This window comes from Methylobacterium sp. 88A (assembly GCF_000376345.1).
Lineage (GTDB): Bacteria > Pseudomonadota > Alphaproteobacteria > Rhizobiales > Beijerinckiaceae > Methylobacterium > Methylobacterium bullatum.
Genome location: NZ_AQVT01000001.1, coordinates 1,220,930 through 1,278,474, shown reverse-complemented (window position 1 = coordinate 1,278,474; position 57,545 = coordinate 1,220,930). Strand labels below are relative to the sequence as shown.

Genomic DNA, 57,545 nt, shown 5'->3' with positions numbered 1-57,545 from the left:
GTACAGCTAATCCTGATGGTACGCTCCGAACGTGTCTCGACTACGATAGCGAGGTCAGCGACGAGGAGCGCTTAATTGGCGACTGGGCTAGGATTGTCTATCACAAATTCTCGAAGCACTACTTGCGGGCTATCTACAAGGGCAGCAGTCAGTGACGCTCGTGGAGCCTCCGAGAGCGACTCCGTCTGCGATGTAGAATGCCCTAGAGCGGACACCGTGAGGTTCCGCATGGGGTCGAAATGCGACCGTCCGCACTCTGACTGGTTCGGGTGGGAAGCAGTCATTATCCAGTTACGGAAACATTGCGTGTAGCACGTTGAGAGCCAGGAAAGTTAGGGCCATTAGGATCATCACACCAGAAAATAATGTTCTTCTGAAATTCTCTATAATCAGCTTGTCGTGTTCATTGATTTTAAAAAATTGAGCTTCTTCTGAAGATACGGCGATTGATGGACTGAGCACGCCAAAGCCAAAAGGATATTTACCCTGCAGCTTCCCACGAATGCGTTTTAAAAGCACTACTAGTAGGAAGATGCCGGCCATGAAGCATAAGATGATAAGTGTAAGAGGCGCAAATTCTTTCATTCATACCAAGCCATGATTATTGCTGGATCGTGCCACGAGGTGCGGTTTCAGCCAACGTCCCAGATGGGTGGGTTTCCGTCGGTCTGCTTTTGGCAAGCAAATCTGAGAAATCGGACGTTCGCGCGCAATGCGACGCACGTCGGCTTTTCGCCCATTCCGATCGGTCGAGAACGCCAGAGGGCATCCGACCGCCGATGCCTTAGGGTCGCGGCGGCCTGCGCGGCCCGAAGGGCGTAGGGCCGGCACCACGCCGACCCAGCGACCTCACCTTGCCGCGGTTCTCGATGGGTTGCCGGACAGCCCCTAGGCAGCCTCTCGCGCAAGGTTGGGCAGGTCCGCCCCGGCCTCGATTTCGGCCGCCGAGGGCAGACGCCCGAGGCTGAGCAGGTGCAGGAAGGCCGTGAAGGCATTGTTGCGACCGATGCTGCAGGCGGCGGTCACCCGGTCGCCCGTGACGTAATAGGCGATGAAGTCGAGGGCGGCGAGGTCCCCTTGCATAACGATCCGGTTGAACCCTTTGGCGTATCCGCCGTAATCGAGGCGCTTGTCGCCCTGGTTGCTCCAGAAAAATGGAGCCCCCGCAAACACGCCGCTTCGGCCGAGGATGGCATGGGCTACATGCGTGCCGTGCTGCTGCGCGAGACGCCAATGCTCGATCCGCGCTGTCTCGCCGCTCGCCTTCTCGGGGAAGGCGGCGATATCACCTGCGATCCAGACGCCCTCCGCGAGCTTGAGGTCGCCGGCGACCGTGAGGCCGCCGGTCTCATCGGGCTCGACGTCCGCAATCAGGCTGGTTTCCGGACGTGCGCCTGCGCCGATGAGAACGATGTCGGCCGCAAGGCGCCGTCCTTCCTCCGTCTCGACGGCTTCGACACGGTCGGTGCCGGCGATCCTGGCGACGGAGCCGGTTTCGAAGGTGATGCCGTTGCCGGCGTGATACCGCTTCAGCGCTGCGCCCACCGCCTCACCGAAGCGCTTGGCGAAGGGCGTTTCCTCGCGCGCCAGCACGGTGACGGACAGCCCGCGCTTCGCAAGGAACGCAGCCGCCTCCATGCCGATGAAGCCGGCGCCCACCACGACGACCGACCTGCCCTCGCCCGCCGCCTCACTCACCTGGAGTGCATCGTCGAGACTGCGCAGGGTAAAGACCCCGCCGAGGTCCTTGCCGGGGAAGTTGGGCACCACCGCCCGACTTCCGGTAGCGACGAGGATCGCGTCCGCGCTTAGGGTCCGGCCGTCCTTCAGGGTGATGTCGCGTTGGGCGGGATTGACCCGGGCGACCTCCGCGATGATGCGCTCGACCTTGTTGATCCGGTCGAAATCGGGCTCGATCAGCACCTTCTCCGGCGGGGTCGGCTTGGCAAGGAACTGCTTGGAGAGCTTGGTCCGGTCGTAGGGGGGGTGCGCTTCGCGACCGACCATGGTGACGCGGCCGTCATAGCCTTCGCGGCGCAGCGTCTTCACGCAGGCGACGGCTGCGGCACCCGAGCCGACGATAAGCACGCTCCCCACGGTCGCGCCCGCCGTCTTCGTCGGCGCCGGCTCCGGCGTGAGGGTCGCGACGGCGTCGGTCCCCTCGAAGCGGACCGGGTAGCGCGTCAGGGAGTCGAGGGCCGGCGGCTCCTCCAGGCTTCCGTCGGCTATCGCGAAGGCGGCCTTGTGCCAGGGGCAGTAGAGGCGTCCGCCGCAGATCTCGCCCTTAGCGAGCGGCGCCCCAAGATGCGGGCACTTGGCCTGAAACGCCCGCACGCCGGAGGCGTCGCGCACGAACAGAACCTTCTCGTCCCCGGCCGCCCCCTCCTTCATACCCCCCATCGGGATCGCGTCGAGGGCAAGGCGGATCTCAGTTCCGGGCATGGCTGGCGTCCCTTCTGGCGAGCGCCATCGCGCCCGGCCTATCAAGTCGCCGAACACGTTCCGGTTGCCTCTTGCCCGGCCGGGAACACGGTGGAAGGCGGACCCGTGAGATCGCTTCGAGCAGCGGCCGAAGTCGTCCGGTTGCGCCGCGACCGCACCGTCGTCGGGGCGCTCCTAGGGAGCGCACAGCGACGGTGCATTCTTCGCAGGGTAATTCTCGAACCGCAGGATCAAACACCTGAGCCGATCGGACGTCCGCTTGTGGGGCTATTGGGAATCCCCTGCGACGGCGCAATCGGGTCGGAAGCAGAAGGGCCGCTTCGTGGCGGTAGGCCGGGGTCTGCACTCCATCGGTGGACGTCCCCTGGAACGCAAGTGGCTTTTAGTGTGTAGGCACGGTGTCGGTTGCTGCCATTTGTCCAGCCTCTAGAGCCGTGCCCTGTCGGGTTGAATCGCTCGGGGTAGGCGATCTGGCTGGCGTGTGATTCACTGGACGGGCTTATGAGGGAGGATCACCATGCCTTCAGCTCTATCTGTCGATCTGCGCGAGCGTGTGGTCGCCGCGATTGAAGCGGGCACATCGCGGCGTCAGGCAGCCAAACGCTTCGGGGTCGGGGCAGCTGACCTGACCGGCTGGCTTTGGACCGGGCTGATTGAGAGGATCAGCCAGGACTGAAGGAGCTGGACATGAAGCGAGGTCAGAAGACGGGTGCGGAGCAGGTGGTGCTGAAGCTGCGCCAGATTGAGGTCCAGACGGCCCAGGGTAAAAGTTTGGCGATAGCGTGCCGGGAGGCGGAGATCTCCGAGCAAAGTTACTATCGCTGGCGCAAGGAGTACGGCGGCCTGCAGATCGACCAGGCCCGTCGGATGAAGGATCTGGAGCGTGAGAACGCTCGATTGCGCCGGCTTGTGGCTGACTTGTCCCTGGAGAAGCAGGTGTTGGCGGACGTCGCCGCGGGAAACTTATAACCCCGAAGCGACGCCGGCAGGCAGTCGACGCGATCCAGGAGAAGTACGGCCTCTCGAAGCGCCACGCCTGCCGGATCGTCGGCCAGCACCGGGGTACGCAACGCTACGTGCCCACGGTTCCGGCTGACGAGGATGCGCTGACCCGCGCCATCGTCGCCCTCGCGTCCGAGTACGGGCGCTACGGCTACCGCCGCGTCACCGCGCTGCTGCAGGCAGCCGGGTGGCAGGTGGGCAAGAATCGGGTTCAGCGGATCTGGCGTCGTGAGGGGCTCAAGGTTCCGCGGAAGCATCGGCCGCGCAGCCGTCTTTGGCTGATCGATGGCTCCTGCGTGCGGTTGCGGCCGCTCCATCGCAATCACGTCTGGAGCTTCGACTTCGTGCAAGGCTACACCCATGACGGTCGAAGCCTGCGCATCCTGACGCTGATCGACGAGCACAGCCGGGCTTGTCTCGCGCTGAAGGTGGCACGGCGGATCAACAGCCTGGGCGTGATCGAGGCCCTGGCCGACGCGATGTGTCTCCATGGCATCCCGGAGAACATCCGCTGCGACAACGGGCCGGAGATGATCTCGAAGGCGCTTCGCAAATGGGTCTCCAAGACCGGATCACAGATCCAGTACATCGCTCCAGGATCCCCATGGGAGAATGGCTACTGTGAGAGCTTCAATGGCAAGCTGAAGGACGAGTGCCTGCGCCAGGAGATCTTCTACTCACTGAAAGAAGCTCAGATCGTGATCGGTCTATGGCAGAACACATACAACCGCGTCCGGCCGCACTCCTCGTTGGGCTACCGGCCCCCCGCGCCTGTCACCTTCCCAGATCTGGCCTTCCGGCTACCCATGGCTGCCGCCATGCAGTAGCCTCTCAATTGGCTCGGTTCAAAATACCGGTCAGGTCAGTCGAGCATGTCGCGCGCGACCGTCTCGATGTTCTGCGCGGCTTCGCCGAGGCGTGCCGCTTCGAACTTTCCCTGGCCTAGTGCTACTGTGTCATAAATTTTGTTGGCAGCAGGGACATCGTTTCAGGGTTTGCGTGAGTGCCCGTGCCAGCCGTAGGCGCAGGGTCGCGATGGAGTCAGGCACGTGTCGCTCGGTCCGGATCGGGAGCACCACGGGGTTTGTAACCGGCGGGTATGGCAAGCGCTTGCCGCTCGATGATCTCCGGTCCTGAGGGGGGAAAACGGCCTCGCTCGGAGACCAGGAACCCGTAGGCCGCGATGCACAAGCTGGCGTGATGATGGAAGCCGCGCCAGCTTCGCCCCTCGTAGTGGCCGAGCCCGATTTCCTGTTTGAGTTCCTGGTAGTCCCGCTCGATGCGCCAGCGCAGTTTCGTCCGGCTGACCAACTCGGCCAGGGGCGTCTCTGGCGGCAGGGTCGAGAGCCAGTACTTGGTCGGCGCATCCTCGACCTCCGGCCACTCGATCAGGAACCACTCCTCGGGACGCGGCTCGTGTCGCAGTTCATCCCGATGCGCCGGGCGCGCCCGCACGGCCGCAAAGCGCGAGGTCAGTAGACCGTTCGTGCCAACGCGCCACGTGACCCGCTGCCAGGCAGTCTCCGGCAGAGACCGGGCCAGCGTCTCCGCCGAGAGTGGCTTGTGCTCGGGGCTCCGTCGTACCCGGGTGGGTGGGCGCCCGCGTCCGCTCCAGGGTTTGGGCGGCAGCGGTGCGGATCCTGGGGCCCACAGGCTCGTCGAGGACTGAACGCCCAGACTGTAGCGCAAGCCCAAAGCCGTCAGCGCCGTACGGAAGGCCGTGTCGATCCCGTATCCGGCATCAGCCAGAACCAGGCCGGCCGGCACCCCATCGTCCAAGGCCGCCCGGATCTGATCCAGCGCAATCTCTGGCTTGGTCCGGAAGCCGATCTCCTCGGGCACGCCGGCCTTGCCGCGGCGCTCGGCATCCAGGGCCCAGGCTTCCGGCAGGTAGAGGCGATAGGCCACCGGCAGGCTGGCCTGGGCGTTGGCCACAGAGAGCGTCACGGCGATCTGACAGTTGTCCTGTTTGCCGATCTGGCCGCAGTATTGCCGTCCCACTCCGACTGAATGGCGGCCCTTCTTGGGAAAGCCCGTATCATCGACGATCCAGGCCTGGATCGGACCCTGGCTTTCGATCGTAGGAAGAACCTCGCTGCGGACCCGGGCCAGCAAAGCGCTGTCCGACCATTCGCCCTTGGACACGAAGTGATGCAGCGCCTGATGGGTGGCTTGAACACGCGCCGGCGCGATCCGGGCCGCCATCGGCTCGATGCTCTTGCGAGCACCCGGCAGGAGGAGGCCCGTGCAGTAGGCCTTCAGCGGCGCAATCCGATCGACATGGCCCAGGACGCCTGACAAAGCCTCCAGATATCTTGCAAAACGAAGCTGGTCGGCAGCCAGCGGGGAGTTCAAGCGATCCATGCCTCGCTCCATCACGAGATCGAGTCACCAACTCTATACCCAAAATTTATGACATAGTAGCACTAGTCATCTTCGGCATTGTTGTACCTCCCTCATCGGCGGCTGGTCCAGCGCATCGATAGGGTCATAGGTGTGCTAGAGACGGTTTTGCGCGAGCGACACCGAGGAGGCCGACTTTCTTCGATCCCGCGAGTTCGCTCCACCCGCGCGCGTGGCGCGTTCGGGACAGGCATAGTGCCGCTTCCGGTGCTCAGAGCAGGCGCAGGGCTATCTGTCCGGTGCGCGGGTCGAGAACGACGAGGCGACCGCGCTCGTCGAACACCGCCGCGGCCGTGCCGTCTAGGGCAAAGCGGGTGCGCAGGCTTCGGCTACCGTGCCACCTTACGGTCGGGCCGCTCTTCCCTTTTCCCCCAACAACATCCGCCCAGACCGCGCCGGCCGCGATGTCGGTTGCGGCCCAGAGGTGGCCTCCCTCCATGGTCGCGAGGCGTGGCACGGGTCGTGGTTCTGCACGGGCCATCGCCTCCATCAGCCTTTGCTCGGCATCCCTTGTCGCCGGCGTCCATGTGTGTGGGTAAGCGCGCAGGACCCGTTGCGTATCCGCGTTCTGCAAGGCCCAGGCGACGCCTTCCGTCAGCCCGAGCACGTCCCCGTCCGCGCAAGGTGGTGGCGTCCAGAAGCGGCAGGAGACCGCGAGCGTTTTTCGGGCGAGGCTCCACCACTCGATGAGACCGTCGTGACGGGCATGGACGAGGAACCACCCGTCCGGGAAGGATGCAAGCGCCAGGGGACGTCCGGGCTCGGTCATGGGCAGACGCCAATGGTGGGCGGGGCCGGAGGTTGGCACCCATGCGTCCCCGCCAGCCCCGCCGCATGCGAGGAGCGAAGCCGTGTCGAGGCACACCAGCCCCTCCCCGTCGAAGACGAGCCAGCCGGTTTCGTCTGCATGGGCCTGCCAGTGCGTGACCGGCAGAGGGCAGAGCAGGGTAAGCCGCCCGGCGTCCGAATCGAGGAGGAGCAGGGCCGGACCGTCGAGGGTCTGCCGCAGTATGAATGCCCGGGCACCTGCGCCGATGGTCGCGAAACCCATGAGGCCGTCGACCTGACCGCGCCAGCGCTCGCGCCCGCTCCGGCCGAGCAGGCGGACCAATCCCGACCGATAGCCCACCAGCAGCCGCCCACCAGCCAGCAGAGCCGTGTCCGTGATCTCGGCGAGCGCCGGGCCATCGGGGATCGTGATCGGGCCACTTGCAGATTGGCCGAGGTGCGGCGGCCGGGTTTGAAGCCGCCGGAGATGCTGGCGGAGCGCGACTTGCCCCCCGGCTTCGGCGAGGCGCCCGGCAAGCCGTGCGCGTTCCGGATCGTGACCCAGCGCGCCGTCATCCACGGCGAGCCGGCGGGTGAGGCCGCGACAGAGGAGCGAGAAGGCGGGATTCGGTGGTTGAGGCGGGCCGCCCTCGAATGCTGGATCGAGCCAATGCGCCGCCAGCGCGAGCCGCCGTGCCGCGCCTTCGAGGCCCGGCGCAACCAGTAGCTCCGCGAAGGCCGCGTAGAGCGGATCGACGCTTTGTGCGTCCCAGGGCAGAGCACGGAGCGCCCGCGCCAGGGATTCTGGCGCGGGTCGCCCCCCGTCAGCAAGGGCCTGCCTGATCCAAGCTTCACGGCGCCCGGTGAGCGCCGGAACGCCGAAGGCGAGAGCAGCAGCATGATCGAAGGCGCCAATTCCGGCGAGACGCTCCGCCCAGGCCTCGGCCAGCACCGGACGAAACGGATCGCCAGGCGGGAGTTCCTTCCAAAGCTCCTCATGGGCATCGTGACGGGCGGCCAGCGCCAGTGCCCGCTTGGCCTGCCCCGCCCTGAACCAGAGCGGGATGGCGATGCCCGGCCCCAGGCGTCGGGCCTCCGCGAGCCGGGCCGCGGTCTCGATCTGCCCGGTCTCCGCGAGGAGTTGCACCGCCGCGTGCGGATTGCCGGCGAGTTGGTCCAGCACGAAGGCGGCGCGCTCGATGTCGCCGGTTTCCCGTAGCGCGGTAGCCTGTTCGCCGTAAAGCAGCCGCAGGCGCTCCTCGACGGCGGGATCGAGGCCAAGACGGGAGGCGCGCTGCGGCTTGAGATCGAGCGAAATGCTTTCGCGCAGGCCGGGGCCGGTGAGGGGGAGATCGGCGAAGGTGGTCGCCGGGTTTGCCGGGGGCGCGAGCCCCACCGCCCGGTGCAGGGCCTCCTCGATCCGGCCCGCGGCGAACAGGCGCTCCACCTCGGTGAGGCGGCGGGCGTAGAGCCGGCGCAGATGCCCCGCATAGGGGGAGCGCCATGCCAGCCACGCGGCCGCCTTTCGCCAGAACGGATCGCGCAGGGTGCCGGCGGCCGGTGCGCCGCTCCGAACCGTCTGCACCCATGCCGTGGGCGACCCCTTGCCGGCGCGGTGGGAGACCAACCACGCGACGACGAACGTGACAACGAACGTGACGACCAGCGGCTGCAGGATCTTGCCCCAGTTCGCCTCCGCCGTCGTCCGAATGCTCTCGATGAAGCCCATCACCAAGCCGCCAGCCACGGTCAGAACGAGCAGGATGATGTAGGCCTCCCAGAGGAACCCGAACGTTCCGCCGACCCAGCGCCGGGCGCCCGCGACAAGATCGCCGATGGTGTGCTGGAGCCGTCGCCGGGGACGGCGGGCGAGCGCCTCGCGCATCGGTGCGAAGGGCTCCGCACCGGTCGTGAGGGTCGGGGCGCTTGCGAGGCGGGGAGTTGAGGCCACCTGGCGTAGGGTTGGGACACGCTCGGCCGGGACGACCCGAATGCCGTCAAGCATCCACCAGCCAGCGACGTCGAGGCCGGTGGAATCGCTGAGCGGCACGGCGCTGAGGCGGCCCGCCGCCACGTGGACGAGATGGTCGCGCAGGACCTCCGCGAGCGCAGGTTCAGGCTCGGCGAAGGGGGCGGTGGCCAGCAGGCCGAAGCGCCGCACCACCGGCAGGCAGGGGCCGAGCACAGCGCAATCCCGCCACAGGGGCCGCGCGAACAGGACGAGGACGAGATCCCCGAGCGCCCGCGCCTCGGCCGCGTGGTCGAGCCAGGGGCTGACGCGATCCCTCCAATTGGGCCCGACTCGGCTGCGATCCATCAGTACGCCGTCGAGAGGTATCGTGCCGGTATGGATCCAGCCGCGCAGAGCCAGATCCGCTAGCGGCTCACGGGCGCCCGGCAGTGGCGACGGTTTTAGGCGTCGAGGCACGGGATCGTCTCCGTGAACTCGTTCACGTTCGGCAGATAACGCCAGATGTCGTCAGACATGCCCGCGACGGATCGGAGCGCGAGGGTCGCGACGAAGCCGTCTGGATCGAGGCGGGCGGCGGCAACGAAGAACCTAGCGCCCGGGCCGGCGGCGATCCGCACCACGTCGAAGTGGTCGGCTGGCAGCGGGATCGGGTCAACGAGCACTGCGCCGTCGAGGTCGCGGAACGTCAGGCCGTCCTCGTTGCGATGCAGAGCGGCGAGATGCTCGCCTGCCCCGCGGTTTGTTTCAATCGTGGCGAAGCCGATGATGCGTCCGTGTGGGTAGACGGAGCGGACCTCCCCGCCACAGGCCTTCGTCAGCCGCCACGACCCGTCCTCTTCATCGGCGGCCAACATAGGCGGGGCGATGCCGCTGAGGACGTCGAGCGCGCAGGCCCGTGTCGCCGGGGCGGCCTCGGCGGGGAAGCGGGCCAGCACTTGCCCGTCGGCGCGGCTGCGGACCATCACTTCGCCCGTGCGATCGCGCGTCAGCAGGGCGCCGGGCGTGAGCGCGAAGGGCGTGGCGCCCCGGAGCGCCTTGTAGTCGGTCACCCTGCCTTCAGCGAGCAGGATGGCTGCCCCGTCGGGAGCCAGGAGCCAGCAGCGGTCGCGGCGCTTTAGGATTCCGAGGAACGGAAGCGCGGCCCCCGGGAAGCGCGTGGCCGCCAGAGGGTGATCGCGGGGAACGCGCAGGTCGAGCGGGACTCCCAACGGGCAACCGTTGAAGTCCCAGCTCCGCTGGCGGATGCGGGCCTCCTCCAGGTAAACGGTGACGAAGACCGCCCTGATCCGCTCCGGCCCGACTGTCCGTCGTCAGATAATTTGGGACATTCTGCGAAGTTCAGGAGCGGAGGCTCTGGTCCATCTGGGGTAAGAGGTTAGGCGGCCTGCGCGTGGTGGCGCAAGCGGCGATCCATGAGGGTCTGGCGCTTGATGCGTTCCCGCTCGGCCAGGATCCCTTCGCCGCGTCCGAAGTAGACGTCAGCGGGCGTGAGGTTGCTCAGGCTCTCATGGGCTCGGGCATGGTTGTAGTGTTCGACGAAGTCGGCAACCTGCGTCTCCAGTTCGCCGGGCAAGTAGGCGTGTTCGAGCAGGATGCGGTTCTTGAGCGTCTGATGCCAACGCTCGATCTTGCCCTGCGTTTGAGGATGGCATGGCGCACCGCGGATGTGAGTCATGCCCCGGCTGCCGAGCCAGTCAGTCAGGTCGCTGGCGACGTAGCTCGGCCCATTGTCGGAGAGCAGGCGTGGCCGATGCATCACCCGCGCCTGATCGAGCCCAGCCGCACCCAGCGCCAGGTCGAGCGTGGCGGTGACGTCGCTGGCCTGCATCGTCGTGCACAGCTTCCAGGCCACGATGTAGCGTGAGAAGTCGTCCAGCACCGTCGACAGGTAGTACCAGCCCCAGCCAACGACCTTCAGGTAGGTGAAGTCCGTCTGCCAAAGCTGATTGGGCGCGGTGGTCTTATCGCGGAACTCGTCGGCGGCCTTGATGACGATATAGGCCGGGCTGGTGATCAGGTCCTGAGACTTGAGCAACCGGTAGACGGTCGCTTCCGAGACGAAGTAGCGACGCTCGTCTGTGAAGCGCACCGCCAGCTCACGCGGACTGAGTTCAGGCTGCTCCAGAGCCAGGGCAACGATCTGCTCGCGGATCTCCGCAGGCAGGCGGTTCCAGACCCGGCTCGGCCGCGAGGGATGGTCATTCAACGCCTCGGGGCCGCCGCGCTGGTAGGCGTCGTACCACCGGTAGAACGTCGAGCGCGTGATGCCGAGCTTGTCCAGGGTGGTACGTACCGGCAGGTGGGATTGCTCGACGAGCCGGATGATCTCCAGCTTCTCGGGGGCCGGGTACCTCATGCTTCGTCGCCCCCAGCCCCGCTCATGCTTTTTTTAAGCAGACGGTTCTCCAGGACGAGATCAGCTACGACCTCCTTCAGCGCCCCCGTCTCGCGGCGCAGATCCCGCACCTCGTCCGTCGTTGCCGCACGCGCCGTGTCGCCGGACAGGCGCTTCTTGCCAGCCTCCAGGAACTCCTTGGACCAGCCGTAGTACATCGAGGCGGCGATCCCCTCACGTCGGCACAACTCGGCGATGCTGTCCTCGCCACGCAAGCCTTCCAGCACCACGCGGATCTTCTCCTCGGAGGAGAACTGCCGACGTGTGGCCCGACGAATGTCCTTGATCACCGCTTCTGCCGGCTTCTTGGCCGGTCCGGATGTCTGCTTCATCTTCGCTCCTTAGGGGCTACGATGAACCAGCCATCCTCCGTTCGTGAAGACCCTCAATCTGTCCCACAGGTGCTGACGTCGGACACTCATGATGCCACCATGCCCGTTCCCCATGACGGGAAGCGACGCTTGAGTTAGGATTGCGTTCCGCCCCTCCATGATGCGTGGGGGTCGTCGGAGATAGAGGGGCAACGGGCCATCTGGTTCAGGCTCAGGCGGGGACAACCGTCCGCGGTGCCCGCACCGTCCCCACGCCGCGACCGTCACAGACCGAGTTGCGCTTTCCGTGTGAGATGCCCGTTGCGGAAGGTCAGGGTGACGTTCGCGCCATACCGACCCGCCCCACGCCAGGAATAGGTCGCCCTGCGCGTGGCGCCGATTGTCATATGGGTGATCTGCCGCCCCTCGCATCCGAAGATCGTCCGGACCTGCGCCATGCTCATGCTTGTCTCGATGCGGTCGTAGGCCGACCGCGTCGCACGGCATTCTTTCGCCTGTGCGCCAGTGGCGACGCAGCCGATCGTGAGGAGGGCTGCCATCAGGATGATGGGACGGTCGTTCGGCATGCTGTCCGGTGTCACTGGGGGAGATCGACGAGGTTCGGCGATTGCGGGGCTCATCGATCCTATCCGGGTCCGTTCACCGCATGTCCGGTTTTGCCTTCCTGACCGGCGTCGGCGTCCGGTCGGACGACGACCTTCAGGTTCTGACGCATGTCCTGAAGGTGGTCGACCACCACCCGGTCACCGTCCGAGAGCCCATCCAGGATCGCGGTATCGTCTCCATAGGCATCGCCGGTGGTCACGGGCCTCTGCTGCACCGTGCCGTTCCCATCGACGACGTAGACGATCTGCTGCGCAAGTTGCGCATCCAGGGACACGGTGGGGACCAGCAGCCTGTCCTTCGTGCCGGTCTGGATTTTGGCACGTACGAACTGCCCCGGCAGGAAACGCTCGTCGGCGTTGGGCATCAACGCCCGGACGAGACGACGGGCGGTCCGGGGGTCGAAGCGGTTGTCGAGCTGGTAGATCCCGGCCTCTCGAACGGTCTTGCCCTCGGCGTTGAGGACGGCGACCGTGACGCTTCCCTCCTTCATCGCCGCCCGGATGGTCTCGGAGTCCTCCGAGGAGAGGGCCATCTGGATGTCGATCGGATCGAGTTGCACGACCGAGACGAGCTGGGTCTGGTTCTCGATCACGAGGTCGCCGGGATTGATCGTCGACAGGCTGGCGCGCCCGTCGAAGGGCGCGTTCACGATGGCGTAATCGAGGTTCAGGTTCTGCCTGGCAATCGCGGCCTCGGCGCCCTGGACCTGGGCGACGGCGGAGGTCCGGTTCGACTGCAGCTGTTGGAACCGTTGCTCGGTGGCATAGCCCTTGTCGGCCAGGGACTCGGTGCGGTCGACCTCCGCCTGGGCGAAGGTCAGCTGCGCCTGTGCCTGCGACGCCTGGGACTTCGCTGTCTGCAGCGCGACCTCGAAGGGCCGTGGATCGATGCGGAACAGGACCTGCCCCTTCTTCACGTGTCCGCCCGGCTCGAAGGGCCGCTCCGTAACGTTGCCGGTCACCCGGGCCTGCAAGGTCGCGTCCTGCTGCGCGATGATCGTGCCGGTGTAGGTGAAGGCGATGGGCACCTGACGCTTACGGGCGACGATGACCCGGACCTCCAGGGGGGGCTCCTCGGCCTTCACGCCTTGCTTCTTGCCGACGAATGGCAGGGCGGCCACGATCCGGTCCGGCGAGGGGCGCCCGGCCATGTACCAGCCTCCTGCGCCCAGCAGGACGATCAGTCCCGCCCCGACACCGTATCCGACTGCTGCCCGCACCAACGTTGCTCCCGAGTTCGATGAGGCCGGCCACCGCGCCCGCCCAGCGCGAGAGGAACACGCCTGGGGACGAGACGTTGCATCGCGGGGTCCACGCATCCGGCCCTGGACCGGAAGCCACGTTCCCGCATGTTTGCCCGCTTCGTCGACCGGCCGGTGCTCGCCGGCGTCATCTCCGTGCTCATCACGCTGATCGGCGCGGTCGCGGGTCTCACCCTGCCGATTGCCCAGTTCCCGGAGATCGCCCCGCCGATCATCAACATCCAGGCGACGTATCCCGGCGCCAGCGCACAGCAGGCCTATGACGCCATCGCGATCCCGCTGGAGCAGGAGATCAACGGCGCGCAGAACCTTCTCTACATCAGCTCGACCAGCAACACCGACGGCAGCGTCAGCATGGACGCGACCTTCGACGTCGGCTCGGACCTCGACGCAGCCGCCGCGGAAGTCCTGACCCGCGCCAACCGGGCGGAGGCCAAGCTGCCGCCCTCGGTGAACGCGCAAGGCCTCGAAATCACGAAGAGCTCGCGACAGCGCCTCGGCAACATCGTGCTCTACGCCGACGAAGGCTCCCCCTACGACGAGCTGTTCCTGGCCAATTGGGCCGAGACCCAGGTGATCAAGCCGCTGCGTCGGGTGCAGGGCATGGGCCGCATCGTCAACTTCTCGAACAAGCGTTACGCCATGCGCGTGTGGCTCGATCCGATGAAGATGGAGGCCCTCGGGATCAGCCCCGGCGCGGTCACTGACGCCATCAGCCAGCAGAACGCGCAGATCACCACCGGCACCCTCGGCAAGCCGCCGGTCGACCAGGCCACCGCCTTCGAGTTGCAGCTCGTCACCCAGGGACGCTTGCGTAAGCCAGAGGAGTTCGGGAACATCCTCCTGCGTGCCAATCCGGACGGGTCCGTGGTGCGTATCCGGGACGTCGCCAGGGTCGAGCTGGGATCCGAGCAATACGGAGTCCGGTCGAGCTTCGACGGTTCGGCCTCCGCTACCCTCGGCCTCTACCAGAACCCTGATGCCAACGCGGTGCAGGTGATGGACGGCGCCCGCGAAACGATGAAGGACCTCGCCAAGCGCTTTCCGCCGGGGCTGAAGTATCGCATCGCCCTCGACCGGACCGAGTTTGTGAAGGAGGCCATCTTCGAGGTGGTGCGGACGCTGTTCGAGGCGCTCGCGCTCGTGGTGATCGTCACCTACCTCTTCCTCCAGAACTGGCGCGCCACCCTCATCCCGGCCATCGCAGTCCCGGTGGCGCTGGTCGGCACCTTCGGGCCGATGGCCCTGCTCGGCTTCTCGTTCAACACCCTCAGCCTGCTTGGCATGGTGCTGGCGGTGGGCCTCGTCGTCGACGACGCCATCATCGTCGTCGAGAACACCGAGCGCCTGATGGACGACGGCATGGCGCCGCGCGAGGCCTCGCGGGAAGCCGTCACGGAGGTCGCCGGGCCGGTCATCGCCACCACCCTGGTCCTCGCCGCCTTGTTCGTGCCGGTGGCCTTCATCCCCGGTCTCACGGGCAAACTCTACAATCAGTTCGCCCTGACCATCGCCATCTCGGTGATGATCTCCGCGGTGGTCTCGCTCAGCCTCACGCCGGCGCTATGCGGCTTGATCCTCAAGCACCGCGACCATGACGCGAAGGACGAGAGCCTGTGGCGGGCTCCCCTGCGCTGGTTCAATCGCGTGCTGGATGGGGCGAGCCGTCGTCTCGTCAGCTCGATTGGTTGGCTGACCGGTCATGTCGCCCTCGTCGCAATCGCCTTTGTTGCCTTCGCGGCCCTGACCGTGTGGATGACCATGGCGCGACCCTCCGGGTTCGTGCCGGACGAGGACCAGGGCTACTTCTTCGCCGACGTGGTCCTGCCCAAGGGGGCCTCGGTGGCCCGTACCAACGTGATGGTCGACCGTCTTGGGCAAACGCTGCGCGAGATCCCGAGCGTGGAGCACACCATCGGCGTGACCGGGCGCAGCATCCTGGCCGACGCCATTGCGCCGTTCTACGGCTTCCAGATCCCGACGCTGAAGCCGTGGGGTGAGCGTACCGAGAGCGTGAACGACGTCATCGCCACGGTTCAGGAGCGCTTCAAACACGATCCCGATGGCAAGGTCCGGGTGGTGAACCCTTCCCCGCTTCCCGGCCTCGGCTCGCGCAGCGGCCTGACCCTGGAACTCCAAGATCGCAGCGGCACCGGCGGTCTCAAGCTGGCCCAGGCCGCCAACCGCTTCATCGCCGAGATGGAGAAGCTGCCGTCGGTCGGGCGTGCGATTCCGACCACGACTTACGGCGTTCCGCAAATGCGCCTGGAGATCGACCGGGCCAAGGCGGAGCAACTCGGCGTGCCCCTGCAGAACCTTTTCGACGCGCTGGGCACCTACGTCGGTTCGAGCTTCGTGAACCTCTTCAACCGCTTCGGATACGTCTATCAGGTCTACGTCCAGAGCGAGGCCTCCGGCCGCCGTACCATCCAGGACGTGGAGGCGCTGACGGTCCTCAACAGCCGAGGCGAGCCCGTGCGGGTCGGCTCGCTGATCCAGACCAGTTTCGTCACCGGTCCGACGGCGGTCCTGTCCTACAACACCTACCCCACCATCGAGATCGCGGTGGACACCGCCGCCGCCGCCAGTTCCGGAACGGCCATTGCTGCCATCGAGGCGCTGGCCGACGCCAAGCTACCCTCGACCTACGCGGTCGAATGGACCGACGTCGCCTATCAGGAAAAGATCGCCGGCGGCTACGCTCCGCTGATCTTCGGCCTTGGCACCCTGATGATCTTTCTCCTTCTGGCCGGGCAATATGAATCCTTGCGCCTGCCGTTCGTGATCCTGCTCGGGACGCCGATTGCGATCTTCGGCGCCGTCGCCTTCCTGGCGATGCGGGGCCTCGCCCTCGACATCTTCGGGCAGGTCGGGCTTCTGCTTCTGGTCGGGCTGGCCGCCAAGAACTCGATCCTGCTCGTCGCCTTTGCCGAGGACCTGCGCAAGCAGGGCGAGGACGTGCTCAAGGCTGCTCAGGATGCCGCGCGGCTGCGCATGCGCCCGATCCTGATGACCTCGTTCGCCTTCATCATGGGGTCGGTACCGCTCGCCATCGCCAGCGGCGCAGGCGCCAACGCCCGGGTGTCGATGGGCACCGTGGTCATCGGCGGTCTGCTGGTGGCCACTTTCGTCACCTTGTTCGTGACGCCGACCTTTTACGTTGCCTTCGAGCGTCTTTTCGGCAAGGACGGCAAGGAAGCGGCACATACCCCAGACGACCGGGTATCCTCTCAGGCCTCTGAGGCAGCCGGAGGCTAGCGGTCGTTGATTTTCGTGGTTCGACACGAGGTTCATCAGGCCTGACAAGCGCCGGACAAAGCACGGCTACGCCTGGAGGCCGAAGGCTTGGCAGACGGGGCCCCTTGCATCCTCGCGAGGATCTCGCCCAACGTGACCGGGCTCCACTCCGAGCAATTAACGCCGACGCCGAGGCTTGTCCGGGTAGCCGGAATGCTGCCGTGGGAATGGCCGTAGACATGAATGTCGTCATGCCAGGCAAGCGGCCACGTCACGTGCGCGTAATGGCTGACCCACAGGGCGATCCGCTTGAGCATGCCCGGGTCCTGGACGAAGACCCGGTGGACGTCGACGACGGGTCCGGCCCATTCAGGGCGGTCGCCCTGGGCAAAATCATGGTTGCCCCGGACCAGATGGATGCGGCCATGCAATCGCACCCGAACGGATGCGGCCTAGTCCAGGCTGCACATGTAGGCGAAGTCCCCGAGGTGCCAGACGATGTCGTCGGGTCGAGCCGCCTTGTTCCAGGCGGCGACCAGAGCCTCGTCATGGGCCTCGATGGTCTCGAATGGGCGGGGGCGAGCCATGCGCGGACTGAGCAGGCTTGCATGACCAAAAATGGGTGTCGGCCGTCAGTAGGGCTCTCGGCATTCTCAGCCTCCGGAATGGCGGAGACCTTGTACGGGACGCAGCGCTCCGAAATCATCGAGAAGAGTGGACGTCCCTGGATTTCATCGGCTGAGCGCTCCCGTTTCGAGATGGCGATCTCATCGCATGCCTACCCCATTCGATAAGAGGTCGTATGGGATCCACCAAGGAAGTCCGCCTCCAACCCTTTCCCGGATAGATCGTAGACCCTGCAGGCAGCGCTCACGAGACGACGGGACATGGGTAAGGAATCCTCGACTCAGGAAGAGGGAACCAGGAAGCGCGTCCTACGACCCGCTTCCCTCGGAGTCGACTAATCCTTGATCGGGGACGGCACCGATGACCTTCCCCGTGCCGGAATAGGAACTGCCAAAGTAGGCGGTCTCTCGATCCGGCATGCAGGCTTTCTAATGCCGGCCATACGAAGTCCCGGAAATCGGGGTCCGTCTAATCCCGCATCCAGCTCTCGACGACGGAGCGAATGTCCGCCGCTTCCATGTACGAGTGTTCACCGCCGTAGGTGGATGGCGACTGGTTCCAATGACTGCCCTTGGTCACGAACAGCACCTTTCCCCCGAGGAAGCGCACGAGAAGGTTCGCGTTGCTTGGCAGGTCCTCCCCATCGGGGGTGACGCCTTCGTCCCAGGCCGATCGCTCGTACAGTTTACCGGGTCCGACCTCCACCAGTTCCTCCTGTCCGAAGGTCTTGCTTGAAGGCCCGTAGGACTCATAGGTCCCGGTAGTCTTGAGCGTCGCGAGTTCGAGGAGAAGGAACGATTGGGCCGGATCAGCCTCGAAACTCTTCAAGATGAGGCGCCGTGGCTTCATCCGATAGATCGTGCGGGGAGCTAACCCCCGTGTCCGTGAAATCGGGGGAGGATCATGCCTCGCCTCCCTTATTCGAGGAGGGGGTTGGCTCAACGCGCTTGGCAGCCAGGTAAGCGTCAAGATCGGCAACGCGCCAAACGAACTTGCGCCAGCCGACCACGACGTGCGCCGGGGCTCGGCCCTGGCGACGCAGCTTGTTCAGCGTGGAGTGGGCAATCCCCAGGTAACCGGCGGCTGGGCCAGTCTTGAGTGCGGGCTCGTCTTGTAAACTGAGCCGAGGATGCTGCTTAGGCATCGCTGATCTCCGATTTGCGTAGCCGGGATAGCTACGGTAGCCGGAAGATCACCTAAATCAGCTCGGGACGAACGAGGGGGGATTGAAATTTCTAATTCGTCAATGGGGCTACCTATCCTTTATCAGCGCATACTGCTTGCCCGCTTCTTGGGCGTAGACCCTTTTCCAATCCTCTATCTGCGCCGTCCTCTCAGTGGGCGTGCCCCCAGGCGTACGATGCTCGGGAAGCGCGATGAGACGGGCGACTCCGGTCGCCGTGCCGTTCTTGTATTCGCCGAGGTCGAACTCCTTCCACCTGAGCTCGACCCATGCAGCGATGTGATCGACACGCAGATCCCAGCGGGTCGGATTGCCGTCCACGTAGCCCAGTTCGTGAGACACCCTTTCCAGCAGGGCGGCCCCAGGCGTGTGGAGACGTGGTGGGGGCGCCGCTCCGAACAGGCGGTGGCGGGCTCTGAGCCAGACCAGCTCCAGTTGCTGGGGGGCGATGCAAGCCAGCCCTCGGGCCTCTCTGCCCTCGGGCGTCACCATCGACACCATCTCGTCGGCCTCAAGGGTCTCCTGGGCCGCGTCGGTCCGCCAGAAACTGCCGGGAATGAGGATCGCCTCCCCCGTTCGCTCCTCGACCAGGACCATGCTCCCGGCGCCCTCGATCAGTGCGTCCCGAACCGCGCCGCCCAGGACGTCGGCGATATTCGGGAGCGAGACCTCGACGCCCTTCGGCAATGGTCGCGCCAGACCCGCGAAGCCGGTGGCGCAGGCTGTGGCCGAGAGGCGGCCCGTCTGGAGGCAGTCCCGATAGGGCGGCACGAGCGTGACGGCGATCGACGTGGGAGAGCGCAGCGGTTTTGGCGGTACGCGCGGCGGCTCCGGCGCAACGTCGCCCTCGTTCTCGTAATTGGGGTCGCTGCCTACCGCCGGCTGAGCACGCGGCTCGACGACCTGTCCGGGAATTCGCGGGATCAGGAATGGTCGGCGCATCCTGGCCGCTCGCTTCGGGTCGTCATCCTCGCGCAGGCGCGGAACGTGCGCGGGGCGTTCGCGGGCTTCGGCCTGTAGCTCGACGCCGATGGGTGAGGCCTCGACCGCGCGGATCCGCAGGTCGTACGCGTGCCGCTCCTTTGCGAGGGGCGCGTAGAGGGAGGAGGAGCCGTAGACCCGCAAAGCCGCAAGAGGGAATTCGGCCTCCCCTTGGATGGGAAGGGCCCCGTGTAGGGTGCGCCCGATGGCGTACAGCGGGACGACACAGGCCGGGACGAATCCCCGTGGCAGTCGCGGCATCGAACGACCTGATCCTGGCTTCGGCGCAACCCGGGGAGGGGCGCGCGCTTGGGCCATCGTCCGCGAGACGGGTTAAACCGTCGTTCTCGCTGCACAGCGAAGTTCGAAGTTTGGGTGGCCCTGCGGCTACGCCCGACCCCACACGGGGGCCTCGTCATCGATTCCGTCATCCTCCAGGCCGCCGAAATCGCCTTCGTCCTCGTCTTCGCTTCGAGGCAGAAGGACGTGTTGCATCCTCCTCAGGGCCGCCAGCCGTATGCCGCGCGCGGCGTCCGCGATGTCTGGTCGGATAAGGGGCTCGCCAAAGCTGCGAGAGCGCTCCGGGCGCACCAGGTCCTCGTAGACCAATGGAGCGTCAGCCCTCAACGCGCCGATGAGGAGGGCCCGAGTTTCGGGCGGGAGGCTCATGAATTTCAGAGGCCAGGATGCGGCCGCTATCGGGCCGAGATCCGGAGAGCGGTCGGTTAGGCGGCTGAGGAGGGCCGTGAGGGCCAGTAACGAGAAATTTTCGACCGCATCATCCGCCTCGGCGACGCTTCCGCCGACGAGAAGCGGGGAGAGTGCGCTTATGCGCTTCAGCGTTTCAGTTAGGGTGGCGCCGAGCTGCTCGTTCTCCGACATCACCCGCGTAGCGGCCTCGGACACGGTTTCCTCGGCCAGGAGCAGTTGGACGTTTTCGGGTCCGAGCATCTCGGACAAGGCCTCGATGGTCCCCTTGCGGGTCGCCGCAAGGATCTTCCGCGCCATGTCAAGCGCCCCCGCTTGGTTCGTAGGGTCCTGCGCCATTACAAAGGGGAGCTTCACGTCCGATCGATGGGAAGTTTCTTTCAGACGCTTCGAGACCGAACTGTAATTAAGTTCGAGTTGGGATATATCATTTTTGGGGAATTTTCTATTTTTCTTATTAAAATTCAGAAGCGTATCCGATAATTTTTCATTTGAATATTTATACAAACGTTTAGCTTCAAGATCGACGCTTGTCTCAACGTAATACTCAATCTGCTCGCTAAGTGAGCGACCGTATGACCGTGCGATTTCTTCAATGGCGGCCCGCAACTCAGTTCGCATCCGAAACGTCATGTTGTGACGCTTCTTCACTTCTTCGGGCATGCGAGGGCGACCGCGACCGCGCCTCGGAGTTTCTGAGCCTTCTGCCACTTTTTGCAACTCCAATCAAATTTATGCCCTCGAATAACCGTGCATAAAATGTAGAGCTTCGGGCTACAAGCTGTCAATTATATGCACTCGTTTTTCAGGGCCTATGAAGTGGCCTGCCCCCATTGAAGCGTTTCCGCCGCGCCGGAATGGCGCCACTCCGATGTCGAGATGCATACCCCACGCCCATTGCTGATCCGTCGCAGACTCGGCCTGAATGCAGTCGATCCTACCGACGATCAATGCAGCGCTGGAGACAATGTATGTCTCGCGCGGCTCCTCCAGCATCAAATTAAACGCTAGCTTTGCCATAGATCATTACTGCGACTGAGTTCGATCTGATGGGTGGGTAGTTCGGCGCGAAGCTCTTTAGCTAGTCGGGGCGTCAATCGTCGCTCCCGCCTCCAGCGCGAGCAGGTTCGATCCGACGAGGCTTCGCTGCCTGAGCCTTGCGCGGTTCCTTCTTTGCAGCGCCGCCTGATCGATCGAACGGAACGACGCCACCGCCGCATCCGATGCAAACGGACCTCGATAGGCGATCGGTGCGGGCGTCCCGATCCTTATCCTTCTTTGCCTGCCCTGCGGAATTCAGGACGTGCTGCTGGTGCATAGCCTCCATCCGCTTATCCCGATCGGCATCGGACGTGCTCGGCGATGGTTGAGATGAAGCGATGCCGGCGGGCAGCCAGAGGCCTCCCGCGACCAACGCCAGGAGTGCAGAGCGCTGAAGCGTTGTCTTCCTGCGCGGCATGGGGGCTTCCTTCTTTGCCCATGCCTACACCCTAATCCAACACGCTCCGAATCATACTTTGGAAGCGTGCATCCCACTGGCTCAATGTGCTCGTGAGGCCAGCTGTAATTTTCCGATGATACCGGGGGTGATGACGTTTCCGCCCTCAGCAAATCGAATTGAAATTGTTCACTTCACGATATGCAGCCATTTTAATTCTCTAAGCCGCCGATATCCTGCCCTATTGTAAAAGCCCCTAGAAAGTATCTATAGGGTATTTATTAGCCCCCAGAGAAATCAGCATGACCGATATCAATCAGGAATTCCAAGCAAACCACATCGAACTCACGGCCGACATCGTCGCCGCCTACGTCTCCAACAACTCGGTTCCGATAGGATCACTGGGCGAACTGCTGAGCAGCGTGCATGCTGCCGTCAGTGGCCTTGCCAACGGGGGATCTGCCACGGCGGAAGCTGACAAGATCGAGAAGGCGACGCCGGCCCAGATCAGGAAGTCGATCACACCGGACGCGCTGATCAGCTTCGAAGACGGCAAGCCTTACAAGACGCTGCGCCGCCATCTGACGCTCCGAGGTCTGACCCCTGAAGCCTACCGCGCGAAGCATGGTCTGTCGCCGGATTACCCGATGACCTCTGCGAGCTACTCGGCGCAGCGCTCGGAGCTTGCCCGGTCCCTCGGACTTGGACAGCAGCGGAATAAGACGGCAACGTCAAAGTCAGCGGTGCAGGAGGAGACGGTCAGCGAGAAGGCCCCTCCGGCTCCTGATAAGCCCAAGAAGTCGGGTCGGCCGCGTAAGGCGCCCGCTGCTTGATAGGCATTCATGGATGCCGCCTAGGCCGTCCATGAGCCTAGCTACGGACGTTAGGGGAGGCGGGCTCAGCCCCGCCGCCCCGATCTGATCACGGGGCCGGCGGGGTGGGTCGTCCATCTCACGCGAGCCGGTACGCAACTTGGCTCGACGGAGAGGATGGTCCGCATCGGTTAGCGGGCGAACAACCCGTCGGTCAGGTGGCCGGCCCGGATTGAGACGAGAACTCATCAGCAGGTCGCAATCCCTTCACGCGATCTCAAAATCCAGATTCGTCAGGGCCGCTTTGTTGACGAGGGTCGCGAACTGGAGGGCCGCCTTGGCCATGCCACTTCCATCGGCGTCGTAGGAGAGCACGCCGGTGTGGTGGTCGTAGAGAATGCGGTCGTCGGCATCGAGGGCACCTTTGGAGAGGTCCTTGAAGGCGGTACCGGCGAGGTCGCCGAGCGGTAATCCACTGAAGATGGCGTCGTCGAGCCGGATCGTGTCGTGGATTGAGGCCGTGGAAGCGAAGAAATCGACGATGGTGTCGACATTGCTCGACTTCAGGGTGGTGGAGAACACGAAGGTGTCGGCGCCGCCCAGGCCCTTAAGGACATCGCTGCCGTCGCCGCCGTCGAGGACATTGGCATCCGACGCACCGGTAATTGCATCGTTGCCGTGCCCCCCGACGACGTTCTCGAAGTTTTTGATTGAGTCAGTTTCCGTCGAGCTAACGACCACTTTCGATGTAGCCGCCGTCTTCAAGGTGATAGCGAGGTTGGGCGCCAGGGTTCCATCGAACGATCCCGCCTTGTCGCCGTAGTCGAGCGTGTCCATGCCGACGCCGCCGTCCAGCGTGTCGCTACCCGCACCACCCCGGATGACGTCGTTGCCAACTCCGCCGCTCGCGGTATCGTTGCCCCAGCCCATGTAGAGCGTATCGTCGTACCCCGTGCCGGCAAAGGTCGTATCGGTACCTGACCCGACATAGGTCAGATGTTCGTAATTGACGATCCTACCGACGATCGTCGTACCGTGGCGCACGTAGGTTCCGTCGAAGGATCCGCCCTCGGTGGCCCTGAAGATCACCGTATCGTCATTGGCACCGGCATCGTAGAGCGCGGTACGGCGGCTAGCCTCGAACGTGTCGTCGACAACAGTAAGGGTGTCGTTGCCGGCTCCTGTCCGGACGATGTCCTTGCCACCAATGTATACGCCAACGACATCGTCCCCGGTTCCGGTATCGATGATGTCCGTACCGCCGTTGGCGTAGATCGTGTCACTGCCGCCAAACGTCCTCACAGTGTCGTCGCTGGGGCCGTACAAGCGGATGGAATCGGTCAGATCGCCGCCCGTGATGGTGATTTTTCCATTGCTGTAACTGGATACCGTCACCGCCTCCACCGATGTTGCGGTGAGGACGCTTATCCCGTCGAATTTCAGTGCCGTGCTGGCTCCGAGGATCAGTTCGATCGTGGTGGCGCCGGAAGTGCCATTGACGCCAAGCGTATCGTCACCCGCCCCACCATTGAACGTATCTGCAAAGCTGTCGGTGCCGTTAACCTGATAGGTTAGCGTATCATTGCCTGCATCGCCGTAGAGATGATCACGGCCCCAGCCGCCGACCAGCACGTCGTTGCCGTTGCCGCCTTGCAGAACATCATTCGACGTTCTGCCGGCGACTTCGTAGGTCTGACCGGCTTCCGCGTAGAGACTGTCATTACCATCGCCGCCTTTTATCTTGTCGGCCCCGGTTCCGCCATAGACAGTATCTCGTCTGTTTCCACCTGTGATGACGTCGTCGCCGGCGCCTGCATCGACGGAGGTAGTGAACTTGTAACCCTCTGCAGTACCGTCATCAGGTGGCAAGTCTTTCACTGACCCGACCGCGATTTTATCGGAGCCTGAACCCGTATAGATGGCCGCGAAGCCCTCAATGCCGGTGAGCGTGCCGTGCGCGCCGATTGCGATTGTGCCGCCGGCTATCAACGAAAGGCTTTCCGTTGCATCCGCCAGGTTGAGCGAGGCGATGTCGAAGCCGCTACCACCGTCGAGATCCTGCAACCCAGATCCACCGTCGAGATAATCATCACCCGCTCCGCCCTTGAGCACGTCGTCACCCCCACCACCTTGGATGACATCAGACGAGGCTCCGCCGGTGACGATGTCCTTCTCGTAGCTGCCGAAGAAGGACAGATGCTCAACGTTCTTGACCAGAAGCATGTTCGTGGAGCCGACGCGGACGTAACTACCTGACGTCGCCGCAGTGAGCGTGAACGTCATTGTTTCAGAGTTGTCGGTCTGGCTGCTGTCGCTGGACGCATAGATCTCGGCCGTGTCATCGTCAGCGCCACCGTCGATGAGGCCGCCCCGGAGTGACGTTCGGGCAACACCCGCAACAATTTGGTCGTTACCCGCATCCCCATAGAGCTTATCGCCATCGATAACGGGCCTCCATCGCTCATTGGCGAAGGCGAACAGGTAGTCGTCACCAGTGCCGCCGTGGATCAGATCGGTACCGCTACCACCGTAGATCACATCGTTGCCGCCGGCCCCATTCAACGAATCCTTTCCGCCCTTGCCAAACAGGATCTCGTAAAGGTTCGTGCCAATGACGGTTTCGTCAGTGTCATCGCCATTGTAGGTCGCGCCATCGAATGTCCCGGTCACGATATTCCCTTGAGTTCATTGCCGCATGGACAATCGCAATGTCATGATCCTGAATGTACGGCACTCTCTTGCCACGGGCTCGCAGCCGCTCAGTTCGCAATCATGCTGTATTCGAGCATACCGAGGCATACTGAGCAGAACAAATGCTCAAATATGGGTATTGTGATATTCTTTGATGCTAATACTTTTTAGCAGAAGACATTATTTTCATGCGAAATTTTTTTCGCAAAATTAAGAATTAATCAGCTTAACGTAAAATCCCTCGGATAAGGGGTAAAGATCAGAGGAACAGCACGTTCATGCTGTCGCCCCGGCAGACCTGAGCCCACACGGCGCCCTCTACCGCGAAGAAGCCACCCCGGCCGTCGCCCTTCTTGTCGTCGTTGTCAGCCGTCATCCGTCCTCGCAGCCGCTCGGCGTGTCGCTCGAGAAATGGGGCCTTTTAGCGCACGCGAGTCGGAGCGCGTTTCCCTACGGGCGGCCCCTATTCCGATTAAAAAATGCGGTCCCTTTTAAGGGGCGCCCAACGCCGTGTCGGCAGACGTCCGCTCTCGGAACCTGATGCCCGCGCCGCCACCGTTCTCGGGGATGAATTCCAGGCCGGCTTTCTCGAAGGCGAGACCGAGCAAATTCCGATTGCTGTCCCGCATCTCGCCGCCACGCTCGAACGCACGGATAGTGACGGCGCTTAGCCCTGTCTCCTTGGCGAGCCTGGCCTGCCCCCATTCGGTGGCCCAGGTTCGAAGTTAGTGCATCGTCGGTCTCGTGACGATGGTGGGGTGAGCGAGCGGCGCTGATCCGGTCGGTTCCGTTGGCCAGATGACGACCTCCGGTGCGGGCGGCTGGTAGCCGAGCGACGAGTGCGGCCGGATGCTGTTGTAATGCCTGCGCCATTGCTCGATCACGACGCTGGCCTCCTTGAGGGTGTAGAACACCTCGCCGTTGAGGAGTTCATCCCGCAGCTTGGCGTTGAAGCTCTCGCAGTACCCGTTCTCCCACGGACTGCCCGGCTCGATGTAGGCGGTCTGCGAGCCAACCGCCGCGATCCAGTCCTGAACGGCCTTGGCGATGAACTCCGGACCATTGTCGGAGCGGATATGACCCGGTATTCCACGTAGGCTGAACAGGTCCGAGAGTACGTCGGCGATAAGGGCGCGAAGCGTTTGGTGGTGGAGTGCCTGAAGGCGAAGCGCGCACAAAAGATCACCTGAGATGTTCGACGATTGCCTGGAGGACGGGCTGTAGGACTCCAGATGATCTAGGATCACTTGTATCCCGTACGGGAACTTTCCGAGTTGAATGCGGCATCCCTGGCCTGAAAAGTTCCCGTACGGGATACAGGCGCAGCGTTAACCGGTCGGCGCGGGGGGGCTGTAGCAGGATGACCCAAACGGGCCGATGGGCTGGGGGCGCCCAGGTGTTTTGCCGCCAGCGACCCTCGGAATAGGCGTTTTGCCACCCGCCCCCCCTCACGACAGGTCGTTTGCCGCCCCCCGGAATTCGCCAACCGGACGCACATTAACCCTTGTGCCTTGCCCGTGGGTACCGCGTTTGGCCTACATCAGGTCCACCGTTTCGCACCCATCGGGGTCCCGGCACCGCCCCAGGCGAACGAGACCCGTCGAGTAGCAGAATGCCCAGCCGGCAGCCGCATCGAAGGCCTGCACGGTGCTCGTCGTGACGACCGTCCCGTCGGGGAACCGGGGGTGCCCGTACGCTGTCCCCGTGAGCACCGCTCCGTCCGCGGACCGGTCATCCGGCTGCACGATCCAGTCGTGGAACAGGGGCCGGTCGCCATGCCCCGTCAGGTCGATCCTCGTGCCCGGGTATCGGTTTCGCTGAGCCATGCCCTGCCGTCCTCGTCGAAGTAGACCTACGCGGCCGCCTCGATGGGCCGGCCGGAATGGTCTGTGAAATGGTCGGCCTCGAACGGCCGGTAGTGGATCCTCCCGACCCCCGCGGGGACGCCTACATGGGGGACGACGGTACCCCGGATCCACGCGTGAACCTCGCGATTGCCGGTCCGTAAGACTCTGGCCCGTGACCCTGGCCGGACGACCATCACGGCACCGGCCAGGGTTAGAGAATGGAGGTGCGCGACGACGCGGCCGCGTTCCCTGATCGACCAGCAGCGCCTTGTCAGATTCCGATAGACGTCCGTCACCGGAGGGCGAGAGGGCGCAAGCACAAGGCGGCCGCCTCGGCCTCGGCGGCCATGCGCAGGGCATCGTGGGAGGTGATCCGGCCGGCCGCCTCATCCTCCATGATCCGGTCGATCCGGATCCCGGCGGCGACCGCGAACAGGCCGCATGCCCGGCGGGTCGACCACGCGAAACGGACGCGCTCGCGGATCGCAGGAAGGCCCTCACGCTGCATCGTGGTTCTCCTTCGCGCTATCGATGAGGGACTGGATGAGGGTGGTGATGGCCTGCAGGTCCTCACCCGTGATGAGGCGGTCGCGGGCTAGGTGGATCACTGAGAGGCACAGGCCGAACAGGGCGATGAGGCGGGGATTTTCGATCACCTTCCCCTCCGTCAATTCATCGTGGCGAGCGCGTCACGCCCGGAAAGGATTGTTTCGACTATCCTTCGCAGTTGCCTGAGGGAGGGCTTCGTCCATGCCCTGGCGGCGAGCTCGATCTCGTCGCCGTCGAGGTCCGGCATCCAGGCCAGTTCGACGCCCCGCTCCGTCCTGACGTCCGCCGCGATGGAGCGGGCCAGGGCCGGGAGGTCCGCCTTCGTCGGGCTCGGCATGTGCACGATCCGAGCACGGTCAAGCAGCGCCTGGGGGATGCCGGACAGGGAATTCGCCGTGGCGATCCACGAGACGGGGGAGATATCGACCGGGCATTCGAGTGACGGGTCGTGGTACCGCGACGCGTTTTCCGGCTCGATGAGCGTGAGCAGCCCGTCCACGATGCGCCCGTTGTCCGAGCGCGGCCCCGCCTTGTCGACCTCGTCAACCACGATGGCGACGGTCGCCCGCAGGGCCTGCTGGATCGCCTGAAGGGGGACGCACGCCCTCGATGAGTTCCACTGGCGCGACGTCCCGATGATGGTCCCGTCCGCCGAGCCGGCCGCGCTGTAGACCGTGACCGGCAGGCCCAGGACCTCGCACAGCCGCCGAGCCGCGCGCGTCTTTCCGGCACCCGGTTCGCCGACCAGAATCGTGAACGGCAGTCGGGCGTACGGCCTTCCAACTTGCGTGCGCAGGATGCCGTCGATCTCGCCCCGGAGATGCGGGAACTCGCGCGATAGCGTGGTCGAGGCCGCGGCGAGATCGGGCACGGGGGTGAGCGGCAGCAACACGCCGGCGACGGACTTCCATTCCTTCTGTGCCGCTGAGTTCAGGTGCGACGTCGACCGCAGGACAAGGTGCCCCGCCTCACCCGGCTCGGGCAGATCGTCCTCGTTCGCGTCGCGGGGGTCGTACCCGGTGTCGTCCCGAACCGGGCCCCGGCGAACGTTGTGGGGCCACTGCACCTGCGCGATGATCTGCAGCGAGTTCAGGGCGTCCCCCTGTCGTCGACCCCACCTTGGCTCGGTCTTTGGCCGCCAATCCCCCCCGTCGCAGTACGCCGCGATGCTCATCATCTCGGCGTGCGTCGTGAGGAGATTCCGGAGCCCAAGTTCGCTGTGGCCGCCCGCCATAGCCGTCTGCCAGACCCGCACGGCGCAGCGAAGGGCGCAGCCGTGGTCACCCAGGAAAGCCGCGTAGTAGACGCAGCGCGCGGCATAGTCGGCATACCTGTCGCGGTCTTCGGGACGCAGCTTGAGATCGTCGGCTACCTCATCGCACGCGCTCTCGCATGCCGACAGGGTCGGCACTGAAACGGAGCACGAGGAGAGCCTCTCCAGCGCCGTCCTGACCAGTGGATGGATATCCAGGAAATTCAGCAGGAGGCCGGTCGACCAGTGGATCGCGTCCGCTAGAGGGTCGCATTCGAAGAAGTCGAGCCCGTGGTCGAGCTCCTCGACGGACGGCGGATGGTTGCCTGTGAATGGATCGATGTCGGGCGCACGGGAGCGCGCACCCCGGGGGGCGTCCTTGGGCATCTGTTGGATCCTCAAATTCCGCAGCGCATGACGGTAGAGACCGAACGCGCCTAGAACTGACCTCCCTAGCAGAGCAGGAGTTAACGATTCGTTTCGAGCGAGCGCCGGATCTGACGGGCAGTTTCAGCCTCGTCACGGAGGGTATTCACAGTCAGACGGGCATGCTCGACCAACCCCTGGAGGCGGTCCGCGAGCTCGTCGAGTCCCTGAGAACTAAGGGCGTCTGACCCATCCTGATGGAAGGGATCCGACGTGCCGACGTCATCCCAAATCGTGGCGACCGATAGCAACAGATGGCCGAATGCCTTAGGGGGCGCCGCGAACGACCCCCGTCCGAGCATAACCAGGACGTGCGCCGGCAGCCCGTGTTTCGCGATGCGATCACGCTGGAGGGTGCGCTGGCCTAGGCCGGTGACCTGCACCATCGGTCCAAGCCAGAGGTCTCCGAATAAGGATGCCGCCGCGTGGATGACCGCCTGAAGGAGCTCTTCAGATATATCTTGGAATTGGACCGCGTGGCCGTCGATGTACGGCTGACGCCCCTCGATCGAAAGGATCGGGCCGGCCCGAGGGGGGACCCCCCTCAGGCTGGCGAGCGTGCCCACTCCAACACGTCCGACTGGGACGCCCGGGAACGTTTCATTGGACGACACGGGGCAGAGTAGGATTTTGGGCATTGGTCCTCAGTCGAAACGGTAATAGTCGACGCTCGCGCAGAACGGCGAGCCGTCGTTCGCGAGGCACCACATCCCTGTTCCCAGGCGAAGTCGCTTGCCGGACATGGTGAGCGTGACGCCGAGCCGGATCACGCCGACGCCCCCACGGCGATCCTTGCCAAAGCCCGGCCAAGGTCCCTCTCGTTGACGGACCTGAAACCAGAGAACCGGTCCTCATGGACCACGAGCTCATCCCAGATGCCCGTGGTGTCGCGGTAGATCACCGTCTTGCCCGAGAGCCCACCCAAGCCCCGGACGAGGTCCTCAATCACGGCGTCCGCGTCGTTCGTTACGGTACGGCCGTCGTTGAGGTCCGTGACGCAGACAACGTCGCCATGGAGGTCATAGGTATAGTGCGAACGCTCATAATCCTGCGTCTGACGTCCGGCGGAGGCTTGCTGCAGCTGGACGGGCTGGGGCACCATCGAGTGCGACGGCCATGGCTCTAATAGCAAACGTCCCGCAATCCTCGCAGCCTCGCATTCCTTCAGCCATGCACGATGTGCGGCGAGCTCGGACGGAAGCGCCTCATTGATCTTGGAAATGGCTTCGGCGGCACTGCCGGCGTAACGCTTACCGTAACGTCCGATGTCGATCTCGTACTCTAGAAAGGTCGGTGCCTCAGCAGCACCACGCGAACGTGTGTGCCACACGGCGACAGTGAGCATCTCCCCGGGTACGACTTCATAGTCACGGCGAAAGGACAGGTTCGTCTTGAATGTGTCAGTCACATACGCGGTAGGCTCATAGCCAGCATCAAGAAGTGATCCGAACTGCTTTTCAAGGGAACTGGACAGGAGAACAACTGACGTCTGGGGCATGGGCATTCCTTGAAAGGACGAGGCCGGGGTACCGCACCTCGATCGACCACCTCGGGGATGGCCGTACGCTCAAGATAGCACTCGCCCTGTCGGGCGCCACCGATTTGTTGCGCATCGTTAACGGCGATGGCGTTCCCATTGAGCCATCCGGACGACGCGTCCCGTTTCTCCTTAAGCGAATCCGCGGGAACTGCTTCGATCGTTTCTGACGCACACCTGTGGAACCGCAGGCAGGGACGGACCAGATGCCCACAGAAAACGAGATCGAGGCCTTCGGGCGCTCGTACCTCCGCATGACACCCACCGAGCGGAGAACCCAGGCGGCGTGGATCGACCGGTATGGCCTGCAGATTGCCGAGGCCGCTGCGGTCAGAAAAGTCGCCGCCCTGGATCCCCGGCGGTCGAACCCCGCCCCCGCCCGGGAGCCGCAGTAATGAGGCAGTTAACCATCGACAAGATCGCGCTGGGGGCCGCCCGGGGGGGCTGGCCAAGGCGATGATCGCAATGTTCCAGGCGTCCTTCGACGGCGGCACGCCCCTAATCGCGCTCCGGGGATCCCCCCTCATTAGCCTGGACGTCCAGGCCGATGTGGAGCGCTGGTACGGGACCTGGGAGGCCCGGCACCAGGAGGGCCTCGCCGCCATGCACCTGGCGATGGATCTCCTTCGGGAGGCGAAGGCGGAGGCCTGCCCTACGTCGCCTGCCTGAACCCGGACACGATCCACCGGCCGGCGAACCAGATCGCCAGGAGCAGGAGCGGCGGCACCAGGGCTAGCCATAGGAGACCCGCCTGCCCGCCGAGGGCATCTAGCCGCCGCTGCCAGCGCTGGTCCCAGAACCACCGGGCAACCAGGTCCTGTTCGGATTTCTCGAAGGCGGTATTCACGTAGAGCGAGGTGCTGTCCGAGAAGTCGACGAGCGCCATGTGGCCCGATTTCACGGACGCATCGAAACCGTCCTGGTACCGGTACTCGACCTGGTCGAACCGCGGCGAGTGCTTACCCTCGGACGGCTTCCGGAAAATCACCAGGAACGGCTTGGCGATGTTCTCCGCGTCGAAGGGGTTCGAGACACCGTCCCTCATCTCGACGGTGAACTGGTAACGCCCCCGCACCGTGTCCGACACGTTCGCCCAGGTCATCCAGGCAACAAGCGCGAGCCAGACGGCCGTCGCCACGAGCCAGAGCCGGAACAGGCCCCGCGTCACGTTCACGCCCTGCAAGCCAGCCCCCGGTTTGCCACCGCGGATGAACCTAGCAGGCAGCTCTCGATTTCCTGCACCTGCTCATGCGGCAAGCCGCAATCCATGTCGGTCGTGTACCAGACCGCGGCGATCCGGCGGCCCGGAGGTAGTGGTGACGGCGGGCCGCCGATTGCCCGTTCGAGTGTCGTCCAGGGATGCCAACGGATCGGGACAGCCGGCCGCCCGGGCCGCGAGCAGCCGAGAGAGAGGGGTATCGTCCATGCCGGGAGCCTCGCATCTCGTACCCGTGCCGTCCAGGTGGTGTTTGGCAGGCCGTCATACTCAAGGTACATTGTACCTGATCCTGTTGACGCTGGGTACAATGTACCATATTCTCTCCTCAGACAGGAGAGCCCTATGACCGCCGCCATCGGCAAATCCGCCCGCTTCCGCAACGCCTGGTCCATCGCCCGGCACACGGCCCTGACCCTGGATCTGACCGTCGAGTGCGCCCGCCAGTTCTTCCGTGCCGCCCTCCGGAAGGCCTGGGCCGATGCCCGCTGGGTCGCCGCCCCCGCCAAGCCCGCGATGGGCAAGCTCCTCCTTCAGCGCGGCAGCCACCCCCACCCGACCTGGCTCGCCAAGGTCACCGGCAAGGACGCCAAGTTCGGCCTCGCCCGCGAGTTCCTGAAAGGCGCCTCGGTCTACGACAACGGCCCCTACCTCCGGTTCGAATTCCCCCTCGTCGAGGGCACCGTGCTCCAGGACGACACCAAGGATTTCTGGGTCGTGCGCGACGGCGCGCTAGTCGAGGTCAGCCGGTGGAACGAGCCCGAGGTGGCCGCCATCCACGCCCGCTTCGCCTGATCCCCCCGAACCCTGGAGCCAAACCCATGTCCAACCGCGACCGCCTCGTCTCTCTCATGGAGCGCCTCGCCCTCACGAAGGGCGACGTCGCCCGCATCGCCAGGGCCTCCGAAACGTCCGTCGATTCCTGGCTGAAGCCGGAGACCAGCAAGTCCCACCGCGCCTGCCCAAACGTCGTCATCGCTGTCATCGAGTACGGCGCCGGGGACACCATCTGTGCCTCCGTCTCCGAGGCGGCGGACCACCTCGGGCTCCGGGCGGAGCGGGTCAATACTATGGCCGCCGACGCCCGGGTGGGGCTCGGGGCCGCGCTCTGGTCAGCCGGGATGGACGACACCCTCGCCCGCGTTTCCTGGGGGCACCCCGTCACGCTCGATCTCGGCCCGGCATCGTACCTCCTCCTGAAGGGGTGGGTCTTCCTCCCCCTGCAGGGCCGCGACGGCCGCCGGTGCAAGCTCGCGGTCCGCGCCTCCGTCGAGGGCGAGGAAGGCTCGGATGGCCGGTGGCTCAACACCGAGGTGAACGACTGGGTCGACGACGCAGAGGCTAGGAAGGCGGCCGCGCAGGCCACCCACATCGCCGGGCTCATGGAACAGAACCGCATGCTTGGATTGCGCAGGGTGGAGGCCCTTGATGCCGGCGACGAGGCCGAGGTGCGCCGGATCGACAAGGTCCTCGACATCGTCGGGCAGCAGATCGACGCGGCCTGAGGCCCGGCTCACGTGTAAAACGATTCCACAAACGCTATCCGGGAATCGTTTTACACGTTCGGGGCGGCCCAAATCGACAGGGCCCGGGAGCGACCCGAGCCCCGTTGCCCACATGAACCCGGCAGACCCGGACGTGTGTGCCATCGAGTGCCAACTAGGCACAGGAATCGAACCCCTCGACAGTCACCGATGATGGTACCCCCGCCAGCGATTCGTTCAAGGGATGACCGACGCACGTGCCTCGGCCACCAGGGCGTTCCACTGCTCGACCTCCGGACGGACCGGATCACCAGCGCTACGGGGCGTCCATCCCACGCGGCCGCGCCGGACGATGCCCCTGGCACCACAGTCCGTGCAGCGCACGAACCGGGTAAGGCTACCAACGGCGATGAGGTCGTGAACTGGATCGGGGTGACGGTCGTAGAGGAGGGCCGGGGTGTGGGTGCAGCGGGGCATGGCGATCTCCTTCGATCACCATCATTCGTGCGAGAGGGGCAGAGTTCGACAAGGAATCTTGCGCCCGGTATCGGATTAAAGGCCGCGGGGAAATCCATTGCCACTGGCGTGCTACGCGGGGTCCAGCGGCAGGTCTCGCCGGCTGCTCTACGCTCTGTGGGATGAGCAGCGGCTGCTCTGTCACCTGCCGCTTAGAAGGCGGCTGCTCTATCCAGCTGAGCTACGGAGTCGGGGTGCCGCGCCCCGTCTAGCACCGCCCTCCCGACCTGTCATTAGCCTCGGGCGAACCCTGGCTTCACACGGCGAGAGCCTGCCGGAGGAAGCGACGACGTGCGTTCGGTCGCCTCGGCGGGGGGCGGTCTGGGATCCCGCAGCCTCAGCGACCTCGGGACCGGGCTAGGATGCCGCGCAGGCCTTCCGCTTATCGTCGGCTCTACCTGGGCAAGCTCGCGCAGCGGAAGTCTCGTGAGAGACGGTCGGACAAGAGGTCCGCTATGGGCCTGCAAGGCTATAGGCCGACACAGACGGTGCGTCTTCGGCCGGGGGAACTCATCGACGGGACTCGTAATCGACCTCGCCGAGGCGGCGGGTGCCCTCCGAGGCCGTGACCGAGACGATAAAATCGAACGACCCGACAGCGCGGCCTCCTTGCCAGAGATCCCGAATCCGCATCGCCGAACTTCCGGCAGACCTCTCAGCAGCAGCGCCGGCCCTCCCCGGCATCAGCGAGTAGACTGATGGTACAAGGCCAAACCAGCAGTCGATAATGAAACTGCCATGCATCTTACGATGACCGATCGTCAGCTCTCACCACAGTCGCACATACATTCAGCAAAGCTGTCCAGTCACGAGAAAGCCCACTCCCGGCATCGCGCTGGGAGTGGGCTTTCTTGCCACCGATTGGATACATCCGACGTCGCCCAAACAGGCGCCGTCGGACGGGCATCAGGCCGCCTGCTTCTTGCGGGGGCCACGGCGCTTCTTTTCGGGCGGGGCGGCGACGGCTTCCTCCTCCGGCTCGCTCACGACCTCCTCGGGCGCAGCCTTGGATACGGGGGATACGGTCTTGCGGCGCTGCTGACCGAGACCAAGGGCGCGAGCCAATTCTGAACGCTGTTCGGAATAGGCAGCCGACGTCATCGGGTAGTCCGGCTGCAGGCCCCATTTGGCCCGATACTGTTCGGGGGTCAGACCGCGGAGTGTGAGGTGCCGCCGAAGCGTCTTGTACTGCTTGCCGTCCTCGAAGCTGACCAAGTAATCCGACGTCACGGAGCGGCGGATTTCCTGTGGTGTCGCCTTCGGCGGGCCGGTCTCAGCGGCAGGTGCGCTGCTGGTGCTCACCGAGCGGATGGCCTCGTGCACATCGCTGAGGAGCTTAGGCAGTTCGGCGCTCTGGACGTGATTGTTGCTGACATACGCGGAGACGATATCCGCGGCCAAGGTGATGAGACGGGCTGAGTCGGTGTCGGATTCACTCATGATATTCGCGCCATCGGTTTGCTATGTTGATACTGTACGCTAGCCTATGCTCCGTTCGCGCGTGTAGCAAGATGTTATTGAAAGAAATCCACTGGTTTACGGATCAATCGTTCAAATATTTCGCGTGTTCGCCGTCTGCGAGCCCCACATCCTTGGTTGCGCATACGTTTGGAGGGTGAAGCGAACAGAATTTACCGAGTGTTCTGCCGCATTAGAGCGTCACGGAAGCCCGCTCAACATGGGGTCCAGCGAAGGACGGTATGAAGAACTTTGCCACCGGCGCGAGGCATCGGTAAAAACGGTCTCAACCAATCATTGCAGATTTTTCGGCTTCGGAAGCCCAGGCGGTCGAGCCTAGCGTTCATGCGAGTCGATCCCAATTGCGGATATGTTTGACAACAGTCCGTGGGCGGGCACCGTGCGGTCGCCAGCCGCGATCGTCGCTCGCTCTTTGGCGGTACTTCCGTTCAAGTGTCCGTCAGAACGCTCCCCTTCCAACACTTGCCGGTCTACAAACGAGTCGGCCACATAACGCTTGGCAGCCCTCGAATCGCGATGATCGTGGTCTATGCCAGCAGATTGGACGGAGTCTGCGATGATGTGTACTCTCATAAAGTCGTATGTATGCTCTCCCTCTGATGTTTTAAGCTGAGGCGCCGGATGGCGCGGCAGGTGTGTTTGTATCTCTTTCGCCGGAAATCGTCTCCACCACCGGACAAACGATCATCTTGTCACAGGACGGAGCAAGGCCAATCGGCCACGGTCAGAGAATCGCCAGTGGATCCCGCTTCTCTTGTCAAAAGTGAATGAACCGCCTCTCTCACAACGTCATCGAGCATCGACCCCTAACTTGCTCGATGATAAATAGTTCCTCGGCTGCGCATTTAAACCGTTTTTTTAAACAATAAAATCGATCGGTCTTGCTAGCTTCGATGTCGAATTTTGCAAAATAATTCGGTCGTCACTGGTCTCTCGGCATCAGAAAGCCGGGCTATGACTGGAGGTGACGGTGGGCAGCCTCGCTGGAACGCGATCGACAGGCGTTAGCGGTGCCCCAATAGGCTGGCACCGATGCAATTCAAGCGCGCGGAGATGGCGGGGACTGGGCGTTCGCAGGAATAGCTCGGCGCGAGTCGGGAGACGGCTTCCGCGATGGGCGGAAGACATTGCTGTGCCTCTTCTGGATAATAGGATCGTGCTTTCCCGGTGCGCGACCGGTTGCATGCTACGGGCTGATCCCCGCGCAGACCCTCGATGATGGTGGTGCTGAACGACCCAGTGGCGGTCGTGATCCCGGCCCCTGGAATCGCGACGTGCCGCCGTCGCGCGAGGTCATCATCGCGAGGGGCGGGAACGTAGCGATTGGGCGGATTGGGGCATGTCCGGCACCGGGGACATGACGTGATTCGACCTCTTCCCCAATCCGCGTCGCGATATCAATCCAGACCGAGCATGAGGCCGATATTCTGCACGGCGGCACCCGATGCGCCTTTGCCGAGATTGTCGAGCCGGGCCACGAGCAACGCATGAGCATGGTCAGGCGTACCATAAACCCGTAATTCGAGGTGATCGCTGTCGTTCAGAGCTTCGGCGTCCGGCTTGTCGTCCGGGTTGGTCCGAACCACGGTCACCATCGTGCTTCCGGCGTAATGCGCAGTGAGGGCCGCTTGCAGCGCAGCAGCATCCGGATGCCCCGGCAGGGTATCGAGGTGGAGCGGGATACTCACCAGCATGCCCTGGCGGAAGTTTCCCACGGACGGGATGAAGATCGGCCGCCGGGTCAGGCCACCATAGACCTGCAGTTCCGGCAGGTGCTTGTGAGCAAAGCCGAGACCATAGAGCTGAAAAGCCGGTGCCTCTCCGGCCTCATATGCCTCGATCATGTTCTTGCCGCCGCCGCTATAGCCGCTGACCGCGTTGACGCTGATAGGCGTATCGGGCGGCAGCAATCCAGCATCGACCAGTGGCCGCACGAGAGCGATGGCCCCGGTGGGATAGCAGCCGGGATTCGCGACGCGCCGCGCCTCGCGGATCACTTGTGCCTGACCGGCATTCAATTCGGCAAAACCGTAAGCCCAGCCCGGGCTGATGCGATGGGCGGTGCTCGCATCCAGGATGCGGGGTCCGCCATTGGGCATGCCATCGGCCAAGGCCACCGTTTCCTTTGCCGCATCGTCGGGCAGGCAGAGAACGACGAGATCCACATCCGCCAGAAGGGCGCGTTTGACCGCTATGTCCTTGCGGCTCTCGTGCGGGATGCTCTTCAGGGAAACACGGCCCTCGCGCTCCAGGCGTTCGCGAATGCCAAGGCCGGTGGTGCCTGCCTCCCCATCGATGAACACTGTAGGCTTTGCCACTCCGCTTTCACTCATTCCAAAAGTCCCGTTCGTCTCGCCTGGGATGGGAGCCGCCATGCGCGTTTGCGAGGTGGAGGCTGCGGCCTCTCAAGTCAACATCGCGGTTTTACGACGTTTCCGGCTGCGCCGCCTGTATCGTGTTGCTTTCTCACGGATTGATGACACGCCGTCCACCGGGAACCGGCCCCCTCGGTGCAGGTTGATCGCACGGAAACAAGCATAGGCTCGAACGATGGCGGCCAGCGCTGAAAAGACCGACCCTAAACTATGGGACAGGATCAAGTCCGAGGTGACCGCTTCCGACAAGGGAGGCAAGGCTGGGCAATGGTCAGCCCGCAAGGCCCAGGCGGCAACGAAGGCTTATAAGGAGGCCGGAGGCGGCTACAAGGGCAAGAAATCCGACGAGAACAGCCTGACGCAATGGTCGAACGAGGAATGGGATACGAAATCCGGCAAGCCCAGCGGTAAGACCGGGGAGCGCTATCTTCCAAAGAAGGCCCGCTCATCCTTGTCGAAGGACGAGTATGACCGCTCCACGAGAAAGAAGCGCGCGGACACCAAGGACGGCAAGCAGTTCTCCAATCAGCCAAAGGATGTGGCCGAGAAATCCGCGGCCGCCAGGAAGGCCGGGACCAAGCAAGGAAGGGCGTCCGGAGGCCCGACGAAGGCGGAGCTGATGCAGAAGGCCAAGTCCGCGAACATTCGTGGCCGGTCAACCATGTCGAAGGACGAACTCGAAAAGGCGCTCCATGTCGCGTGACCGCATGGCCATGCGGATGCCCAAGCTCGTCTTCCATATCCGTTTTGAACGGAACTGAACCGCGCGGAGTTCTGCCCCATACATCACCCGCCGTTCAGGAATTTGCCTAGATGATCGCCAGACCCGTCGTTCTCAGCCTATGTCTCGCCCTGTCTCCGACGGGAGCCGTCGTCGCGCAGATCATCGAAGCGCCGGCCGGTATCGGTACCGTTCCGTCGAGCCGCGGTGAGGCTATGACACCGGAGGGTGGACGCAGCCAAGCGCCGTCGCGCGCGGCAGTACCAGCCAACGGATCTACGGAAAAATCTCGTGCCAGCCAGGCTCCCGTCGGTGGTGCGGGCGTGGCAACGGGCACGTCGTCCGGCGCGGGCGTCGGCACCGGCATCGGCGGCCCGCCCGGAACCGGGGCCCTGCCGGGCACCGGCGGGACCTCGGGCGGCCCGGGCGGGATCAATCGCTAATCTGACCAGCACATCCGTATCGCCGCCCTTCCGCAATTCTGAAACTCGAAAGGCTACGCTATGCCTATCCGCGCGACGCTCGTTTTCGCAGGTCTCGCATCTTTCACGGTTCTGGCGACTGGCGTGGGTACGGCCGAAGCATCGTGCCTGCGACAGGTCACCAACCGGTCCACATTCACCCTGGTGGTGGGCCAGGAGGGTAGTCCCACCGTGACGGTTCGCCCCGGCACCTCCAGATCGATCAGGCTCGATGGACCGGCCCCTGTTGATGTCTCGGGCTATTGTGGCGGAGTGCCGCGTGGTGGCGAGCCCGTCGGACAACCGGTCCTTCGACGAAGTTTCGCTGTGACCGCCGTGAAGGACCGCTGCTTCTACCAGGTCGGCAATGGCTTCTTTGAGCGTGAGCTTGGTCCGAGCTTCTTCCCGCGTGAGGATGCCGGCGCTTTTGCCCTCAATAATCCGCGTAAGGGAGATCTCGCACTCGGTCCGTCCGCTGCCGCCTGCGCCGCCATCCGCTGAGCGACGAGCTGGAACGAGAAAGGCCCGCATGATGGCATGCGGGCCTTTCTTCATAGAGCCTCTTACCCAGGAATCAGTAAGCAGCGACCTTCCGGTTGATGACGAGCGCGCTCAGGGTCGCGACCGCGCCGGACAGGAGATAGACGCCGACCCAGGCCAGGCCGAACCGGCTCGACAGGCTGAGTGCCACGAGCGGCGCGAAGCCGGCTCCGATCAGCCATGCGAGGTCCGAGGTAAGCGCAGCGCCGGTATAGCGGTAGCGCGTCCCGAGATTCTCGGTCACCGATCCGGAGGTCTGGCCGTAGGAGAGGCCGAGCAGACCGAAGCCGACGAGGACGTAGATCGTCTGACCGGTCTCGCTATCACCAAACAGCAGGGGCGCGAGGATGCTGGCGAGGCTGAACAGGCCGATGAGGCTCGCTGCGATTCCCACCAGTCTGCGCCGGCCCACCTGATCCGCCACGATTCCTGAGATCACGATCGCGCCAGCAAAGACGATGGACCCGACGAACTGCACCAGCAGGAACTCGCCGGCCGAGCGTTTCGTGAACAAGGTGATCCAGCTGATCGGGAAGATGCTGACGAGGTGGAACAGCGCGAAACTCGCCAGCGGCACGAAAGCGCCGATGAGGACGGTCCGGCCCTGTGCGCGAATCATCTCCCAGACCGGGGTCGGGGCGAGTTCACGGGTCTCTAGCAGCTGAGTGAACTCCTCCGTCGCGACGAGGCGAAGCCGGGCGAAGAGGGCGACCACGTTCACCGCAAAGGCAACGTAGAACGGATACCGCCAGCCCCAATCGAGGAAGTCGTCCATGGTCAGATTGGCGAGGAAGAACGAGAATAAGGCACTGGCGAGCCCGAAGCCGATGGGCGCTCCAAGCTGCGGGATCATCGCGTACCAGCCCTTGCGATCGCTGGGTGCCTTGATCGACAGGAGCGAAGCAAGGCCGTCCCAGGCTCCCCCGAGGGCGAGCCCCTGCCCTATCCGAAAGGCAGCGAGCAGCCAGATCGAGGCCATGCCGATGCTGTGATAGGTCGGCAGAAAGGCGATCGACACCGTAGAGCCGCCGAGCAGGAACAGGGCGATGGTCAGCTTCACACCCCGCCCGTGCCGCCGGTCGATCTCCATGAAGATCACCGAACCGATGGGCCGCGCGACGAAGGCGAGGGCGAAGAGAGCGAACGCGTAGAGCGTCCCATCCAGCGCCGGCACGAACGGGAAGAAGACCTTCGGGAAGATCAATACCGAGGCGATGCCGAAGACGAAGAAGTCGAAGAACTCCGACGTCCGGCCGATGAGGACGCCGACGGCAATGTCGCCGGGGGCGACTTCGGGTTCGGTAGCGCCGGCCCGGGCACCTGTGCTCAGATGCGGCGGGGTCTGCAACGCGTAATCTTGGCTCATGGACGGCCACATTCGCTGCTTGAAGGGTGGGAGGACACGCCGCACTTGGCGCGCCCCTGTGTTCCGATTATGAAGGCTTGTTGCACTGCGGCAAAGCGATGCAACGGAACGTTTCGCGGATCGCTATGGCATATTGTCCGCGATTGATGCTCCCCTTCTTACTGCCTCTCGTCAGAGAAATCAGCTATGCTCTAAACGCCCGGCTGATTGAAGCCGCAGGCCCTTGCCAGGGCGCCTTTGCACTGCGCAGGAGAAGCCCGTATCGAACCGGTGTCGCGGTAAGCGGTCCGGTCCGAACCGCCGCTTCTCGTAAACCAGATGTTTCCTCCCGACGTTCCGTCCACGGACGTCTCACTGCAGCCGGCCGGATGTCATCCAGATCCTTGCGCGCTCTCGCTATCCTGCCTCTCGTGGCCCTTCTGTCGGGCTGCAACATGGTCGTCATGCAACCCGCGGGCGACATCGCCACGCGGCAGCGTGACCTGATCGTTGCCTCGACGGGGCTGATGCTGCTGATCATCTTACCCGTGATCGCATTCACGCTCTTCTTCGCCTGGCGCTACCGTCAGTCGAACACCGAAGCCGAGTACGATCCGGACTGGCACCACTCGACGCAGCTCGAGGTGCTGATCTGGTCCGCCCCGCTCGTGATCATCATCGCCCTTGGCGCGCTGACTTGGATCAGCACGCATACGCTCGATCCCTACCGGCCCCTCAGCCGCATCGACGCCTCGCGGCCCCTCTCGCCGGATGTGAAGCCGTTGACCGTGGAGGTCGTGGCCCTCGACTGGAAATGGCTGTTCTTCTACCCCGATCTCGGCATCGCCACGGTGAACGAGCTCGCGGCACCGGTGGATGTGCCGATCAACTTCAAGATCACCTCGGCCTCCATGATGAACTCGTTCTTCATCCCGGCGCTGGCGGGGCAGATCTACGCCATGGCCGGCATGGAGACGAAGTTGCACGCCGTCATCAACAAGGCGGGCGTCTACGAAGGCTTCTCGGCCAATTACAGCGGCGAGGGCTTCTCGCGGATGAACTTCAAGTTCCACGGCGTAACCCAGGAAGGGTTCGACCAATGGGTGGCCAAGGCGAAAGCCGAAGGTAAGGAGCTCACCCGCGACGCCTTCATCGCGCTGGAAAAGCCGAGCGAGCGTGAGCCGGTGAGCTACTACTCCTCCGTCGCGCCAGGCCTCTACAACGCGATCCTCAACATGTGTGTGATCGACGGTAAGATGTGCATGGGCGAGATGATGAGCATCGATTCAAAGGGCGGCGCCGGCAAGGAAAGCCACGCCAACCAAGAGCGGCTCCGCTACGACAACCGTCATGCCGTCCGCGGCGAGGAGGCGCAGGGTGCGACGTTCCCTGCCTCCGAGAAGAAGCCGCGTACCCAAGAGGTCGACCCCGCCAAGGGGCATGACCACCACCACGACCATTCCGGGCCGGACACGAAGCAAAGCGACCCTGCCCCGGCGCAATTGAACCGCTAGGCCGACGCGATGACGCGCGGCCTTCGGGACAGGCGCGTCACGGCGACGGCACCACTAAATTGAACCCATGAGAGACGGGTACCGAGTCGATCGGTACGTCCCCTCGCCGACAACCGGGAACGAAGCGATCCCATGTTTGCCAATCTCGATCTTCAGAAGCTCGTCTTCGGGCGCCTGACTCTCGAAGCCATCCCATATCACGAGCCGATCCTGCTCGTGACCTTCATCGGCGTCGCCATCGGTGGCGTCGGGCTTCTGGGCCTCATCACCTACATGCGCTGGTGGGGTCCGCTGTGGCGCGACTGGTTCACCTCCGTCGACCACAAGAAGATCGGCATCATGTATGTGGTGCTCGCCCTGGTGATGCTGCTTCGCGGCTTCTCCGATGCGCTCCTCATGCGTTCGCAACAGGCCATGGCGTTCGGTGCCAACGAAGGCTATCTGCCGCCGCATCATTACGACCAGATCTTCACTGCCCATGGCGTGATCATGATCTTCTTCGTGGCGATGCCCCTGGTCACCGGCCTGATGAACTTCGTCGTGCCGCTGCAGATCGGCGCGCGCGACGTGTCGTTCCCGTTCCTCAACAATTTCAGCTTCTGGATGACCGTCAGCGGTGCCGCGACGATCATGGCCTCGCTGTTCGTCGGCGAGTTCGCCCGCACTGGATGGCTCGCCTATCCCCCGCTCTCCGGCCCTGCCGGCAGCCCGGGCGTGGGCGTCGACTATTACATCTGGGGTCTCCAGATCGCCGGTATCGGCACCCTGCTCTCGGGGATCAACCTGATCGCCACCATCGTGAAGATGCGTGCCCCCGGCATGACGATGATGAAGATGCCGATCTTCACCTGGACCGCCCTCTGTACGAACATCCTCATCGTCGCCGCATTCCCGATCCTCACGGCCGTTCTCGCGCTGCTCTCCCTCGACCGCTACGTGGGCACGCACTTCTTCTCGAACGACCTCGGCGGCAACCCGATGATGTACGTGAACCTCATCTGGATCTGGGGTCACCCGGAGGTCTACATCCTGATCCTGCCGGCCTTCGGCGTCTTCTCGGAGATCGTCTCGACCTTCTCCGGCAAGCGGCTCTTCGGCTACGCGTCCATGGTCTACGCCACCGTGGTCATCACGATCCTGTCCTACCTCGTCTGGCTGCACCACTTCTTCACGATGGGATCGGGCGCCTCCGTGAATTCGTTCTTCGGCATCACGACGATGATCATCTCGATCCCGACGGGGGCGAAGCTCTTCAACTGGCTCTTCACCATGTACAAGGGCCGCATCCGCTTCGAGGAGCCGATGCTCTGGGCCATCGGCTTCATGGTGACCTTTACGATCGGCGGCATGACCGGCGTTCTGCTCGCCGTGCCCCCGGCCGATTTCGTGCTGCACAACAGCCTGTTCCTCATCGCCCACTTCCACAACGTCATCATCGGCGGCGTGCTGTTCGGCATGCTGGCCGGCATCACCTACTGGTTCCCGAAGGCCTTCGGCTTCCGGCTCGACCCGTTCTGGGGGAAGATGTCGTTCTGGTTCTGGCTCTCGGGCTTCTACTTCGCCTTTATGCCGCTCTACGTCCTCGGCCTGATGGGCGTGACCCGCCGCGTCCAGCATTTCGACGACCCGTCGCTGCAGATCTGGTTCATCATCGCCGCCTTCGGCGCCGGTCTGATCGCCCTCGGCATCCTCTCCTTCATCATCCAGCTCGTGGTGAGCTTCATGCGGCGCGAAGCATTGCGTGACCACACCGGCGATCCGTGGGGCGGCCGGACCCTCGAATGGTCGACCTCCTCCCCGCCGCCGGACTACAACTTCGCCTTCACGCCGGTGATCCACGACCACGATGCGTGGTCGGACATGAAGCGTCGCGGCTATGCGCGACCGCTCAAGGGCTTTCGTCCGATCCACATGCCAAAGAACACCGGTACGGGCATGATCCTGGGTATCCTCAGCATCGGCTTCTCGTTCGGTATGATCTGGTACATCTGGTGGCTTGCGGCGCTGACCTTCATCGCCATGGCCGTCGTCGCCATCGGTCACACGTTCAACTACAACCGCGACTTCTACATCTCGGCCGACGCCGTCATCGGTACCGAGACTGAACGTACGCGGATGCTCGAAGGTCGGGTCTGAGAACCATGGCGTCGCATTCCCCCACCCTCGCCAAGGACGGCGAGGCACCCTCCTTCTACATGGAGGAGGATCACCATCCCGAAGGCGGCACCATGCTCGGCTTCTGGATCTACCTGATGAGCGATTGCCTCATCTTCGCGGCCCTGTTTGCCACATACGCCGTTCTCGGTCGCAACTATGCGGCAGGTCCGTCCCCGAAGGACCTGTTCGACCTGCCGCTGGTGGCGCTGAACACCTCGATGCTGCTGTTCTCCTCCATCACCTATGGCTTTGCCATGCTGGAGATGGCCAAGGGCGAACAACGGCGGATGCAGCTTTGGCTCGGCGTGACCGGCCTGTTCGGCCTCGCCTTCATTGGACTCGAACTCTACGAGTTCGCCCACCTCATCCATGAGGGCGCCGGACCCCAGCGTAGCGCCTTCCTGTCGTCGTTCTTCACGCTGGTAGGCACCCACGGCCTGCACGTGACCCTCGGCCTCGTCTGGCTCATCGTCCTGATGGTTCAGACCGAACGGAAGGGCCTGATCCCGGAGAACCGGCGGCGCCTTCAGTGCCTGTCGATGTTCTGGCACTTCCTCGACGTCATCTGGATCGGCGTCTTCACCTTCGTCTACCTCATGGGAGTGCTGCAATGAGCGCCGCCAGCCAGTCCGCCCATGCCGCTGACCATGAAGAGGACGTGAAGGGCCACGGCGACCAGAGCGGTCATGGCTCCTTCAAGGGCTACGTCACCGGCTTCGTGCTCTCCGTCATCCTCACCGCCATTCCGTTCTGGCTGGTGATGGGCGATGTGCTTGGAAACCCCCGCCTCACGGGCCTTGTCATCATGGGGTTCGGCGTGGTGCAGATCGTGGTCCACATGGTCTACTTCCTCCACATGAACACCAAGTCCGAGGGTGGGTGGACGATCCTTGCGCTGATCTTCACCCTGACGCTCGTGGTGATCACGCTCACGGGCTCCGTCTGGGTGATGTATCATCTGAACACCAACATGATGCCGATGACGCCGACCAGCCTCCATCAGCACCATTAGCGCATCGCCCCGGAACGGTATCCTGTTCGCTAGACAGACGATGCGACACCGGAAGCCCATGGCCCTGTCCCGGATGCGAAATCCGCGGCGGGGCCATGGCTTTTGTGCCGACCCGCCCCGATGAATACGGGGAGGTCCTCGCAACGCGCGACGCCGACGCTTGCCGCGATCGGCGTCCTGACACTCGTGGCCGTAGTGGCTTTCGCGGCACTCGGGACATGGCAGGTGCAGCGCCGCGCGTGGAAGCACGACCTGATCGCCCGGGTCGACGCGAGGATCCAAGCCGATCCGGTCCCCGCGCCAGGGCGCGCTGCCTGGCCCGCGCTTGATGTCGGGACAGACGCCTACAAGCGCGTCGTCGCCACCGGGACCTTCGCATATGACCGGGAGACCCTGGTCCAGGCGGTCACGGAACTCGGCGGCGGTTTCTGGGTGATGACGCCGCTGGTGGGGGCCGATGGTTCCACCATCCTTGTCAATCGCGGCTTCGTTCCGGCGCAGATGCGCGATCCCGCGACCCGCGAGATCGGTCGGCGGGCGGGTGAGGGCCGCGTCACTGGTCTGCTGCGATTGTCCGAGCCCGGTGGCGGTTTCCTCCGCCGCAACGACCCCGCTGCCGATCGCTGGTACTCGCGCGATGTGGCGGCCATCGCCGCTTCGCGTGGCCTCGGCTCGACCGCGCCTTACTTCATCGATGCCGATGCGGAGCCCAATCCCGGCGGGTATCCCGTGGGCGGGCTCACCGTGGTCGCCTTCAGCGACAACCACCTCGTTTACGCGCTGACTTGGTATGCGCTCGCCATCATGGCGGCGGCCGGTGGCGCTTATGTGATCCGCGACGGGATGCGCCGACGCGACGCCTGACCGGTCAGCCCTCCTCCGGAACCCAGCCGATGGACTGCCGGAGGAATCCCATGCCGAGGGCGAGGAAAGCGGCCGTCTCGGAATTGTCCTTGCCATAGCCGTGGCCGCCGGCCGCCGGCTCGAAGAAGGCCGGGTCGTAGCCGAGATGGCGCAGCTTCTCCGCCATCTTGCGGGCATGCCCCGGATGGACGCGGTCGTCCCGTCGTGTGGTGGCGATGAGGATCGGGGGATAGGGCTGGCCCGCTTCAACCGTGTGATAGGCCGAGATGGCGCCGAGGAAGCTCCAATCCGCCTCCACATCGGGGTCGCCGTACTCGGCGATCCAGCTCGCGCCCGCCAGGAGTTTCGAATAGCGCCGCATGTCGATGAGCGGGATCGTGCAGAACAGGGCGCCGAAGTGCTCGGGGTAGCGGGTCAGCATGTTGGCGATGAGGAGGCCGCCATTCGAGCCGCCCTGCGCGGCGATGCGCTGGGGTTTCGTGATGCCGCGCGCCACGAGATCCGCCGCCACCGCCGCGAAATCGTCATGCGCCAGCGCCTTGCCCTCGCGCCGGCCGGCCTGATGCCAGCGGGTGCCGAACTCGCCGCCGCCCCGGATGTTGGCGACGACGCCGATGCCGCCCTTCTCCAGCCAGAGTTTGCCGAGCACGGCCTGGTAGGTGGGAAGCAGCGAGATCTGGAAGCCGCCATAGGCTGACAGATGCACGGGCGTGTCACCGCTCGCCTCGGCGGGGCCGACCTGGACGTAGGGGATACGCTCGCCGTCCACCGAGACGGCCTCGTGGCGGGTGACCGTCAACCCCTTGGTGTCGAAGGCCGATGGCGTCGTGCGCAGGATGGTGGGAGCCGAGAGATCGCCGGGGATCGACAGCAGCGTCGGCGGCGTCAGCGGATCTTGAACCATCGCGAGCAGAGACCCGTCCGACTCGCTCGGCTCGGAATCGAAGGGCCAGACGGACACGCTGCCGATCTCCGGCAGGCCCGGAAGGCCGAGGCGGTTCCAGCCGCCCTCCTCCGGTTCGAACACGCTGTAGGACGGGCGCAGATCGTCCAGGGCATCGACTATGAGGCGCGGTCCGGCCCAGGACACGTTCTGCAGCGCCCTGCGGTCGGAGGGCGTCCACAACACGGTGAAGGCGCGATCCCCATCGAGGAAGGCCGGTAGGCCGATGGCTAGGACCGTATCGGGCACGTGGAGCGCGCCGCCGATGCTCCAGTCCGAGCGGGTCCGGATGACGAGATGGTCGCCGTGGAGGGAGATTTCGGCGTCGGTGGGGGCATCGATGCGGTGGGTCGGCCCAGTTCGGTCGCCGATATGCAGGATGCCGTCGAAGAAGCCGGTGCGCTCCATGAACACCACGCGCTCGGAGGGCGCGGCGTGGTCGACCTCGCCCCACAGGCCCATATTCTCGGGCGCGGTCTCGAACAGGATGGTGGCCGCGAGCGGGTCCTGGCCGCGCGTCCAGAGCCGGACCGTGCGCGAATAGCCGGAGCGGGTGGCCATGCCCTCGCCGAGGGCGCTGGACAGGATCAGCGTGTCGCGGTCGAGCCAATCGGCCCCGCCTTTCGCTTCGGGCAGGGTGAAACCGTCGGCGACGAAGCTGAGCGTCGGCAGGTCGAACTCGCGCAGGATGGTGGCGTCGCCCCCTCCCCGGCTCAGCTTCAGCAGGGCGCGGTCATGGGTGCCGGGGATGAGCGTCGCGCCGCCCCAAACCCAATCCACGCCTTCGGTTTTTGCCAGGGCGTCGATGTCGAGGAGGGTTTCCCAGGCGGGGGAGCCGGCGCGGTAGGAGGCTTCGTCGGTGCGCCGCCACAGGCCGAGGGGATGCTCGGCATCGCGCCAGACGTTGTAGAGGAGCTGGCCGCGCCGTGACACGAGGGGGATCTTGTCAGGCCGGTCGAGGATGGCCTTCACCGCCTCGCGGTCGCGCTCCATGACAGGGTCGGTGAAGCGGGCCAGCGTCTCGGCATTGCGCACCTCGACCCAGGCGACGGCCTCCGCACCCTCGACCTCTTCGAGCCAGAGATGGGGGTCGTCATCGGGTTCGGCGCGGGTGGGGCGGGGGTCGAAGGAGGGGGTCGTCGGCTGGCTCATGCCCCGAAACTAGGGCGATTCCACCGGAATGGCGACGGCTTCCGAGCGGAATCGGCCCCCCCTTTCGACCGGTACGCGACGGGTCTTCGCGCGAATCTCTAACCCTCGAGCGTTCCCCAGCTCGGCTTCCATGCGCTCTGCGGATCGATGACCACGATTTCCATGCCGCCCTCGTTGGCCACGTGGACGGCGATGCCGAAGGCCTGGGCGATGGGAAGCACGCCGGTGGTGCTGAACTGGCGTCCGTCGGCGAGCTTCACTTCGCCCTTCACCTCGCCGCCGGCCTTCGACAGGCAGAGCGTGACCGCGGTGACGACGGGGGCGTGAACGCGCCGGAAGACGTTGGGCATCGAGTGACCTTCGGACTGTGTCGCGACAAACGAAAAGGGCGGCACGAGGCCGCCCTTTCCAAAACTCGAGAGAACCGAAACGCTCAGCGCTTCGAGAACTGGAAGCTGCGGCGAGCCTTCTTGCGGCCGTACTTCTTGCGCTCGACCACGCGGCTGTCGCGGGTCAGGAAGCCTTCGCGCTTCAGGGGCGCGCGGAGTTCCGGCTCGTAATAGGTGAGCGCCTTGGACAGGCCGTGACGGACGGCGCCGGCCTGGCCGGAGAGACCGCCGCCATGCACCGTGACCGTGATGTCGTACTGGTCGACGCGGTTGGCGATGGTGAGCGGCTGGCGCAGGATCATGCGCAGCACGGGGCGGGCGAAGTAGGTCTCGACCGTGCGGCCGTTGACCACCACGGTGCCGTTGCCGGGCTTGATCCAGACGCGGGCGACCGCGTCCTTGCGCTTGCCGGTGGCATAGGCGCGGCCTTGGGCGTCGAGCTTCTGAACGTGGACGGGAGCCGCGTTCTCGGGATCTTCGACGTTGGCGCGGTTCAGGTCGGAGAGGGACTGGAGGGTCGCCATGATCAAGCGCTCACGTTCTTGCGGTTGAGGCTGCCGACGTCGAGCGCCTGCGGCTGCTGGGCGGTGTGGGGATGCTCGGTGCCCTTGTAGACCCGGAGGTTGCCCATGATCTGGCGGAACAGCGGTCCACGGGGGAGCATGCGCTCCACGGCCTTCTCGACCACGCGCTCGGGGAACCGGCCGTCGAGGATGAACTTCGCGGTCCGCTCCTTGATGCCGCCCGGGTAGCCGGTGTGGTGGTAATACACCTTCTGCTCGCGCTTGCGGCCGGTGAACTTCACCTTCTCGGCGTTGATGACGATGACGTTGTCGCCGCAATCGACGTGGGGCGTGTAGGAAGGCTTGTGCTTTCCACGCAGGCGCATCGCGATGATGGTGGCGAGCCGGCCGACGACCAGACCCTCCGCATCGACGATGATCCACTTCTTGTCGACGTCGGCGGGCTTCAGAGAAAAGGTCTTCATCCCGTGGCGTTCCGTATGATGTCTTGCAAAACGATGCGCCGCCACGTGAGACACGCAGCGGCGTTGGAGGCTGCAATACGGGGCCACGGGTGAGTCGTCAAGGCATTTCCGATGAGGGAAATCGGCAAAAACCTCAAGGAAACGAAGCATTTCGGGGTTGAGGTATCAGGATACCGCATCCTTCGCGCTCCCCTCCCACCCGCGACCTCATCCTGAGGCGCCCGCGCCAGCGCGCCTCGAAGGAGCCCTCCAGCCATCTTGCGTGATCTGGACCCCTCCTTCGAGGCCTCCGCTGCGCTGCGGCGCCTCAGGATGAGGTGGATGGGTGGGAATGGCCGGGTGCTTCGGCGGGTTCGAGAATGGGCACGTCGCCATCGGTCAGCCAGATCGGCTGAAACGTGAGGAAGCTTGACTGTCGGGGGCTGGGCTATCCGGCCCCCCCCTCTCCCCGCACGCGGGGAGGGAGAGGGGATGCTCACGGCGGGCGAGGATTTCGCGCGGACCGCCAGCGTCGATGGGCTTTCTACTTATCAGGATGTGCGCTTCCCCCTCTCCCCGCGTGCGGGGAGAGGATCACAGGCACCCTGTCGTGCCTGTGATGAGCGGAGCGAGGGTGAGGGGGCGTCGCCGGACGAGGCTCCCCCGGAACCGCCCCCTCACCCTCGGCTGCCGCCTCGACGCGCCGACGACGGGGGCGTCGCGTCCCTCTCCCCGCGAGCGGGGAGAGGGAATGCTTACGCCGGACCGGCGGAGGGTCACGTGCTCACCGCTCCGGCGGGATCGAGTACGTCCCCGTGGCGTGGCAGACGAGGTCGTCGGAGCCGGTGGCGAAGAGGCGTGCCTCCCCCACCGCGAGGCGCTTGCCGAGCTTGAGGAGCGTGGCCTCGGCGACGAGGCCGGTGGGGCCGGGCTTGCGCAGGAAGTTGAAGGAGAGGTTCGTCGTCACCGCGAGGCCCACCGGGCCGATATTGGCGAGGATCGCCGCGTAGAGGGCGTAATCGGCCAGCGCCATCATGGCCGGGCCGGAGATCGTGCCGCCGGGGCGCAGGAAGCGCTCGTGATGGTCGAGCCGCATCCGCGCGGAGAGCGGACCCACCGATTCGAGGTGGAAGGCCGGCCCGTCATGGTTCATCTGCGGGAAGTCCCGCTCCAGAAAGGCGATGGTCTCGGAAAGGCTCATGGCAGTCGTCATGACCCGCCTTGCAGCATGCGCCGCGATGGCGGACAAGTCTCGGGCTTCGTTTTCAAGAGTTCCGATGACCCAGCCCGACGCTGCCCAGCCCGACACCTCGCGCCACGACCGCTATCCCGATGCGCTGATCCGCCGGCTCCTCACGGAGACGAAGACCATCGCCCTCGTGGGCGCGTCCGCGAATCCGGCCCGGCCGAGCTGGATCGTGCTGAAATACCTGCTGTCGCGGGGCTACGACGTGATCCCGGTCAATCCCGGCCTCGCCGGGCAGATGCTGCTGGGCAAGCCCGTCGCCGCCCGCCTCGCCGACCTCCCCGGCCCCGTCGACATGGTCGAGATTTTTCGGAACTCCGACGCGGCCGGTGGCCTCGTGGACGAGGCCCTCGCCTTGCCGGTGCTGCCGAAGATCGTCTGGATGCAGCTCGGCGTCCGCGACGATGACGCCGCCGCCCGCGCCGAGGCGGCGGGCCTCACCGTGGTGATGAACCGCTGCCCCAAGATCGAGTACGGGCGGATCTCGGGTGAGATCGGCTGGACCGGAGTGAATTCGCGGATCTTGAGTTCGAAGCGGCCGCTTTTGGGGGGTAAGGGGTTGCAAAGGCTGACGATTGAGCGGGGGTAGTCAACAAGAATGCCAGTAAATATTGTTTTTGCATTTCATATTTTCTAGGCGTGGAGGAAATAACAATGAATTTAGATAACCGGAAAAGAGCGCTTAATGAAGTCGTTAGTCTTGATGCCTGGCATAAGGGTTTTACTAAATCTCGAAAAGCGTCAGATTTGCATGTTGACGTTACATTCTCGGAAGGAAGGATTGGTGAAGACTCGGATTCAAACGTTAGATTTCGCTTATCCCTGAAACAGGCGCAAATCGTTGTCGTTGTTCCCCCTAATGAACCTGCAAAGGTACAGGTGGCAACTGTCCGGCGCGAAGATAAAGACGTAAAAGTAAAAACAGAAAAGGTGCTCACTTCCAAAAACAAGGGAAATATTGGGTTAAGTGCAAATGCTGACGCGGGAGCGAATCAGCTAAATGCTTCAGTAAAAGCGGGTGTTGAGATATCATCTGAAGCTTTAAGGCTGAAAACGATAAAGATCCTGGAAAAAGCCTATGCGATGACGGCAACTCAATTTCGGACGCGAGATGAGCATTATGCTTGGCGTATCGAGCCGGCTGCAGAGAATATTCTGAACGGAAAGCCATGGAATGCGACTAGAGAGCCTCGAATGAAGATTGAGGATACTCGAGCAGATCGGGAGAAGGGAATTGAGCCAAGCATAAGAGTCGAAATCAGATGCCGACGAGAAGACTTTGAGATCAGAGATATTATGTATAAAAATGGCGGTACCTGGGGAAATTTATTAGAACACCATTTTAATCAGAATAAAATTCTTGCAGCACAAGCTGTCATACGAACCCGATTGTTCGAGTCTGGTTTACTGCATGGCGAACTAAGTGATCCTTTCGCAGAAATCACGATTTGTGCAATCATATCAGAGGTATCTTAGTTGATGAGGAAAGGATTGTTTTATAATATTGAGAAGATATTGTTTTCATCTACAATGGAGCTTCGATTGCTTGCTGAAATAGCAGGCGAAGATCCCGCCACCTTGTTCATAGGCACGGTGATGGATGATGCTGATATACGCGGTCAGGATTTGCGTGGAATGTGCTTTACGCATCTTGATATAAATAAAGTAAAGAGCGATTCTAATACAAAATGGGATAATATTATAGACAAATCTGGGAACCTGATTCCCTGTCCGCACAATATTTCTTATGCAATCAAATCGGCTTCTGCAATAATATTATTAAAAAATCTGCGTTATCAAGGCGGGCCATCACTTTTAGGGTTGCGCAAGCTGAAAGGAGCAGTCGTATTTAATCAAGATGAAGAGCAGGCGTTTCGAGAAGTTTCTAAGTCATTTGAGGGAGCAAAAATCGTCATAATCGAGTCTGTAAGAAAATTAGACTCGATAGGACTTATTAAGGAAGATTTTGACTCTAAGACGATTATCCTAGCCGCTTATAGTGGAGGATATAGGTTTCTTGACAAATATGAGTACAAATTTGCAAAATTCTTAATTGGACCTCTTGTTTTAGTTCCCATGCCAGCATTGTCAAAATTTGGTGTTATGCCAACAATGTCAGGCCCAATGATTGATTTAGTTGCGTTGATTATAAATAACTGGAATAAATTTTACAAACAAGCTTATGAATATGGAGTATCGATTTTCTTTCGAGCTAAAGGAGTAGGTCAAGATCCAATATCTGATGCTTGGTGTCAAATACTCAATAGTGTTACTCGCTCAGGTCTTGGCGGCTGTGATGGGCTGACAATAATAGGCTCGGGGCAAGAAGCCGATGGTAAATTACCCCATCGTTTATTCGCATCGCTTGAAACATCATATTTTGATGTTCCGGTATCCTTAGCAAGAAGCTTCGATGGGGGAGTATTAATTGATCCTAGGCATAGAACTGCCAATGCTGACGAATCTTATAAGGCCGCTGTCCGTATACTATTGGAGCAGAGTGGGTGGCATTTGAATAAGCCGGGGTTCTCGCTGAAGAACCCTAGTTCTGACGTGCGAATTAGTAATGGTGGGAAAGAGTTTTTTATCGAAATTAGTGGCGAGATATTGGATAGGCAAGCATGGCGAACTAATAATGATTGGTATCAAAAAGAATTAGATATTTATCGGATTGAGCGAGTTATAGTTAGTGAGGAAATTTCTGACCGCCAACTCGTTGGTGAACTCGTAAATTATGGTCGATTATGGGTAACCGCTCGCGATATATGCAATTTTGATGCAAAACATGGCTCCATTTGGAGCGTTATATCCCAACAAATGCGACGCGTTGGCCGGTCAATCAATCTGCCAATTCGAACAATTTATCTGGCTATTATTATTAGGATAGCAATAAGTTACAGTACCTTGAACTCTGAAGATATTGCTTTGCTAAGAAATATTTTCACTGATCCAGCCTTTGGTGATAAGTATGTTCTAAGTCAACGGTATACGAAAAAACTCGGGAAAAATTCAGCAATATCTAGGGCTACCGTTGATTTAAAAAGAAAATATATCGACGGTAGAATCGAAAGCGTATTAGAAATTGACTTAGACATGACCTACGATGGTCCCTTGATATCAAGGATTGAAAGGATGATTTAGTTATTCGGGAGATTTAAATGCTATTCTTCCCCGTCTCCTCCATCAGCGCCACAGCCACAAAGCTAACCCCAGCCGCCACAGCTAAATAAAGCCCAACCCAACCGATCCCGCCCCAGTCACTCAGCCGCTGCGCCAGATACGGCGCGGCGGAAGCGCCCAGGATGCCGGCGAGGTTGTAGGTCACCGAGGCGCCGGTGTAGCGGACGCGGGTGGGGAAGAGTTCGGGCAGCAGGGCGCCCATGGGGCCGAACAGCCAGCCCATGGCGAAGAGGCCCAGACACAGGAAGCCCAGCACCAGGCCGCCCTGCCCGCTCCCCAGCATCGGGCCGAGCAGCAGGCCGAGCGAGGCGGTGAAGGCGAGGCCGGTGAGGAGGACGGGGCGGCGGCCGTAGCGGTCGGCGGCCCAGCCCGAGAGCGGGATGCCGAGGGCCATAAACAGCACGGCGACGCATTCGAACAGCAGGAAGGTCGGCCGGTCGAAGCCGAGTTTCGAGACGCCGTAGCTCAGGGCAAAGACGGTGGAGAGGTAGAACACCGCGTAGCAGGCCACCATGGCGAAGGTGCCGAGCAGGGTCGCCTTGATGTATTTCGTGAAGATGGTGGCCAGCGGCACGCGCTCGGGCGGGGCCTTCTCCATGGCGGCCTTGAAGACCGGGGTCTCGGTGAGCTTCAGGCGGACATAGAGCCCGACGCCGACGAGCACGGCGGAGGCGAGGAACGGGATGCGCCAGCCCCAGGCCTGGAAATCGGCCGGGGTCAGAGCGAGGGCGAGGCCAAGGAAGCCCAGATTGGCGGTGATGAAGCCCACCGGCGCGCCGAGCTGCGGGAAGATGCCGTAGAGGGCGCGTCGCCCCGGCGGGGCGTTCTCCACCGCCAGCAGGGCCGCGCCGCCCCATTCGCCGCCAAAGCCGATGCCCTGGCCGAAGCGCAGCACGCAGAGCGCGAAGGGCGCCCACCACCCGGCGGTGGCATAGGTCGGCAGGCAGCCGATGAGCACTGTGGAGAGGCCCATGATCATCAGCGAAGCCACCAGCGTCGCCTTGCGCCCGACCCGATCGCCGAAATGCCCGAAGAACGCCGCCCCCAGCGGCCGCGCGATGAAGGCGATGGAGAAGGTGGCGAAGGCCGCCAGCGTTTGCACCGAGGGATCGTCGGCCGAGAAGAAGATCGGCCCGATCACCAGGGCGGCGGCCGTGGCGTAGACGTAGAAATCGTAGAACTCGATCGCCGTGCCGACGAAGCTGGCGATGAGGATCCGCGCGGCGGGAACGGGAGGGGGCGGAGCAGGCTGAAGCATGTGCGGCGCTATAACCGCAGGCGGGGCCGAGTGCCATGCGAATTCGTGCAGGATCGTGCCGAGGGGGTGCCCCCCTCTCCCCGCCGGGCGGGGAGAGGATCGTGGACACCTCGTTGTGTCCGCGATGAGCGCAGGCGAAGCCGGAGCGAGGGTGAGGGGGTATCGCCGAGTGGTGCTCTTCCGGACGCACCCCCTCACCCTCGGCTGCCGCCTCGACGCGCTCCCCGACGAGGGGGAGACGCGTCCCTCTCCCCGCCCGGCGGGGAGAGGCGCCCTCCACCCGCACGTCACCACCCACCCTTGACCCGCGCGCATCGTCCGCCATAAAGAACTTCTGTTCGTTTAAGCGGAACGAGGGCGCGGCTCCTCTTCCGTCTGGCCCGGCACAGGCGCTAGAACGATGTCCAGTGCGTGCCCGCCGGCCCCCGGAGTAAGTGATGACCGACCGTATCCCAGGCTTCAACACGCTGGCGATCCATGCCGGCGCCGCTCCCGATGCCACCACGGGTGCGCGGGCCACGCCGATCTACCAGACCACGTCCTTCGTGTTCGACGACGTGGACCACGCCGCCTCGCTGTTCGGGCTGCAGGCCTTCGGCAACATCTATTCGCGCATCACCAACCCCACCAACGCGGTGCTGGAAGAGCGCATCGCGGCGCTGGAGGGCGGCACCGCCGCCGTGGCGGTGGCCTCGGGCCACGCGGCCGAGTTCCTCACCATGCACGCGCTGATGCAGCCGGGCGACGAGTTCATCGCGGCCAACAAGCTCTATGGCGGCTCGATCAACCAGTTCAACCATTCCTACAAGAGTTTCGGCTGGAACGTGGTCTGGGCCGATACGGACGACCCGGATTCGTTCGAGCGGGCCATCACCCCGCGCACCAAGGCGATCTTCTGTGAATCCATCGCCAATCCGGGCGGGGTGATCACCGACATCGCCGCCCTGTCGGTGATCGCCCGGCGCCACAAGATCCCGCTCATCGTCGACAACACCATGGCGACGCCGTACCTGATCCGCCCCTTCGAGCACGGGGCCGACATCGTCGTGCATTCGGCCACCAAGTTCCTCGGCGGCCACGGCAATTCCATCGGCGGCCTCGTGGTCGACGGCGGCACTTTCCCCTGGGCCGGCGACGACCGCTACCCGATGCTGTCGCAGCCGCGCCCCGAATATTCCGGCATGGTCCTGTCCGAGACCTTCGGCAATTTCGGCTTCGCCATCGCCATCCGGGTGCTGGGCCTGCGCGATCTCGGCCCGGCGCTCTCGCCGTTCAACGCCTTCCTCATCCTCAACGGCATCGAGACCCTGCCCCTGCGGATGCAGCGCCATTGCGACAACGCGCTCGAGGTCGCCACCCATCTCAACGCCCATCCGGCGGTGGAGTGGGTGAGCTATCCGGGGCTGGAGACCGACAAGTATCACCAGCTCGCCCGGCGCTACACGCCGCTCGGCTCCGGCTCGGTCTTCACCATCGGCCTCAAGGGCGGCTACGAGGCCGGCGTGAAGCTGGTGGCCAATCTCCAGCTGTTCTCCCATGTGGCGAATATCGGCGACACCCGCTCGCTGGTGATCCACCCGGCCTCCACCACCCACCGCCAGCTCACCGACGCGCAGAAATCCGCGGCCGGGGCCGGGCCGGAAGTGGTGCGCCTCTCCATCGGCATCGAGGACCCGGCCGACCTGATCGAGGATCTCGACGCGGCGTTAAGCGCTTGATTTTGCTGGCAGGCCTGTGCGCGACCCCGGCCCGACGCCCCCGGGTTGACCCTCGGCGGCGTCGGGACTACCCCGCGAACCAATCCCCCATCGAGATCGTTCGCATTGCATGACGCATGATCCTTTCGAGACTTCCGGCGAGCCCCCGGTCATCCTCCTGGTGGAAGACGACGGCCTCCTCCTGATGGAGGCGGCCGATACCCTGGTCGATGCGGGGTTCCGCGTCCTCGAAGCGCCGCAGGCCGACAAGGCGCTCACCATCCTCGAACGCAACGAGGAGATCGACCTGATGATGACCGACGTGGACATGCCGCAGGGCTCCATGGACGGGTTCGCGCTGGCCCGCCTCGTCGCCCATCGCTGGCCGACGATCCCCGTCCTCGTCGTCTCCGGCATGGGCACGCCCGGTCCGCACGACATGCCCGAGGGCGCGCGCTTCATCCCGAAGCCCTACGCGCCCACCACCCTGGTCCGGACATTGCGGGCCTTCGCCAGGCGCGCTGCCTGACCCCGCCACCTCTTTCGAAGATCGCGACGCC

At 63.7% G+C, this 57,545-nt stretch carries 50 protein-coding genes and 2 pseudogenes (1 of these 52 cut by a window edge); 21 read left to right on the top strand and 31 right to left on the bottom strand.

From position 1 onward, the window contains the following. Nucleotides 1-155: the end of a hypothetical protein gene (locus A3OM_RS25740; protein WP_157196447.1), read on the top strand. 304 nt of this gene lie to the left of the window's left edge; the window shows 155 of its 459 coding nt (coding positions 305-459); its start codon lies off the left edge, out of view; its stop codon occupies nt 153-155. Between the two features lie 136 nt (nt 156-291). Here the strand turns inward: A3OM_RS25740 and A3OM_RS25735 are convergent, their stop codons facing one another. Beyond that, nucleotides 292-585: a hypothetical protein gene (locus A3OM_RS25735; protein ID WP_157196446.1), complete on the bottom strand. Its 294-nt coding sequence runs from the start codon at nt 583-585 to the stop codon at nt 292-294. A 303-nt stretch (nt 586-888) separates the two neighbouring features. Continuing rightward, nucleotides 889-2,442 (bottom strand): FAD-dependent oxidoreductase, encoded by a 1,554-nt coding sequence (locus A3OM_RS0106100; protein WP_026175768.1) that lies wholly within the window; start codon nt 2,440-2,442, stop codon nt 889-891. A gap of 517 nt (nt 2,443-2,959) precedes the next feature. On the opposite strand from A3OM_RS0106100, the pseudogene A3OM_RS25730 reads away from it, so the two are divergent. Together A3OM_RS25730 and A3OM_RS0106090 are read left to right on the top strand one after the other, a co-directional pair. Next, a pseudogene (locus A3OM_RS25730) lies at nt 2,960-3,079 on the top strand (IS630 transposase-related protein); the annotation flags it as partial. Nucleotides 3,080-3,129: 50 nt separating this feature from the next. Continuing rightward, nucleotides 3,130-4,271, top strand: a protein-coding gene (locus tag A3OM_RS0106090; RefSeq protein WP_085984210.1) for an IS3 family transposase whose coding sequence is annotated in 2 segments (ribosomal slippage) — nt 3,130-3,397 and nt 3,397-4,271 — 1,143 coding nt in all. Because the reading frame shifts where the segments join, the coding sequence is not laid out codon by codon here. Nucleotides 4,272-4,485: 214 nt separating this feature from the next. Here A3OM_RS0106090 and A3OM_RS0106085 read toward each other — a convergent pair. From A3OM_RS0106085 to A3OM_RS23525, 6 genes are all read right to left on the bottom strand, one after another. Further along, a complete protein-coding gene (locus A3OM_RS0106085) occupies nt 4,486-5,808 on the bottom strand; it encodes an IS701 family transposase (RefSeq protein ID WP_026175767.1) in 1,323 nt (440 codons plus the stop codon). Between the two features lie 250 nt (nt 5,809-6,058). Beyond that, a complete protein-coding gene (locus A3OM_RS0106080; RefSeq protein ID WP_043764304.1) occupies nt 6,059-9,043 on the bottom strand; it encodes a hypothetical protein in 2,985 nt (994 codons plus the stop codon). Then, the gene (locus A3OM_RS0106075; protein ID WP_018042841.1) at nt 9,028-9,795 is read right to left on the bottom strand and encodes a hypothetical protein; all 768 of its coding nucleotides are present in this window, start codon (nt 9,793-9,795) and stop codon (nt 9,028-9,030) included. The genes A3OM_RS0106080 and A3OM_RS0106075 overlap by 16 nt, the downstream gene beginning before the upstream one ends. 167 nt (nt 9,796-9,962) lie before the next feature. Beyond that, nucleotides 9,963-11,314 (bottom strand): IS3 family transposase gene (locus A3OM_RS0106070; RefSeq protein WP_085984209.1). Its coding sequence is split into 2 segments (ribosomal slippage): nt 9,963-10,978 and nt 10,978-11,314, totalling 1,353 coding nucleotides; the frame shifts between segments, so codons are not numbered across the junction. Between the two features lie 263 nt (nt 11,315-11,577). Next, nucleotides 11,578-11,880 carry a hypothetical protein gene (locus tag A3OM_RS0106060; RefSeq protein ID WP_018042838.1) on the bottom strand — a complete coding sequence of 101 codons (303 nt, stop codon included), beginning with the start codon at nt 11,878-11,880 and terminating at the stop codon, nt 11,578-11,580. Between the two features lie 59 nt (nt 11,881-11,939). Continuing rightward, nucleotides 11,940-13,139 carry an efflux RND transporter periplasmic adaptor subunit gene (locus tag A3OM_RS23525; protein ID WP_043764483.1) on the bottom strand — a complete coding sequence of 400 codons (1,200 nt, stop codon included), beginning with the start codon at nt 13,137-13,139 and terminating at the stop codon, nt 11,940-11,942. 129 nt (nt 13,140-13,268) lie between these two features. Between A3OM_RS23525 and A3OM_RS0106045 the strand changes: the two genes are divergently transcribed. Continuing rightward, complete coding sequence (locus A3OM_RS0106045; RefSeq protein WP_018042836.1) at nt 13,269-16,439, top strand: efflux RND transporter permease subunit; 3,171 nt, start codon at nt 13,269-13,271, stop codon at nt 16,437-16,439. 431 nt (nt 16,440-16,870) lie between these two features. Here the strand turns inward: A3OM_RS0106045 and A3OM_RS26655 are convergent, their stop codons facing one another. From A3OM_RS26655 to A3OM_RS0106025, 4 genes are all read right to left on the bottom strand, one after another. After that, nucleotides 16,871-17,005 (bottom strand): hypothetical protein, encoded by a 135-nt coding sequence (locus A3OM_RS26655; RefSeq protein WP_348625446.1) that lies wholly within the window; start codon nt 17,003-17,005, stop codon nt 16,871-16,873. Between the two features lie 508 nt (nt 17,006-17,513). Next, nucleotides 17,514-17,894: a hypothetical protein gene (locus A3OM_RS0106035; RefSeq protein ID WP_018042834.1), complete on the bottom strand. Its 381-nt coding sequence runs from the start codon at nt 17,892-17,894 to the stop codon at nt 17,514-17,516. 403 nt (nt 17,895-18,297) lie between these two features. Then, nucleotides 18,298-19,470 carry a hypothetical protein gene (locus tag A3OM_RS0106030; protein ID WP_018042833.1) on the bottom strand — a complete coding sequence of 391 codons (1,173 nt, stop codon included), beginning with the start codon at nt 19,468-19,470 and terminating at the stop codon, nt 18,298-18,300. A 126-nt stretch (nt 19,471-19,596) separates the two neighbouring features. Further along, entirely contained in the window at nt 19,597-20,580 is a 984-nt protein-coding gene (locus A3OM_RS0106025; protein ID WP_157196445.1) for a hypothetical protein, read from the bottom strand. Between the two features lie 1,077 nt (nt 20,581-21,657). Between A3OM_RS0106025 and A3OM_RS0106015 the strand changes: the two genes are divergently transcribed. After that, a complete protein-coding gene (locus A3OM_RS0106015; protein ID WP_018042830.1) occupies nt 21,658-22,188 on the top strand; it encodes a MucR family transcriptional regulator in 531 nt (176 codons plus the stop codon). Between the two features lie 246 nt (nt 22,189-22,434). On the opposite strand, the gene A3OM_RS0106010 is transcribed toward A3OM_RS0106015, so the two are convergent. The 8 genes and pseudogenes from A3OM_RS0106010 to A3OM_RS24725 form a co-directional block, all read right to left on the bottom strand. Continuing rightward, complete coding sequence (locus A3OM_RS0106010; RefSeq protein WP_018042829.1) at nt 22,435-24,837, bottom strand: calcium-binding protein; 2,403 nt, start codon at nt 24,835-24,837, stop codon at nt 22,435-22,437. A gap of 746 nt (nt 24,838-25,583) precedes the next feature. Next, nucleotides 25,584-25,973 (bottom strand): annotated as a pseudogene (locus A3OM_RS0105995) (integrase core domain-containing protein); the annotation flags it as partial. A 420-nt stretch (nt 25,974-26,393) separates the two neighbouring features. Next, nucleotides 26,394-26,684, bottom strand: coding sequence for a hypothetical protein (locus tag A3OM_RS0105990; protein ID WP_018042825.1), 291 nt, complete (start codon nt 26,682-26,684; stop codon nt 26,394-26,396). Nucleotides 26,685-26,997: 313 nt separating this feature from the next. Then, nucleotides 26,998-27,213 carry a hypothetical protein gene (locus A3OM_RS0105980; RefSeq protein ID WP_018042823.1) on the bottom strand — a complete coding sequence of 72 codons (216 nt, stop codon included), beginning with the start codon at nt 27,211-27,213 and terminating at the stop codon, nt 26,998-27,000. Continuing rightward, nucleotides 27,203-27,361, bottom strand: a complete 159-nt coding sequence (locus A3OM_RS25725; protein WP_157196444.1) for a hypothetical protein — start codon at nt 27,359-27,361, stop codon at nt 27,203-27,205. The genes A3OM_RS0105980 and A3OM_RS25725 overlap by 11 nt, the downstream gene beginning before the upstream one ends. Nucleotides 27,362-27,372: 11 nt before the next feature. After that, nucleotides 27,373-28,893: an AAA family ATPase gene (locus A3OM_RS0105970; protein ID WP_018042821.1), complete on the bottom strand. Its 1,521-nt coding sequence runs from the start codon at nt 28,891-28,893 to the stop codon at nt 27,373-27,375. A gap of 80 nt (nt 28,894-28,973) precedes the next feature. Beyond that, entirely contained in the window at nt 28,974-29,498 is a 525-nt protein-coding gene (locus tag A3OM_RS0105965; protein WP_018042820.1) for a hypothetical protein, read from the bottom strand. 200 nt (nt 29,499-29,698) lie between these two features. Then, nucleotides 29,699-30,430, bottom strand: a complete 732-nt coding sequence (locus A3OM_RS24725) for a hypothetical protein (protein WP_157196443.1) — start codon at nt 30,428-30,430, stop codon at nt 29,699-29,701. Between the two features lie 245 nt (nt 30,431-30,675). On the opposite strand from A3OM_RS24725, the gene A3OM_RS0105950 reads away from it, so the two are divergent. Together A3OM_RS0105950 and A3OM_RS0105945 are read left to right on the top strand one after the other, a co-directional pair. Continuing rightward, a complete protein-coding gene (locus A3OM_RS0105950) occupies nt 30,676-30,864 on the top strand; it encodes a hypothetical protein (protein ID WP_157196442.1) in 189 nt (62 codons plus the stop codon). Between the two features lie 61 nt (nt 30,865-30,925). After that, nucleotides 30,926-31,138: a hypothetical protein gene (locus A3OM_RS0105945; RefSeq protein ID WP_157196441.1), complete on the top strand. Its 213-nt coding sequence runs from the start codon at nt 30,926-30,928 to the stop codon at nt 31,136-31,138. Here the strand turns inward: A3OM_RS0105945 and A3OM_RS0105940 are convergent. Beyond that, entirely contained in the window at nt 31,122-31,643 is a 522-nt protein-coding gene (locus tag A3OM_RS0105940) for a hypothetical protein (RefSeq protein ID WP_157196440.1), read from the bottom strand. The genes A3OM_RS0105945 and A3OM_RS0105940 overlap by 17 nt on opposite strands. Before the next feature lie 387 nt (nt 31,644-32,030). Here A3OM_RS0105940 and A3OM_RS0105935 point away from each other — a divergent pair, with 387 nt between their 5' ends. Then, nucleotides 32,031-32,480 carry a hypothetical protein gene (locus A3OM_RS0105935; RefSeq protein ID WP_018042814.1) on the top strand — a complete coding sequence of 150 codons (450 nt, stop codon included), beginning with the start codon at nt 32,031-32,033 and terminating at the stop codon, nt 32,478-32,480. A 26-nt stretch (nt 32,481-32,506) separates the two neighbouring features. Further along, nucleotides 32,507-33,190: a hypothetical protein gene (locus tag A3OM_RS0105930; protein WP_018042813.1), complete on the top strand. Its 684-nt coding sequence runs from the start codon at nt 32,507-32,509 to the stop codon at nt 33,188-33,190. 216 nt (nt 33,191-33,406) lie between these two features. On the opposite strand, the gene A3OM_RS25720 is transcribed toward A3OM_RS0105930, so the two are convergent. The 3 genes from A3OM_RS25720 to argC all read right to left on the bottom strand — a co-directional run bounded on the left by A3OM_RS25720 (nt 33,407) and on the right by argC (nt 37,497). Further along, nucleotides 33,407-33,646: a hypothetical protein gene (locus A3OM_RS25720; protein ID WP_157196439.1), complete on the bottom strand. Its 240-nt coding sequence runs from the start codon at nt 33,644-33,646 to the stop codon at nt 33,407-33,409. 945 nt (nt 33,647-34,591) lie between these two features. Continuing rightward, complete coding sequence (locus A3OM_RS0105920) at nt 34,592-35,125, bottom strand: MucR family transcriptional regulator (protein WP_018042811.1); 534 nt, start codon at nt 35,123-35,125, stop codon at nt 34,592-34,594. Nucleotides 35,126-36,561: 1,436 nt separating this feature from the next. Next, on the bottom strand, nt 36,562-37,497 hold the full coding sequence (gene argC, locus A3OM_RS0105915; protein ID WP_026175765.1) for an N-acetyl-gamma-glutamyl-phosphate reductase: 936 nt from the start codon (nt 37,495-37,497) through the stop codon (nt 36,562-36,564). 217 nt (nt 37,498-37,714) lie between these two features. On the opposite strand from argC, the gene A3OM_RS0105910 reads away from it, so the two are divergent. Both A3OM_RS0105910 and A3OM_RS25715 read left to right on the top strand, forming a co-directional pair. Beyond that, a complete protein-coding gene (locus A3OM_RS0105910) occupies nt 37,715-38,242 on the top strand; it encodes a hypothetical protein (RefSeq protein ID WP_026175764.1) in 528 nt (175 codons plus the stop codon). Between the two features lie 806 nt (nt 38,243-39,048). Next, nucleotides 39,049-39,222: a hypothetical protein gene (locus A3OM_RS25715; RefSeq protein ID WP_018042807.1), complete on the top strand. Its 174-nt coding sequence runs from the start codon at nt 39,049-39,051 to the stop codon at nt 39,220-39,222. A gap of 73 nt (nt 39,223-39,295) precedes the next feature. On the opposite strand, the gene A3OM_RS0105895 is transcribed toward A3OM_RS25715, so the two are convergent. Next, nucleotides 39,296-40,627, bottom strand: a complete 1,332-nt coding sequence (locus A3OM_RS0105895) for an MFS transporter (protein ID WP_018042806.1) — start codon at nt 40,625-40,627, stop codon at nt 39,296-39,298. 368 nt (nt 40,628-40,995) lie between these two features. Here A3OM_RS0105895 and cyoA point away from each other — a divergent pair, with 368 nt between their 5' ends. The 5 genes from cyoA (at nt 40,996) to A3OM_RS0105870 (ending at nt 46,153) form a co-directional block, all read left to right on the top strand. Continuing rightward, the gene (cyoA, locus tag A3OM_RS0105890) at nt 40,996-42,120 is read left to right on the top strand and encodes a ubiquinol oxidase subunit II (protein WP_026175763.1); all 1,125 of its coding nucleotides are present in this window, start codon (nt 40,996-40,998) and stop codon (nt 42,118-42,120) included. A gap of 132 nt (nt 42,121-42,252) precedes the next feature. Continuing rightward, complete coding sequence (gene cyoB / locus A3OM_RS0105885) at nt 42,253-44,256, top strand: cytochrome o ubiquinol oxidase subunit I (RefSeq protein WP_018042804.1); 2,004 nt, start codon at nt 42,253-42,255, stop codon at nt 44,254-44,256. A gap of 5 nt (nt 44,257-44,261) precedes the next feature. Continuing rightward, the gene (cyoC, locus tag A3OM_RS0105880; protein WP_018042803.1) at nt 44,262-44,891 is read left to right on the top strand and encodes a cytochrome o ubiquinol oxidase subunit III; all 630 of its coding nucleotides are present in this window, start codon (nt 44,262-44,264) and stop codon (nt 44,889-44,891) included. Continuing rightward, nucleotides 44,888-45,289: a cytochrome o ubiquinol oxidase subunit IV gene (gene cyoD / locus A3OM_RS0105875; protein WP_018042802.1), complete on the top strand. Its 402-nt coding sequence runs from the start codon at nt 44,888-44,890 to the stop codon at nt 45,287-45,289. The genes cyoC and cyoD overlap by 4 nt, the downstream gene beginning before the upstream one ends. A gap of 120 nt (nt 45,290-45,409) precedes the next feature. Continuing rightward, nucleotides 45,410-46,153: an SURF1 family protein gene (locus A3OM_RS0105870; RefSeq protein ID WP_018042801.1), complete on the top strand. Its 744-nt coding sequence runs from the start codon at nt 45,410-45,412 to the stop codon at nt 46,151-46,153. Between the two features lie 4 nt (nt 46,154-46,157). Here the strand turns inward: A3OM_RS0105870 and A3OM_RS0105865 are convergent, their stop codons facing one another. The 5 genes from A3OM_RS0105865 to A3OM_RS0105845 form a co-directional block, all read right to left on the bottom strand. Continuing rightward, nucleotides 46,158-48,248 (bottom strand): prolyl oligopeptidase family serine peptidase, encoded by a 2,091-nt coding sequence (locus A3OM_RS0105865; protein WP_018042800.1) that lies wholly within the window; start codon nt 48,246-48,248, stop codon nt 46,158-46,160. A 98-nt stretch (nt 48,249-48,346) separates the two neighbouring features. After that, entirely contained in the window at nt 48,347-48,598 is a 252-nt protein-coding gene (locus A3OM_RS0105860; protein ID WP_018042799.1) for a hypothetical protein, read from the bottom strand. A gap of 83 nt (nt 48,599-48,681) precedes the next feature. Next, nucleotides 48,682-49,161 (bottom strand): 30S ribosomal protein S9, encoded by a 480-nt coding sequence (gene rpsI, locus A3OM_RS0105855; RefSeq protein ID WP_026175762.1) that lies wholly within the window; start codon nt 49,159-49,161, stop codon nt 48,682-48,684. 2 nt (nt 49,162-49,163) lie between these two features. After that, complete coding sequence (gene rplM, locus A3OM_RS0105850) at nt 49,164-49,625, bottom strand: 50S ribosomal protein L13 (RefSeq protein WP_018042797.1); 462 nt, start codon at nt 49,623-49,625, stop codon at nt 49,164-49,166. 763 nt (nt 49,626-50,388) lie between these two features. Next, nucleotides 50,389-50,805: a PaaI family thioesterase gene (locus tag A3OM_RS0105845; protein WP_018042796.1), complete on the bottom strand. Its 417-nt coding sequence runs from the start codon at nt 50,803-50,805 to the stop codon at nt 50,389-50,391. A 76-nt stretch (nt 50,806-50,881) separates the two neighbouring features. On the opposite strand from A3OM_RS0105845, the gene A3OM_RS0105840 reads away from it, so the two are divergent. The 3 genes from A3OM_RS0105840 to A3OM_RS25705 all read left to right on the top strand — a co-directional run bounded on the left by A3OM_RS0105840 (nt 50,882) and on the right by A3OM_RS25705 (nt 53,991). Beyond that, a complete protein-coding gene (locus A3OM_RS0105840; RefSeq protein WP_018042795.1) occupies nt 50,882-51,439 on the top strand; it encodes a CoA-binding protein in 558 nt (185 codons plus the stop codon). Between the two features lie 65 nt (nt 51,440-51,504). Continuing rightward, entirely contained in the window at nt 51,505-52,326 is an 822-nt protein-coding gene (locus A3OM_RS25710) for a hypothetical protein (RefSeq protein WP_157196438.1), read from the top strand. A 3-nt stretch (nt 52,327-52,329) separates the two neighbouring features. Continuing rightward, nucleotides 52,330-53,991 (top strand): hypothetical protein, encoded by a 1,662-nt coding sequence (locus A3OM_RS25705; RefSeq protein ID WP_157196437.1) that lies wholly within the window; start codon nt 52,330-52,332, stop codon nt 53,989-53,991. Between the two features lie 13 nt (nt 53,992-54,004). Here A3OM_RS25705 and A3OM_RS0105835 read toward each other — a convergent pair whose 3' ends face one another. Next, complete coding sequence (locus A3OM_RS0105835) at nt 54,005-55,288, bottom strand: MFS transporter (protein ID WP_018042794.1); 1,284 nt, start codon at nt 55,286-55,288, stop codon at nt 54,005-54,007. A gap of 437 nt (nt 55,289-55,725) precedes the next feature. Here A3OM_RS0105835 and A3OM_RS0105830 point away from each other — a divergent pair, with 437 nt between their 5' ends. Further along, complete coding sequence (locus A3OM_RS0105830) at nt 55,726-57,006, top strand: O-acetylhomoserine aminocarboxypropyltransferase (RefSeq protein ID WP_018042793.1); 1,281 nt, start codon at nt 55,726-55,728, stop codon at nt 57,004-57,006. A 109-nt stretch (nt 57,007-57,115) separates the two neighbouring features. After that, on the top strand, nt 57,116-57,514 hold the full coding sequence (locus A3OM_RS0105825; RefSeq protein ID WP_018042792.1) for a response regulator: 399 nt from the start codon (nt 57,116-57,118) through the stop codon (nt 57,512-57,514). Nucleotides 57,515-57,545 lie beyond the last annotated feature (31 nt).

Bases quoted from the DNA above. Each gene is read 5' to 3' on its own strand.
- A3OM_RS0105945 (WP_157196441.1), top strand. From the start codon at position 30,926: ATGATCGCAATGTTCCAGGCGTCCTTCGACGGCGGCACGCCCCTAATC.
- cyoB (WP_018042804.1), top strand. From the start codon at position 42,253: ATGTTTGCCAATCTCGATCTTCAGAAGCTCGTCTTCGGGCGCCTGACT.
- A3OM_RS0105950 (WP_157196442.1), top strand. From the start codon at position 30,676: ATGCCCACAGAAAACGAGATCGAGGCCTTCGGGCGCTCGTACCTCCGC.
- cyoA (WP_026175763.1), top strand. From the start codon at position 40,996: ATGTCATCCAGATCCTTGCGCGCTCTCGCTATCCTGCCTCTCGTGGCC.
- A3OM_RS0105870 (WP_018042801.1), top strand. From the start codon at position 45,410: ATGAATACGGGGAGGTCCTCGCAACGCGCGACGCCGACGCTTGCCGCG.
- A3OM_RS24725 (WP_157196443.1), bottom strand. From the start codon at position 30,430: ATGCCCCAGACGTCAGTTGTTCTCCTGTCCAGTTCCCTTGAAAAGCAG.
- cyoD (WP_018042802.1), top strand. From the start codon at position 44,888: ATGAGCGCCGCCAGCCAGTCCGCCCATGCCGCTGACCATGAAGAGGAC.
- A3OM_RS0105830 (WP_018042793.1), top strand. From the start codon at position 55,726: ATGACCGACCGTATCCCAGGCTTCAACACGCTGGCGATCCATGCCGGC.
- A3OM_RS0105845 (WP_018042796.1), bottom strand. From the start codon at position 50,805: ATGAGCCTTTCCGAGACCATCGCCTTTCTGGAGCGGGACTTCCCGCAG.
- cyoC (WP_018042803.1), top strand. From the start codon at position 44,262: ATGGCGTCGCATTCCCCCACCCTCGCCAAGGACGGCGAGGCACCCTCC.
- A3OM_RS0106100 (WP_026175768.1), bottom strand. From the start codon at position 2,442: ATGCCCGGAACTGAGATCCGCCTTGCCCTCGACGCGATCCCGATGGGG.
- A3OM_RS0106060 (WP_018042838.1), bottom strand. From the start codon at position 11,880: ATGCCGAACGACCGTCCCATCATCCTGATGGCAGCCCTCCTCACGATC.
- argC (WP_026175765.1), bottom strand. From the start codon at position 37,497: ATGAGTGAAAGCGGAGTGGCAAAGCCTACAGTGTTCATCGATGGGGAG.
- A3OM_RS0105825 (WP_018042792.1), top strand. From the start codon at position 57,116: ATGACGCATGATCCTTTCGAGACTTCCGGCGAGCCCCCGGTCATCCTC.
- A3OM_RS25735 (WP_157196446.1), bottom strand. From the start codon at position 585: ATGAAAGAATTTGCGCCTCTTACACTTATCATCTTATGCTTCATGGCC.
- A3OM_RS0105865 (WP_018042800.1), bottom strand. From the start codon at position 48,248: ATGAGCCAGCCGACGACCCCCTCCTTCGACCCCCGCCCCACCCGCGCC.
- A3OM_RS0105835 (WP_018042794.1), bottom strand. From the start codon at position 55,288: ATGCTTCAGCCTGCTCCGCCCCCTCCCGTTCCCGCCGCGCGGATCCTC.
- A3OM_RS0105860 (WP_018042799.1), bottom strand. From the start codon at position 48,598: ATGCCCAACGTCTTCCGGCGCGTTCACGCCCCCGTCGTCACCGCGGTC.
- A3OM_RS0105990 (WP_018042825.1), bottom strand. From the start codon at position 26,684: ATGGCTCAGCGAAACCGATACCCGGGCACGAGGATCGACCTGACGGGG.
- A3OM_RS0105920 (WP_018042811.1), bottom strand. From the start codon at position 35,125: ATGAGTGAATCCGACACCGACTCAGCCCGTCTCATCACCTTGGCCGCG.
- A3OM_RS0106030 (WP_018042833.1), bottom strand. From the start codon at position 19,470: ATGCCGCGACTGCCACGGGGATTCGTCCCGGCCTGTGTCGTCCCGCTG.
- A3OM_RS0105930 (WP_018042813.1), top strand. From the start codon at position 32,507: ATGTCCAACCGCGACCGCCTCGTCTCTCTCATGGAGCGCCTCGCCCTC.
- A3OM_RS0106025 (WP_157196445.1), bottom strand. From the start codon at position 20,580: ATGCCCGAAGAAGTGAAGAAGCGTCACAACATGACGTTTCGGATGCGA.
- A3OM_RS0106045 (WP_018042836.1), top strand. From the start codon at position 13,269: ATGTTTGCCCGCTTCGTCGACCGGCCGGTGCTCGCCGGCGTCATCTCC.
- A3OM_RS0105895 (WP_018042806.1), bottom strand. From the start codon at position 40,627: ATGAGCCAAGATTACGCGTTGCAGACCCCGCCGCATCTGAGCACAGGT.
- A3OM_RS26655 (WP_348625446.1), bottom strand. From the start codon at position 17,005: ATGGCTCGCCCCCGCCCATTCGAGACCATCGAGGCCCATGACGAGGCT.
- A3OM_RS0105840 (WP_018042795.1), top strand. From the start codon at position 50,882: ATGACCCAGCCCGACGCTGCCCAGCCCGACACCTCGCGCCACGACCGC.
- A3OM_RS25705 (WP_157196437.1), top strand. From the start codon at position 52,330: ATGAGGAAAGGATTGTTTTATAATATTGAGAAGATATTGTTTTCATCT.
- A3OM_RS0105980 (WP_018042823.1), bottom strand. From the start codon at position 27,213: ATGCAGCGTGAGGGCCTTCCTGCGATCCGCGAGCGCGTCCGTTTCGCG.
- A3OM_RS25710 (WP_157196438.1), top strand. From the start codon at position 51,505: ATGAATTTAGATAACCGGAAAAGAGCGCTTAATGAAGTCGTTAGTCTT.
- A3OM_RS0106035 (WP_018042834.1), bottom strand. From the start codon at position 17,894: ATGAAGCCACGGCGCCTCATCTTGAAGAGTTTCGAGGCTGATCCGGCC.
- rpsI (WP_026175762.1), bottom strand. From the start codon at position 49,161: ATGGCGACCCTCCAGTCCCTCTCCGACCTGAACCGCGCCAACGTCGAA.
- A3OM_RS0106015 (WP_018042830.1), top strand. From the start codon at position 21,658: ATGACCGATATCAATCAGGAATTCCAAGCAAACCACATCGAACTCACG.
- A3OM_RS0105935 (WP_018042814.1), top strand. From the start codon at position 32,031: ATGACCGCCGCCATCGGCAAATCCGCCCGCTTCCGCAACGCCTGGTCC.
- A3OM_RS0105970 (WP_018042821.1), bottom strand. From the start codon at position 28,893: ATGCCCAAGGACGCCCCCCGGGGTGCGCGCTCCCGTGCGCCCGACATC.
- rplM (WP_018042797.1), bottom strand. From the start codon at position 49,625: ATGAAGACCTTTTCTCTGAAGCCCGCCGACGTCGACAAGAAGTGGATC.
- A3OM_RS25720 (WP_157196439.1), bottom strand. From the start codon at position 33,646: ATGCCCCGCTGCACCCACACCCCGGCCCTCCTCTACGACCGTCACCCC.
- A3OM_RS0105910 (WP_026175764.1), top strand. From the start codon at position 37,715: ATGGCGGCCAGCGCTGAAAAGACCGACCCTAAACTATGGGACAGGATC.
- A3OM_RS0106085 (WP_026175767.1), bottom strand. From the start codon at position 5,808: ATGGATCGCTTGAACTCCCCGCTGGCTGCCGACCAGCTTCGTTTTGCA.